The organism is Rhizobium freirei PRF 81, from assembly GCF_000359745.1.
GTDB lineage: Bacteria > Pseudomonadota > Alphaproteobacteria > Rhizobiales > Rhizobiaceae > Rhizobium > Rhizobium freirei.
Genome location: NZ_AQHN01000055.1, coordinates 1 through 57,671 on the forward strand (window position 1 = coordinate 1; position 57,671 = coordinate 57,671).

The 57,671-nt window shown below is 59.3% G+C and carries 50 protein-coding genes, 1 tRNA gene, 1 pseudogene and 1 riboswitch; of the genes and pseudogenes, 20 read left to right on the forward strand and 32 right to left on the reverse strand.

The features are described from left to right. The 3 genes and pseudogenes from RHSP_RS09655 to cobU form a co-directional block, all read right to left on the reverse strand. Positions 1-675 (reverse strand): annotated as a pseudogene (locus tag RHSP_RS09655) (cobaltochelatase subunit CobN); the annotation flags it as partial. Positions 676-911: 236 nt separating this feature from the next. Next, positions 912-1,961, reverse strand: coding sequence for a cobalamin biosynthesis protein CobW (gene cobW, locus RHSP_RS09660; RefSeq protein ID WP_004115717.1), 1,050 nt, complete (start codon positions 1,959-1,961; stop codon positions 912-914). A 5-nt stretch (positions 1,962-1,966) separates the two neighbouring features. Then, complete coding sequence (gene cobU, locus RHSP_RS09665; protein ID WP_004115720.1) at positions 1,967-2,491, reverse strand: bifunctional adenosylcobinamide kinase/adenosylcobinamide-phosphate guanylyltransferase; 525 nt, start codon at positions 2,489-2,491, stop codon at positions 1,967-1,969. A 142-nt stretch (positions 2,492-2,633) separates the two neighbouring features. Beyond that, a riboswitch (cobalamin riboswitch) is annotated at positions 2,634-3,031 on the reverse strand. Positions 3,032-3,210: 179 nt separating this feature from the next. Here cobU and RHSP_RS09670 point away from each other — a divergent pair. Then, positions 3,211-5,007 (forward strand): chloride channel protein, encoded by a 1,797-nt coding sequence (locus tag RHSP_RS09670; RefSeq protein WP_004115723.1) that lies wholly within the window; start codon positions 3,211-3,213, stop codon positions 5,005-5,007. Positions 5,008-5,109: 102 nt separating this feature from the next. On the opposite strand, the gene RHSP_RS09675 is transcribed toward RHSP_RS09670, so the two are convergent. Beyond that, positions 5,110-6,564, reverse strand: a complete 1,455-nt coding sequence (locus RHSP_RS09675; RefSeq protein WP_004115726.1) for a cobyric acid synthase — start codon at positions 6,562-6,564, stop codon at positions 5,110-5,112. Positions 6,565-6,799: 235 nt separating this feature from the next. On the opposite strand from RHSP_RS09675, the gene RHSP_RS35100 reads away from it, so the two are divergent. The 5 genes from RHSP_RS35100 to bmt all read left to right on the forward strand — a co-directional run bounded on the left by RHSP_RS35100 (position 6,800) and on the right by bmt (position 12,072). Continuing rightward, a complete protein-coding gene (locus RHSP_RS35100) occupies positions 6,800-6,943 on the forward strand; it encodes a hypothetical protein (RefSeq protein ID WP_086005354.1) in 144 nt (47 codons plus the stop codon). An 803-nt stretch (positions 6,944-7,746) separates the two neighbouring features. Then, the gene (locus RHSP_RS09680) at positions 7,747-8,745 is read left to right on the forward strand and encodes an ABC transporter substrate-binding protein (protein WP_004115729.1); all 999 of its coding nucleotides are present in this window, start codon (positions 7,747-7,749) and stop codon (positions 8,743-8,745) included. 234 nt (positions 8,746-8,979) lie between these two features. Continuing rightward, positions 8,980-9,891 carry an ABC transporter permease gene (locus tag RHSP_RS09690; protein ID WP_037150979.1) on the forward strand — a complete coding sequence of 304 codons (912 nt, stop codon included), beginning with the start codon at positions 8,980-8,982 and terminating at the stop codon, positions 9,889-9,891. Then, positions 9,884-10,936 (forward strand): quaternary amine ABC transporter ATP-binding protein, encoded by a 1,053-nt coding sequence (locus tag RHSP_RS09695; RefSeq protein WP_037150980.1) that lies wholly within the window; start codon positions 9,884-9,886, stop codon positions 10,934-10,936. The genes RHSP_RS09690 and RHSP_RS09695 overlap by 8 nt, the downstream gene beginning before the upstream one ends. A 158-nt stretch (positions 10,937-11,094) precedes the next feature. Continuing rightward, positions 11,095-12,072: a betaine--homocysteine S-methyltransferase gene (bmt, locus tag RHSP_RS09700; protein ID WP_004115733.1), complete on the forward strand. Its 978-nt coding sequence runs from the start codon at positions 11,095-11,097 to the stop codon at positions 12,070-12,072. 108 nt (positions 12,073-12,180) lie between these two features. Here bmt and RHSP_RS09710 read toward each other — a convergent pair whose 3' ends face one another. The 3 genes from RHSP_RS09710 to RHSP_RS09720 form a co-directional block, all read right to left on the reverse strand. Beyond that, positions 12,181-14,703, reverse strand: coding sequence for a class I SAM-dependent methyltransferase (locus RHSP_RS09710; RefSeq protein WP_081615306.1), 2,523 nt, complete (start codon positions 14,701-14,703; stop codon positions 12,181-12,183). Positions 14,704-14,778: 75 nt separating this feature from the next. Beyond that, entirely contained in the window at positions 14,779-16,254 is a 1,476-nt protein-coding gene (locus RHSP_RS09715) for a glycosyltransferase family 2 protein (RefSeq protein ID WP_004115737.1), read from the reverse strand. Positions 16,255-16,360: 106 nt separating this feature from the next. After that, the gene (locus RHSP_RS09720; protein WP_004115738.1) at positions 16,361-17,089 is read right to left on the reverse strand and encodes a phosphodiester glycosidase family protein; all 729 of its coding nucleotides are present in this window, start codon (positions 17,087-17,089) and stop codon (positions 16,361-16,363) included. A gap of 563 nt (positions 17,090-17,652) precedes the next feature. On the opposite strand from RHSP_RS09720, the gene RHSP_RS09725 reads away from it, so the two are divergent. Further along, positions 17,653-18,231, forward strand: a complete 579-nt coding sequence (locus tag RHSP_RS09725; protein ID WP_004115740.1) for a methylenetetrahydrofolate reductase C-terminal domain-containing protein — start codon at positions 17,653-17,655, stop codon at positions 18,229-18,231. A 3-nt stretch (positions 18,232-18,234) separates the two neighbouring features. Next, positions 18,235-19,341 (forward strand): methylenetetrahydrofolate reductase, encoded by a 1,107-nt coding sequence (locus RHSP_RS09730; protein ID WP_037151355.1) that lies wholly within the window; start codon positions 18,235-18,237, stop codon positions 19,339-19,341. A 186-nt stretch (positions 19,342-19,527) separates the two neighbouring features. Here the strand turns inward: RHSP_RS09730 and RHSP_RS09735 are convergent, their stop codons facing one another. Then, a complete protein-coding gene (locus RHSP_RS09735; RefSeq protein ID WP_200863250.1) occupies positions 19,528-20,469 on the reverse strand; it encodes a LysR family transcriptional regulator in 942 nt (313 codons plus the stop codon). Between the two features lie 78 nt (positions 20,470-20,547). Between RHSP_RS09735 and RHSP_RS09740 the strand changes: the two genes are divergently transcribed. Beyond that, positions 20,548-20,793 carry a hypothetical protein gene (locus tag RHSP_RS09740; RefSeq protein ID WP_004115744.1) on the forward strand — a complete coding sequence of 82 codons (246 nt, stop codon included), beginning with the start codon at positions 20,548-20,550 and terminating at the stop codon, positions 20,791-20,793. 583 nt (positions 20,794-21,376) lie between these two features. Next, complete coding sequence (locus RHSP_RS09745; protein WP_348641761.1) at positions 21,377-22,396, forward strand: GlxA family transcriptional regulator; 1,020 nt, start codon at positions 21,377-21,379, stop codon at positions 22,394-22,396. A 37-nt stretch (positions 22,397-22,433) separates the two neighbouring features. On the opposite strand, the gene RHSP_RS09750 is transcribed toward RHSP_RS09745, so the two are convergent. From RHSP_RS09750 to RHSP_RS09765, 4 genes are all read right to left on the reverse strand, one after another. Further along, complete coding sequence (locus tag RHSP_RS09750; protein ID WP_004115748.1) at positions 22,434-23,765, reverse strand: diguanylate cyclase; 1,332 nt, start codon at positions 23,763-23,765, stop codon at positions 22,434-22,436. 186 nt (positions 23,766-23,951) lie between these two features. Continuing rightward, positions 23,952-24,782: a response regulator gene (locus RHSP_RS09755; RefSeq protein WP_004115749.1), complete on the reverse strand. Its 831-nt coding sequence runs from the start codon at positions 24,780-24,782 to the stop codon at positions 23,952-23,954. Between the two features lie 342 nt (positions 24,783-25,124). Continuing rightward, entirely contained in the window at positions 25,125-27,722 is a 2,598-nt protein-coding gene (locus tag RHSP_RS09760; RefSeq protein ID WP_004115751.1) for a mechanosensitive ion channel family protein, read from the reverse strand. A 447-nt stretch (positions 27,723-28,169) separates the two neighbouring features. Then, positions 28,170-29,585: an FAD/NAD(P)-binding protein gene (locus tag RHSP_RS09765; RefSeq protein WP_004115753.1), complete on the reverse strand. Its 1,416-nt coding sequence runs from the start codon at positions 29,583-29,585 to the stop codon at positions 28,170-28,172. Positions 29,586-30,319: 734 nt separating this feature from the next. On the opposite strand from RHSP_RS09765, the gene RHSP_RS09775 reads away from it, so the two are divergent. Next, positions 30,320-31,528, forward strand: coding sequence for an SfnB family sulfur acquisition oxidoreductase (locus RHSP_RS09775; protein ID WP_004115765.1), 1,209 nt, complete (start codon positions 30,320-30,322; stop codon positions 31,526-31,528). Between the two features lie 35 nt (positions 31,529-31,563). Here the strand turns inward: RHSP_RS09775 and RHSP_RS09780 are convergent, their stop codons facing one another. The 3 genes from RHSP_RS09780 to RHSP_RS34605 form a co-directional block, all read right to left on the reverse strand. Further along, positions 31,564-32,031 (reverse strand): RrF2 family transcriptional regulator, encoded by a 468-nt coding sequence (locus RHSP_RS09780; RefSeq protein WP_037151356.1) that lies wholly within the window; start codon positions 32,029-32,031, stop codon positions 31,564-31,566. A 207-nt stretch (positions 32,032-32,238) separates the two neighbouring features. Beyond that, on the reverse strand, positions 32,239-33,699 hold the full coding sequence (locus RHSP_RS09785) for an FAD/NAD(P)-binding protein (RefSeq protein WP_037150985.1): 1,461 nt from the start codon (positions 33,697-33,699) through the stop codon (positions 32,239-32,241). A gap of 257 nt (positions 33,700-33,956) precedes the next feature. After that, the gene (locus RHSP_RS34605) at positions 33,957-34,259 is read right to left on the reverse strand and encodes a hypothetical protein (RefSeq protein WP_157385332.1); all 303 of its coding nucleotides are present in this window, start codon (positions 34,257-34,259) and stop codon (positions 33,957-33,959) included. A gap of 863 nt (positions 34,260-35,122) precedes the next feature. Here RHSP_RS34605 and RHSP_RS09790 point away from each other — a divergent pair. After that, positions 35,123-35,407 carry a hypothetical protein gene (locus tag RHSP_RS09790; protein ID WP_004115771.1) on the forward strand — a complete coding sequence of 95 codons (285 nt, stop codon included), beginning with the start codon at positions 35,123-35,125 and terminating at the stop codon, positions 35,405-35,407. A 120-nt stretch (positions 35,408-35,527) separates the two neighbouring features. On the opposite strand, the gene RHSP_RS34610 is transcribed toward RHSP_RS09790, so the two are convergent. The 3 genes from RHSP_RS34610 to RHSP_RS09800 all read right to left on the reverse strand — a co-directional run bounded on the left by RHSP_RS34610 (position 35,528) and on the right by RHSP_RS09800 (position 37,088). Then, positions 35,528-35,704: a hypothetical protein gene (locus RHSP_RS34610; RefSeq protein WP_157385333.1), complete on the reverse strand. Its 177-nt coding sequence runs from the start codon at positions 35,702-35,704 to the stop codon at positions 35,528-35,530. Continuing rightward, positions 35,689-36,708, reverse strand: a complete 1,020-nt coding sequence (locus RHSP_RS09795) for a metallophosphoesterase (protein WP_157385334.1) — start codon at positions 36,706-36,708, stop codon at positions 35,689-35,691. Before RHSP_RS09795 ends, RHSP_RS34610 begins: the two co-directional genes overlap by 16 nt. Positions 36,709-36,770: 62 nt before the next feature. Next, entirely contained in the window at positions 36,771-37,088 is a 318-nt protein-coding gene (locus tag RHSP_RS09800) for a DUF1515 family protein (protein ID WP_037150991.1), read from the reverse strand. Positions 37,089-37,358: 270 nt separating this feature from the next. Here RHSP_RS09800 and RHSP_RS09805 point away from each other — a divergent pair, with 270 nt between their 5' ends. Beyond that, the gene (locus tag RHSP_RS09805) at positions 37,359-38,396 is read left to right on the forward strand and encodes a tyrosine-type recombinase/integrase (RefSeq protein ID WP_004115777.1); all 1,038 of its coding nucleotides are present in this window, start codon (positions 37,359-37,361) and stop codon (positions 38,394-38,396) included. 96 nt (positions 38,397-38,492) lie between these two features. Here RHSP_RS09805 and RHSP_RS09810 read toward each other — a convergent pair. From RHSP_RS09810 to RHSP_RS09845, 8 genes are all read right to left on the reverse strand, one after another. After that, positions 38,493-38,568, reverse strand: a tRNA-Lys gene (locus tag RHSP_RS09810). A 124-nt stretch (positions 38,569-38,692) separates the two neighbouring features. After that, positions 38,693-39,610, reverse strand: a complete 918-nt coding sequence (locus tag RHSP_RS09815) for a PhzF family phenazine biosynthesis protein (RefSeq protein ID WP_037151357.1) — start codon at positions 39,608-39,610, stop codon at positions 38,693-38,695. Positions 39,611-39,678: 68 nt separating this feature from the next. Beyond that, the gene (locus tag RHSP_RS09820) at positions 39,679-40,416 is read right to left on the reverse strand and encodes an NUDIX hydrolase (RefSeq protein ID WP_004115781.1); all 738 of its coding nucleotides are present in this window, start codon (positions 40,414-40,416) and stop codon (positions 39,679-39,681) included. Then, on the reverse strand, positions 40,413-41,528 hold the full coding sequence (locus tag RHSP_RS09825; protein ID WP_004115784.1) for an endonuclease/exonuclease/phosphatase family protein: 1,116 nt from the start codon (positions 41,526-41,528) through the stop codon (positions 40,413-40,415). The genes RHSP_RS09820 and RHSP_RS09825 overlap by 4 nt, the downstream gene beginning before the upstream one ends. 43 nt (positions 41,529-41,571) lie before the next feature. Continuing rightward, the gene (locus tag RHSP_RS09830; RefSeq protein WP_004115786.1) at positions 41,572-42,567 is read right to left on the reverse strand and encodes an isopenicillin N synthase family dioxygenase; all 996 of its coding nucleotides are present in this window, start codon (positions 42,565-42,567) and stop codon (positions 41,572-41,574) included. A gap of 76 nt (positions 42,568-42,643) precedes the next feature. Next, positions 42,644-43,675, reverse strand: a complete 1,032-nt coding sequence (locus tag RHSP_RS09835; RefSeq protein WP_004115789.1) for an ABC transporter ATP-binding protein — start codon at positions 43,673-43,675, stop codon at positions 42,644-42,646. Then, the gene (locus tag RHSP_RS09840) at positions 43,663-45,357 is read right to left on the reverse strand and encodes an ABC transporter permease (protein WP_004115792.1); all 1,695 of its coding nucleotides are present in this window, start codon (positions 45,355-45,357) and stop codon (positions 43,663-43,665) included. The genes RHSP_RS09835 and RHSP_RS09840 overlap by 13 nt, the downstream gene beginning before the upstream one ends. Positions 45,358-45,374: 17 nt before the next feature. Then, the gene (locus tag RHSP_RS09845; RefSeq protein ID WP_004115794.1) at positions 45,375-46,355 is read right to left on the reverse strand and encodes an ABC transporter substrate-binding protein; all 981 of its coding nucleotides are present in this window, start codon (positions 46,353-46,355) and stop codon (positions 45,375-45,377) included. Between the two features lie 172 nt (positions 46,356-46,527). Between RHSP_RS09845 and RHSP_RS09850 the strand changes: the two genes are divergently transcribed. Further along, the gene (locus RHSP_RS09850) at positions 46,528-47,586 is read left to right on the forward strand and encodes an aldo/keto reductase (protein ID WP_004115797.1); all 1,059 of its coding nucleotides are present in this window, start codon (positions 46,528-46,530) and stop codon (positions 47,584-47,586) included. 19 nt (positions 47,587-47,605) lie between these two features. Here the strand turns inward: RHSP_RS09850 and RHSP_RS09855 are convergent, their stop codons facing one another. Beyond that, on the reverse strand, positions 47,606-48,835 hold the full coding sequence (locus RHSP_RS09855; RefSeq protein WP_004115800.1) for an aminotransferase-like domain-containing protein: 1,230 nt from the start codon (positions 48,833-48,835) through the stop codon (positions 47,606-47,608). 232 nt (positions 48,836-49,067) lie between these two features. On the opposite strand from RHSP_RS09855, the gene RHSP_RS09860 reads away from it, so the two are divergent. From RHSP_RS09860 to RHSP_RS09870, 3 genes are read left to right on the forward strand one after another with little or no spacing between them, the layout of a single operon-like run. Further along, positions 49,068-49,277 carry an AbrB/MazE/SpoVT family DNA-binding domain-containing protein gene (locus RHSP_RS09860; RefSeq protein WP_004115803.1) on the forward strand — a complete coding sequence of 70 codons (210 nt, stop codon included), beginning with the start codon at positions 49,068-49,070 and terminating at the stop codon, positions 49,275-49,277. Beyond that, positions 49,277-49,657: a type II toxin-antitoxin system VapC family toxin gene (locus RHSP_RS09865; RefSeq protein ID WP_004115806.1), complete on the forward strand. Its 381-nt coding sequence runs from the start codon at positions 49,277-49,279 to the stop codon at positions 49,655-49,657. The genes RHSP_RS09860 and RHSP_RS09865 overlap by 1 nt, the downstream gene beginning before the upstream one ends. A 1-nt stretch (position 49,658) precedes the next feature. Further along, the gene (locus RHSP_RS09870) at positions 49,659-50,249 is read left to right on the forward strand and encodes a class I SAM-dependent methyltransferase (protein WP_004115808.1); all 591 of its coding nucleotides are present in this window, start codon (positions 49,659-49,661) and stop codon (positions 50,247-50,249) included. 49 nt (positions 50,250-50,298) lie between these two features. On the opposite strand, the gene ilvC is transcribed toward RHSP_RS09870, so the two are convergent. Next, entirely contained in the window at positions 50,299-51,318 is a 1,020-nt protein-coding gene (gene ilvC, locus RHSP_RS09875) for a ketol-acid reductoisomerase (RefSeq protein WP_004115810.1), read from the reverse strand. Positions 51,319-51,362: 44 nt separating this feature from the next. Beyond that, positions 51,363-52,013, reverse strand: coding sequence for a TetR/AcrR family transcriptional regulator C-terminal domain-containing protein (locus tag RHSP_RS09880; protein WP_004115813.1), 651 nt, complete (start codon positions 52,011-52,013; stop codon positions 51,363-51,365). Between the two features lie 178 nt (positions 52,014-52,191). Between RHSP_RS09880 and RHSP_RS09885 the strand changes: the two genes are divergently transcribed. Next, the gene (locus RHSP_RS09885; RefSeq protein ID WP_004115815.1) at positions 52,192-52,683 is read left to right on the forward strand and encodes a hypothetical protein; all 492 of its coding nucleotides are present in this window, start codon (positions 52,192-52,194) and stop codon (positions 52,681-52,683) included. A gap of 19 nt (positions 52,684-52,702) precedes the next feature. Here RHSP_RS09885 and RHSP_RS09890 read toward each other — a convergent pair whose 3' ends face one another. Continuing rightward, positions 52,703-53,611: an AraC family transcriptional regulator gene (locus RHSP_RS09890; RefSeq protein WP_004115818.1), complete on the reverse strand. Its 909-nt coding sequence runs from the start codon at positions 53,609-53,611 to the stop codon at positions 52,703-52,705. A 200-nt stretch (positions 53,612-53,811) separates the two neighbouring features. On the opposite strand from RHSP_RS09890, the gene RHSP_RS09895 reads away from it, so the two are divergent. Then, positions 53,812-54,855, forward strand: a complete 1,044-nt coding sequence (locus tag RHSP_RS09895) for an NAD(P)-dependent alcohol dehydrogenase (RefSeq protein WP_004115821.1) — start codon at positions 53,812-53,814, stop codon at positions 54,853-54,855. A 41-nt stretch (positions 54,856-54,896) separates the two neighbouring features. Here RHSP_RS09895 and RHSP_RS09900 read toward each other — a convergent pair whose 3' ends face one another. Continuing rightward, positions 54,897-56,159, reverse strand: coding sequence for an NAD(P)/FAD-dependent oxidoreductase (locus RHSP_RS09900; RefSeq protein ID WP_037150997.1), 1,263 nt, complete (start codon positions 56,157-56,159; stop codon positions 54,897-54,899). A gap of 107 nt (positions 56,160-56,266) precedes the next feature. Further along, entirely contained in the window at positions 56,267-56,731 is a 465-nt protein-coding gene (locus RHSP_RS09905) for an Lrp/AsnC family transcriptional regulator (protein WP_004115826.1), read from the reverse strand. A 162-nt stretch (positions 56,732-56,893) separates the two neighbouring features. Here RHSP_RS09905 and RHSP_RS09910 point away from each other — a divergent pair, with 162 nt between their 5' ends. Continuing rightward, positions 56,894-57,610, forward strand: coding sequence for an aspartate/glutamate racemase family protein (locus RHSP_RS09910; RefSeq protein WP_004115827.1), 717 nt, complete (start codon positions 56,894-56,896; stop codon positions 57,608-57,610). Positions 57,611-57,671 lie beyond the last annotated feature (61 nt).

Below are 57,671 nucleotides of genomic sequence, written 5' to 3' on the forward strand. Positions count from 1 at the left end.
CCGCAGGCGGGGCGAAGGGGAAGCCGCGGACTCGATATGCCCCCTCTCCCCGTCACTACGGGGAGAGGGTTGGGGTGAGGGGCGAACCCTCCATTCGATTTCAAGTCTCCTCCACTCCTCGGCGCCGATCACGCCCCGACCCGGCCACCAGATGCCGGCTTTCATCAAGGGCACGGCAGGCATCGGCCTCTCGGCACCCAAGAGCATCGCCTCGGCATAGGAAAGAAACGCCCGCGAATTCGCCTCACCGCCCTCGATAAGATAGGACCAGAGCGCGTTGAGATCATCGAGCGCGACGTTGGAAAAAGGCGTCAGCCCCGGATCGGGTTTCGAATCCCCCGGCAGCACCGCAATGAGCGCCCCCTGGCGCGCCGCACAGGCATGCAGCGCTTCCAGCGCATAGTGGAAATAGCTCGCTCCTCCGAGCGCCCGCACGATGATGAGCTTCGCATGGCGAGCGGTCCGGTCGATATAGGTATCGACGGACATCGGATGCTTGAGGCTCATCAGGCTTGCAACCCGAAGGGAACGGCCGCCTTCGCCGTGTGCTGCGGCAACCGCCGCGAGCTCGGTGTCGGCGGCCGACAGAAAGAGGATATCGCCGGGCGACTGCCCAAGGTCGATCGCCTCTTCACCGTCGCTGATCGTTCCTTTCTGGGCTAAAAGGAGATGCATTAGGCTTTAGAGTATGCAGCGGCATACCCCCCTCTGTCACGTTGTGGCATCTCCCCCACAAGGGGGGAGATCATTCGGAGCCATGCTTCGCCGCACTTACCTCCCAAGCATCCTGCGACTCCCGCCATCGGTTGTTTTGCGACGCGGCAGCCACAAGCTTCCAATCTCCCCCCTTGTGGGGGAGATGTCGCGAAGGCGACAGAGGGGGGTATCTCGGAGCAAAGACGCAACATCGATCAGACCAGCGCCTCGATCGCCTTGCGCACGATCGTCTCGTCCATCTCGTGCAAGCCGATGACGACAAGCCGGGTCGCGCGCACCTCGCCAGGCGCCCAGGCGCGATCGAAATAAGTGTCGATGCGGCTGCCGACGGCCTGCAGCTGCAGGCGCATAGGCTTGCCGGGAACGTCAACAAAGCCCTTGAGGCGCAGCACGTCGTGCTCCGCGATCACGCCCTTCAGCGCATCGACAAAGGCCGCCGGCTCGGCAATCGGGCCAAGCTCGACCACAAAACTGTCGAACTCGTCGTGATCGTGCGGCGTGCCGTCCTCATGCTCCAGCTCGTGATGGGATTTGCGGTTGACGATATCGCCTTCCGTGCCGATGCCGAGGCCAAGCAGGACGGCGGCCGGCACATCGCCGTTCTTGGCTTCGATGATCGTCGGCTTGCGCTCCGTGCGCGAGGCAACTTCGGCGCGGACGCGGCCGAGGCCATCGACATCGATCAGGTCGGTCTTGTTGAGTACGATCAGATCGGCGCAGGTCAGCTGGTCCTCGAACAGTTCTTCAATCGGGCTTTCGTGGTCGAGCGAGTCATCCTCGACGCGACGGGCTTCCACCGCGTCATGATCGTCGGCGAAGCGGCCGGCGGCAACGGCGGCGCTATCGACCACGGTGATGACGCCGTCGACGGTGACATGGGTGCGAATGTCAGGCCAGTTGAAGGCGGCGACCAGCGGCTGCGGCAGCGCAAGACCGGATGTCTCGATGACGATGTGATCCGGGCGTGCATCACGCTCCAGAAGCTTCGTCATGGTGGGGATGAAATCGTCGGCGACGGTGCAGCAGATGCAGCCGTTGGTCAGCTCGATAATATCGTCTTCCGTGCAGTTCTCCGCGCCGCATCCCTTCAGCACGTCGCCATCGACACCGAGATCCCCGAATTCGTTGATGATCAGCGCGATCTTCTTGCCGCCGGCATTCTGCAGGAGGTTGCGGATCATCGTCGTCTTGCCGGCTCCGAGAAAGCCGGTGATGACGGTGGCGGGAATCTTTTCCTGGTTCATATGGGTCAACCCTTCATTTTCAGCGGCAAGCCCGCTGCGATAAAATAAACTTCGGCGCTCGCCGCCGCGACCATCTGGTGCAGGCGGCCGGCGTGATCGCGAAATTCGCGCGCCATGCGATTTTCCGGCACGATTCCGAGACCCACTTCATTGGAGACGAGAACGAGCCTCGATCGCGCCTTGGGCAGGAATTCGGTGATTGCGGCAAACTCGGCCGCCATGTCGCGCTCCGCCATCATCAGATTGGTGACCCAGAGCGTCAGGCAATCGACGAGTACAGCACGGCCTTCGGCGTCGATGGCGGCAAGCTGCCCGACGAGATCGATCGGCTCCTCATACGTCTGCCAGAGGTCGCCGCGATCGGCGCGATGCTGGGCAATGCGCTCGCGCATCTCATCGTCCCACGCCTGGCCTGTCGCCACATAGTGACGTTCAAGGCTCATATCTGAAATGAGGGCTTCGGCGAATCTGGATTTGCCGGAACGCGCGCCACCGAGGACGAAAATGGCTCGGGAAGTCGAAGGGGACATGCGCTATTCCCGCCCCCGCACAATAATGCGGGCCAGCAGCATGAAGCTGAAACCGGAAAACAGGCGTCGACACGCCGAAAACTCGTCTTGCGCCATGACAACCTCCGTGCTGGCAGCGGAACTCACGTTCCCGAAACGGGCTCTGCGCCCGGCACGTATGGCAGGTCTCCTGGCTCGCGGATAAGGCGCCGCGACGGGGGCAGACCGAAATCGGTCGCCCCCGATCGTGCGCCAGCGGGTCTTTCTCGCCTTCCCGGCAATGCATCATGAAGAGGCGGACGATTCGTAGAATAAGAGGCGTCCAGCCCCGGCTGATCATGATGCCACGCCAGTGGCTTTTCCGGCCTGCGGTTACCCCGCCCGGTCGCCCCATGCGAACCATCGACGGAATACCTTTCAAACCGAACGAAAGACCCTGACCGCTCTACAGTCGCGGGGTCGGCTGTGATGAGAACGCCCGGATTGGGTCCGTCCCTTCACATTCCCTTTTCATCCCATGCGGCAGATCGCCGCTCAGGAACCATTCGTTATGCCGATAATGATTAGGCTTTCGCCCGGTTCAAGTCAATCAAGGGCACCACAGCGACATTCCTCGTTCCATCCGCGAAATCGGTGCAAATTCATCCGGGAGCGCCGGTTTTTTTGCCGCATTTCTTTGATGTTAGGAGCTTATAGAGGTTAAGCCTCCACATTCGAGTAGAATATATCGCCCGCTCCCGATGCTACAGAAATTCCAACCTCGCCGTCTCGGCGTCTTCTCGGCTCTATTCGATCTCGGTCGATTCAGGGCATTGCTGCGCCGTGGCGAATTGGGACTTGTTTTTGCCGGCGCGCTGGCGGGAATAGCCTCCGGTTGCGCCGTGATTGCGATGAGCTTCATCTCGCGCAAGCTTCACAGCCTCATCTACGGCATAACCGACTACGAGCGCCTGAGCTCGGCGGCGATGGCAATCCCGGAAAAATCGATACTTCTGATCGCGCCGATCGCCGGCGGCATCCTCATGGGGATATTGCTTTATATACTGTCGCGCACGCGCAAGAAGCCGATGGTCGACCCGATCGAGGCCAATGCCCTGCATGGCGGCCGCATGTCGCTCACCGACAGTATCCTTGTTGCGGTACAGAATCTGATCTCGAACGGCTTCGGCGCCTCGGTCGGGCTCGAGGCAGGCTATACGCAGCTTGCAGCCGGCATCGCCTCGAAATTCGGCTACAAGATGCAGATGCGCCGTTCAGACCTGCGCATGCTCGTCGGCTGCGGCGCGGCCGGCGCCATCGCTGCGGCATTCAATGCACCGCTGACCGGCGCATTCTACGCATTCGAGCTCATCATCGGCAGCTATTCCATTCTGACCCTGACGCCCGTCGTCGTCTCGGCGCTGATCTCGACGATGATCGCAAGGCTGCTTGCCGGCGACGATTTCGCCATCGACATCGATCATTTCGGCGCGATCGTCCCGGCAGATTACCTTCCAGCCGTCCTGCTAGGCGCCTTCTGCGCCGGCATCGGCATCCTGATCATGCAGGGCGTCGCCTGGGTCGAGGAACTGGCGCGCAAGAGTTCCATCGCTCCGCCCTTCCGTCCTGCGCTCGGAGGTCTCGTCGTCGGCTTGCTGGCGCTGATCTCACCGCAGGTCCTGTCGGCCGGCCACGGCGCGCTGCATCTCAATCTGTCCAGCGAGGTGGCCCTAGGGGCTCTCGTGGGACTGTTCATCCTGAAATCGCTTGCCTCTGCCGTCTCGATCGGCTCCGGCTTCAGAGGCGGCTTGTTCTTCGCCTCCCTCTTCATGGGCGCATTGCTCGGCAAGATCTTTGCCTATTGCGCGCCCTATCTCGATCACGCCACGTTGACGCCGGCCGTCTATGCGGTGGTCGGCATGAGCTCGCTGGCCGTTGCGATCATCGGCGGTCCGCTGACCATGACGTTCCTGGCGCTCGAGATCACCGGTGACTTCCCGATTACCGCCCTTGTATTGGCAGCCGTCATCACCTCCTCGCTCGTGGTGCGCACGACCTTCGGCTACTCCTTCGCCACCTGGCGCTTCCATCTGCGCGGCGAAAGCATCCGCAGCGCTCACGATGTCGGCTGGATCCGCAATCTTACGGTTGCCCGGATGATGCGCCCCGACGTGCACACAGGAAGCATCGACATGAGCATCGAGGAGTTCCGTAAGAATTTTCCGATCGGCTCGGCGCAGCGCGTCATCCTGGTCGACAAGCACGAGAAATATTCCGGATTGGTTCTCGTGCCAGACGTCTATGCGAGCCCGATCGAGAAGGACGACGAGGAACACGGGCTTTCCGATTTCATCCTTCTTCGCAACGAGTTCCTGCAGCCGCAGATGAACGCCAAGCAGGCCGCCGCCATGTTCGACCAGACCAAGAGCGACGCGCTAGTCGTTGTCAACGACCTGATCGAGCGCAAGGTGATCGGTCTGCTGACGGAGAGCTACACGCTGCGCCGCTACAGCGAAGAACTCGATCGCCGCCGCCGCGAAGTATCGGGCGAACTCTAACGAGTGTCGCGACATTTCCGAGTGGCTTCGTCCGCTTCAGCTCTTTGATCCCAAGCATGTCGTAGTCGCGCAAGACGGCTGCACAGCTTTGCGCAACATGCACTATCGGACAAGGCTGTCGAGCCAGGCGGGATCGAGCACGCTTTCCAGCTCTCCGGCAATGTCGTCCAGCGCCGCATCGACGCTGGCACGATAGTCCATGCGCTCGCCTGCGAGGCCAAAGCTTGCGAGCAGCTTTGCCCGATAGGCGTCGCTGCCGAAGAGACCGTGCAAATAGGTGCCCATGACACGACCGTCCGCCGATATCGCCCCGTCCGGCCGGCCGTCGATTATCGCCGAGGGGCGCTCGCAGTCGGCGCCGCTCGTCAGGCCGAGATGGATTTGATAGCCGGACAGCGGCACGTCATATTCCTTCGAGACGGCAAGGCTGTTGCGCACCGTCTTCTCCGGCGCCATTACCGTCTCGATATCCAGAAGGCCGAGCCCGGGCGTCTCGGTCACCGATCCTTCTATACCGAGTGGATCGTAGACTGTATGACCAAGCATCTGATAGCCGCCGCAAATTCCGATGACGCGGCCGCCGCGGCGCACATGTGCGGCAATATCGCGATCCCACCCCCGGTCGCGCAGATCAAGAAGATCGCCGATCGTAGACTTGGACCCCGGCAGCACGACAAGTCCGGCGTCGGCGGGCAAACGCTCGCCTGCGCGGACGAAGACGAGATCGACGTCTGGCTCGGCCCGAAGCGGATCGAAATCATCGAAATTGGCGATGCGCGACAATACGGGCACGGCAACTTTCAGCGCACCGGAAGATCCGCGTGCCAACCGCTCCAATACGACCGAATCCTCGGCCGGCAGTCGAGCCGCCGCCTTGAGCCAAGGCACGATCCCATGACATTGCCAACCGGTGAAGCCATTAATCGCCTCTATGCCCTCTCTGAACAGGGAGACATCGCCGCGGAATTTATTGATGATGTAGCCGCGGATCATGCGGCGGTCTTCTTCCGGCAGGATGTGATATGTGCCGACCAGCGACGCGATGACGCCGCCGCGGTCGATATCGCCGACCAGCACGACGGGCACATTCGCGCGCGTCGCAAAACCCATATTGGCGATGTCGCCTCGCCTGAGATTGATCTCAGCGGGAGAGCCTGCCCCTTCCACGACGACCAAATCGGTTCCCGCGCGCATCGCGGCAAAGCTCTCAAGCACCGCGCCGAGCAATTGCGGCTTGAGTGCCTGGTAGTCCTTGCCCCTGGCATGCCCCCAAACCTTGCCCTGAACGATAATCTGGCTGCCAGTTTCCGATTGCGGTTTCAACAGTACCGGATTCATATGCACGGATGACGGCACGCGCGCAGCAAGCGATTGCAGCCATTGAGCACGTCCGATCTCACCACCGTCCTCGGCAACCGCGGCGTTGTTGGACATGTTCTGCGGCTTGAACGGACGGACCCTCACGCCCCTATTGGCGAACAGGCGGCACAGCCCGGCGACCAATACCGTTTTTCCGACATCGGAGCCGGTTCCCTGCAGCATGATCGCTTTTGTCATTCCCCACCACCTCGACATGCCGCAGCCATTGAAAACGCGGAGTTTTGCCTTGATTTTGCCGCGATCCGCAACGGCTGAAAACAGCGATTGCGATACAAAAATGCATCACCTCTAAATATACTCTGTTTGCGACATTGGATGGCGATTCCATCCATTGTTAGTTATGCTGAAGAGGATTATCTCCGTCGCGAAAACACACAACGAAATGAGCCGATCCGGCTCGGAGGACACCCTAATGCTCTTCATCTTCAACAGACAGAATTCCATCCAGATTGCCTGGAATGGCAAGCTGCCGGCACGGCGCCCCGAGAGCCGCCTGCAGCAGCTCGACACGCACTTCGGCACGATCGGCTTCATTCGCACCTATAACGTCGGCTGACACCCGGTCAAGCCGCAGCTCTGCTGATGACGCGCCGCCATGCGACTGCATTGGCGGCTTTTCTTTTGCCGCCTTGCAAGTGCTTGGAATGGGGCCGACGCCGCGCCCCGCAAAAGCCTGGGCCAGAAACGCGAAAACCGCGCGATCCGGAGATCTGCGCGGTTTGCCAAAAACGCCGGCTCCCTTGCGCATACGCCGCAAGGCTCGCTTCCCCCGGTACGCATAACCTGATCCGGAGAAGCAGCGGTGTCCCCCGCCACGCATCGATTGATAAACCGACATCGTTACCGGACGGTTATTAAGTGCTTAACCAAGAATGAATCCGAAAAATTTTTAAAAATTCTCTTCATCGCGTCGAGAAGGCACAAACGACGCAAATGGAATGAAAAAAGTCTTTCAGGGACGCGATATTTTAGGCATACTTAACTCCACCCATGCTGGAGGGCTTCATCGGAGCCCAACATTGCCCATTTTGCAGCCGTGAATAGCAGAAAATAGGCTAATTCAGGCGCTTATATCCGCTTCTCCAACAGGTGCGATAACTTCACTTGCCGGTCAGGCTGTTGATTTCTTCACTCAAATCCTTACGCTGCCTATCGTCGATGCAAAGAATGCCCGGCCGCGACAGAGTTCCGCGGTCGCAAAAAGACCAAATGCACGACAGCAGCAAAGGGGACCGTGCGGGCGTCGTCAGCGGCGTATGAACGGTTGTGGTTGGACCACCGCTGACAGGGATCGACAGGCAGCCTGGGTGCTTCCGGTCGATTTCCGCAACCTAACGAAAAATTGGGAGACATCATAAAATGAAGAAGCTTCTCGCTTCCGCGATCTTTGCACTCGGCGCCTATGCTTTGGCTGGCTCGGCGCATGCAGCATCATGCGGCGACGTATCGATTGCCGAGATGAACTGGGCTTCGGCCGGCGTTGCAGCCCAGGTCGACAAACTCATCCTTCAGAACGGCTATGGCTGCAACGTCACTCTGGTGACGGGCGACACGCAGCCGACCTTTGCCTCCATGAACGAAAAGGGCCAGCCTGACGTCGCGCCCGAGCTTTGGGTCAACGCCGTGCGCACGGCGCTCGACAAGGCCGTATCCGAAGGCAGCCTGATCGAGGCGGCGCCGCTTCTGAGCGACGGCGGCGTCGAAGGATGGTGGATTCCGAAGTTCGTCGCCGACGCACATCCGGATATCAAGACCGTTCAGGACGCGCTGAAGCATCCGGAACTCTTCCCTGCCCCTGAAGATCCCTCCAAGGGCGCGGTCTATAACTGCCCTGCGGGCTGGAACTGCCAGATCTCCACCGCCAACCTGTATAAGGCACTCGGCGCCGAAAAGCTTGGCTTTACGCTGGTAGACACCGGTTCCGCTGCAGGCCTCGACGGTTCGATCGCCAACGCCTTCGAAAAGAAGAGCGGCTGGCTCGGCTACTACTGGGCACCGACGGCCATCCTCGGCAAGTACGAGATGGTACGTCTGAGCTTCAACGTGCCGCATGACAAGAAGGAATGGGATGCCTGCACGGCAATCCAGGATTGCGCCAATCCGAAGGTAAACTCCTACCCTGTTTCCGACGTCTATACGGTCGTGACCAAGGCTTTCGCATCGAAGGCCGGCATCGCCATGGATTACATGAAGACCCGCAAGTGGGATAACGCCACCGTCGGCAAGGTTCTGGCCTGGATGACCGACAACCAGGGTACCAATGAGGACGGCGCCAAGTACTTCCTCAAGACCTACCCCGATATGTGGACCAAGTGGGTTGCTCCCGAGGTCGCCACCAAGGTCAAGGCTTCGCTCTGATCAGCACGAAAGCATCGGCGACAGGCCTGCGCCTGTCGCCGATTTCATATTCGCTGGAGGCGACGACCGACGGACAGACACGGTCGCAGGTCGCAACGAGCACAGATTGGCGCCGGCAAATGTAGTAAGAATTGAAAAGCAGCCTGCAGAACCGGTCGCAGCGCTGCAATACCGTTCGAACATGAAAGGCCACATGCGCGGACTGGACAGAACCGGACTAAGAAGGGGAAATACATGGCTATTCAGTGTACGATCCTGCCGGAGGTGCTCTGCAATTTTCCGGCAATAAACGAGTCGCTCATACGCGCCGCACGCAAGAATATCGACGATGGCTTTCGGGCGTCCGTACGCACCTATGCCAACCTCATCGACGCCATCGTGCAGCCGCTGCAATGGTTTTTGAACTATCTGGAATGGCTCTTCACCACCACACCCTGGTTCATCGTGCTTGTTGTCATGATGGCGATCGTCTACGCGGCCAGCCGCAACCTGAAGATCGTCCTCGGAACGGCGATTTCCATGCTTCTCATCGGCGCGTGCGGCCTCTGGGGCGACACCATGGTGACGCTTGCGATGGTAACCGTCTGCACGCTCATCGCCATCGTCATCGGCCTGCCGATCGGCATATTGATGGCGCGTTCCGACAGGCTGCAGGCGATCGTCAACCCGATCCTGGACGTGATGCAGACCATGCCGAGCTTTGTCTATCTCATCCCCGTCGTCGTCATCTTCGGTATCGGTAAGGTGCCAGGCCTCATCGCTGTCGTCATCTATGCCGTCCCTCCGATGATCCGCCTCACCAATCTCGGCATTCGACTGGTAGACAAGGAAGTCCTGGAAGCTGCCGACGCCTTCGGTTCGTCGCATCGGCAGAAGCTTTTCAACGTGCAAATTCCGCTCGCGCTACCAACCATCATGGCCGGTATCAACCAGACCATCATGATGTCGCTTGCCATGGTCGTGGTCGCATCGATGGTCGGCGTCGGCGGTCTTGGCAAGAACACGCTCCAGGCGATCAACAACCAGTTCTTCACCGTCGGCTTCCTCAATGGTTTTGCGCTGGTCGCAATTGCCATCATTTTCGACCGCACGAGCCAAGCCTATGGCAGACGGCTCCAGAAGCACTCGGAGGTCATCCATGGCTAGTCACGCGATTCAGATCAAAAGCCTCTACAAAATCTTCGGTCCTCGCGGACGTGACTTTGTGGACATGGTGAAGAACGGCACCAGCAAGACGGAACTCAACGAGGCACACGGCCATGTGCTCGGCCTGCAGGACATCAACATCGATATGCCGGCCGGCGCCATCACCGTCGTCATGGGCCTCTCCGGCTCCGGCAAGTCGACGCTGATCCGCCACATCAACAGACTGATCGAGCCGACGTCCGGCGAAGTGCTCTATGACGGCGTCGACGTCTGCAAGATGAACGAAAGTGCCCTGCGCGAATTCCGCCGCCATAAGACGGCGATGGTATTCCAGAAATTCGCCCTGCTGCCGCACCGCACGGTGATCGAAAATACCATCTACGGCCTGGACATTCAGGGCGTGCCGCGTGCCGAAAGCGAAAGGAAGGGGCAATACTGGATCGAACGCGTCGGCCTCAAGGGCTTCGAACGGCACTTTCCGAACCAGCTCTCGGGCGGCATGCAGCAGCGCGTGGGCCTCGCCCGCGCCCTGACCAATGACGCCGACATCCTGCTGATGGACGAGGCCTATTCGGCACTCGACCCGTTGATCCGCGTCGACATGCAGAGCGTGCTGCTCGATCTGCAAAAGGAGTTGAAGAAGACCGTGGTCTTCATCACCCACGATCTCGACGAGGCGCTGCGCCTGGGCGACAAGATCGCCATCCTGCGAGACGGCAAGGTCGTGCAGCAGGGAAGCGGACAGCAGATCGTGCTGCAGCCCGCCGACGACTACATCACCGCCTTCGTCAAGGAAGTGAACCGCGGCCGCGTCATCCAGGCTCAAACCATCATGAAGCCATCTGCGGGCGAACTCAGCGGCCTGCGCGTCACCGGCGACATGACGCTGGAAATCGTCGCCAAGCAGATAACCGAAGCGGGGCAGACGGGTGCCGTCGTCACCGACGCCGGTGGCAAGCCTGTCGGCACAATCGACCTGCAGAGCATCATCGCCGCCATGGTCACGCCGACGACCCATGAAGCGGCACAGATGGCAGCTGCGTAAAACCATCTTCCTCCGACATCAGCGAGCGCCCGCAAGGGCGCTCTCTTTTTATGGGCAGGCTGGATCTCGCTCCATGGCTGTTCGCTCATTGCACCTATATGCAGAAGCGCCCATAGTCGCATCCTGCATCCGAGCGCCCGCCTATCCGAGAAGACGCAATGACCGTCGCTGCCAATCCCCTCGCCGCTCTCCTTGCCGAAAGGGGCGTTCTGCTGGCCGATGGCGCCATGGCCACAAATCTCTTCGCCATGGGCCTCGAGATCGGTGAAGCGCCGGAACTCTGGAACGAGCTGCATCCCGAGCTGGTCGCAAAGCTGCATCAGGATTTCATCGATGCCGGAGCCGACATCATCCTGACCAACAGCTTTGGTGGAACGCGCTATCGCTTGAAGCTGTGCCATGCACAGGATCGCGTGCACGGCTTGAACAAGAGGGCGGCGGAAATCGCCCGCTCCGTCGCCGACTTGGCTGATCGGACGATCCTTGTCGCCGGTTCGGTCGGGCCGACAGGCGAGCTGTTGATGCCGCTCGGTGCGCTGGCCTATGAAGACGCCGTTTCCGCCTTTGTCGAACAGGTCGAAGGCCTGCAGGCCGGCGGAGCCGATCTCATCTGGATCGAGACCATGTCATCGCCCGAAGAAATCCGCGCCGCCGCGGAAGCAGCCGTCAAGGTCGGCCTGACATATATCTATACGGCATCATTCCACGCGGCCGGCAAAACCATGGCCGGCCTGCATCCGAAGGACATTCACGGCGTCGCGACGGATATAGGCCAGGGACCGCTCGCCGTCGGTGCCAATTGCGGCGCCGGCGTTCCCGATACTTTGTCGAGCCTGCTCTTCATGACCGAGGTGGACCCAGCAGCGACAGTCGTCGTCAAGAGCAATTGCGGCATCCCCGAATATCGTGGCGGCGAACTTCACTACCCCGGCAGCCCAGGGCTGATGGCCGACTACGCGCGCCTCGCACGCGACGCCGGCGCCAGGATCATCGGCGGCTGCTGCGGTACGTCCTGCATCCATCTGGCCGCCATGCGACAGGCGCTGGACAGCTACGTGCCCGGCCCTCGCCCCACATTGGAGACGATCGTCGAACGGATCGGGCCGCTCCATATCGAGACCACCAAAAAGGATTGAACCGCGCCGCACGGCAGCGCGGCCGGCATCACAAACGTCAAAGCCGGCCGCAAGACAAATGCGGCCGGCTTTGCTTTAAACCGATACTCGCAGGCGAAATCGCACCCGTTACTGTCCGAGCGGTGTGTGGTTCACGTCATCCAGGAAGGACATATCCTCGGCTTCGTCCTTGCCGAAGACAAAGAAATCCGCCTCCGAAATCAACGGATGCTTGTAGGGATTGTCGACGTGCTTCAGCAACTTCCATTCCGGCAGCCAGCGGGCAACATCGTCGGTGAAGCGCCGGTTCCTGACATGAATGGCGCCGTGGCGATCGGGACCGTCGTGGTTCGAAGCGTAGACGATCACGTAGCGCTTCGACATGCTAAACAGCCGCTCCATATAGGCGCGATACACATCTTCCTCGATCAAATGGAAGATCACATCGAGCGACAAGGTGAGCTCGAATGCTTCATTGTATCGGCTCATGTCCAGCTGCGGTTCACCGAGCCAGACGAAGTTGCAGCCGGGGCGGCTTCCGTGAATAGTCCGGCAAAGATCGATCGCCGTGTGCGAGACGTCGAAACCGGTGTAATCTTCGAAGTTCAGATAGCGAAGCTGATTGCCGTCGCCACTGCCAAGCTCCCCGACCAGCCTTACCTGTTTTTCGGCAACGAAGGCATTGAGAATGAGAGCCTTGTATTCGGCCGATCTGTTGTAGGAACCAGCCCCGGAATTGCCGCCGGTCAGATAGCGGTGTTCCCAGTATTTTGCCGAATCGAAGCCCGGTCGATTGTCTGCCGCAGACTGCAGGAAGGAAGGCACGACAGAGGTAAGATTGACGAGCGGCTCGATCGGCTCGAACCATGTTCCCCACTCATCGGCGTCCACCAGTTTCAGTTCGCTTGCGTTGCGGAGCGTCCAGGCGCGGACGCGCTCGGAATATTTCGACAGAAGTTCCTTGTAAGCGGAGGTATGACCGCCGCTGCGTGCGACAAGATGCACCTCGCAGAGGAAGTCGGGATGAAGCGCCGTGTTGCGCATATCCTCGGTCTCGTGATCGCAGGTGACGAAGATAACCGGATCACGTTCGCGCCCGGCAACCGCCATGATGAATTCCACCAGCCCGTCGGCCCGGTCTGCATCGACAAGGTAGATGATCGAGGAAGCGTCCGCAGCGTCCGATCGCAGCAGCGAGATCGGGTACATCGACGACAGGACTTCATCCTGCTTCCGCGAGCTGTCATAAGCCGAACCCGTGCCGGCGCTCGATTGATCGTAGATCGTCGGGCGCTGCACTTCGATCGGCAGCAGCCACCTTTCCTTGCGCGGCGCGATGTAGGCGGGAATACCTTCGCGATGCAGATACTGCGCAAGCCAGGTATCGGCCATGTTGCGATGGCGAAAATCGGTGAGCTTCATCTTCACCGTGCTGGAGTGGAAAGCACAGGCATTGGTCGCCGCGACATGAACCCGGCGGCGGCGCATGAAAGCATGCTCGAAATGAAGGACTGCACGGCCGCGATCCTTGTAGTAGCCCCGGCTCGGCTGCAGGATGATTGCCCCGTGGACGCCGAAGACCGCCTGACCGCGCAATTGCGCGAGTTCGCCGACCATGCGAGCGACGAAATCGTCGGGGTAGATGATGTCGTCATCGCAGGTGATGTAAACGGCGTCCTCGACCTGCTCCAGCCCCCAGAACTTGCCGGCATCGCCGTAGCGGCTGCCGTCGGTGTCGATGAAATGCCGGATCTTCGGATGGTCGGCAATAAAGCGCGGCGCCTGCGTGAAACCGTTGAGATAGACGTAGAGGCAATCGACTTGCGGCAGGAGCGACATGACGGTCGCGCGCAAGGCAATTTCATTTCCCGCGACCGTCGCCATGCCGGCCACGACCTGCCGGGTCGGCGGCAGCATCTCGAGGTGACGCGGGTCGAGCAGGTCTACCACCCGCACAGGCGAGGCAGCCTCCGCATGGATCGGTTCGAACAGATAGGTCGGCGTGTCGTTGTAGAATTGAATCTTGCGGTAGCCCAGCGGCCGCAGGACGGTCTCGACCTCGGCGAGGATCGCACGCGTGCCGGCGCTGACAAGCAGTTTCGGCCGAGAGCGGGCAATGGTTTCCTGGGCGCCTCGAAGCACATCGGCCTCAGCCCCGCCGACATCGACCTTGATCAGATGCACCCGATGATCGCCGACAAGATCGTCCAGCTTCGCCATCTGGATGGAGCCGTGGTCGGCCGGCTGGAAAAGTGCGCCGCCAAGATTGGCCGGATCCGCGTTGACGATCTCACCGACACCCGGAGCAGCGCCAAGGGCAAATGGGCAAAGCTCCACCAATCCGTTGATGCTGTTGAGCTCGACATTGGCCTGCAACGCGGCAAAGGCGGCCGGATTCGGCTCGAACGCAACCGTTCTGACACCGAGAACCGAGGAGAAGAAGAGCGTGTGATTGCCGATATAAGCGCCGACATCGATCACCAGGGCATCTTCCGGCAAGGAGGAGCCGACATCCTCCAGCATAGCCCGCTCGTAGAAGGCGCGGTCCTGCAGGATGATCCTTTGAATATGATCCTGTGGATTGGGGAGGTGGAACCGGACCGGATTCCGGTAGCTGTTCACTTCACAGGCGATCATGGCTTGCAGCGTCATCGCAGTTCTTTCCAACATGCAAAGGTTTGGGGGCAAAGGCGTATCGGCAACGCATCGGCGCGGCGGAGACCATCGTCAGCGGCCGCCGACGACCATCAATCCGCTGCCGCCAATGGCGTCGAGGCTGAACTTCAAGCCCGCGCTGACGCTGGCCCAGCGCTGAGCCGCCAGTGCCTCGGTCGCTCGGTCCTGCGCGAAAAGGCAGAGACTGAAGCCGGTGGGCGCCAGGTTGCTGGCCAGCGCCGGCAGGGCAAGCAAGGCACTCTCGGCCGGATAGGACGTATTCTGCAGGTCCACGACGACGAGATCGAATTTGACCTCCTCGCCGATCTGGCGGGTATCGGGAAAGATCGCCGAAACGTCCTCGAAACTCACATTGGCAGCCTCGGTCTCAATGATGGAAATACCCTCCATCAGGCCGCTGGTGATGAAACGCGCTTCGAGATCGCCCACCTGCTCGGGCGTGATGCACAGGCAGTTCAGGCCGGCATCCTGACCGGATATCAACGATGCCAGTGCCAATGCGGAACGCGGTGCGCCGATGTGCAGGATGTTCGGCCTATCGGTTCGTCCAAACGCCGCGCGGCGAAGCGCCCATATCTGGATCGGCGTCAGCGGATCGCGGCCGGCAGCGCACTGGGCGTCGAGCAGGGTCGGATAGCCGGCGACGAGGATTTCGCTTGCCGTCGCCTGCCAGGCATCCGCGCTGCCGACGGCAACGGCGGCAGAAACGACGTCGGACGGCCGATTGCTCGTGAAAGCCGGCGCTGCGACCCGCGGTGCCGTCGATTGCGCCGGCCGCGTCAGCGGCAGCGGCGGCTTGCTGAAGGCGTCCTGCGCCGAACGCTGCTGCGATGTGGAATTCAGGCCGCGCGATTGCGGGTCGAGATTGTGATGCGAGTAGGGATTGGATGCCGTGTAGCAATGGGCATTGACGGGTATGAATTCATAGCGCCGCGTCTGATCGAGGATAGGCAGCGCGAGCGCGATGTCGCAGGCGGCCATGAACCAATGCCCGTCATTGTCCTGGAAATAGCCCTCGGGAACATTATCCAGCAAGGACGCGCGGAAGCTGAAGAAATGGCTGGTCTTCCACCCTTGCCGACGCGGCGAAAGGTTGGGGTCCAGAGCGCCATTGCCGCCGAGCCCGCCGCCATCGGTGATGAAGTTCGTCCAAACAACGTCCTGACCGCTCGCATAGCTCCGCGACATCCGCTCGAGAATGGTGGGCATGATCAGCTGGTCGTCGCCATCGAGGACGGCGATGAACTCGGCCATGTCGGTGCGCGGCCTCAGATGCTCCCAGACGTTGCGTGATTTTCCGAATTGCGCGTCGTTGCGGATGAAGGTGTGCCTGCCCGGAAAGAGATCGCCCAGAAGTGCCGCGGCGATAATGCCCGTATCATCCTTGGAGCAATCGTCGATAAAAAGAACATGCAAGTCGTCAAGCGTCTGCCGCGAAAGACTTGCGAGGGACTGCCGGACGTACATTTCGCAATCGCGCGCCGTCATGAAGATCAGCGCCTTTGCCTCGTTTGCAATTTTCGTCATCAATGTTTCGAAGCCTCAATCCGACAATGTGCATCCGGAGGATATGAGATCCCCCGCTAGCTCGATTAGCGAATGTGGCTGGCTCCAACCTTGCGCGCTGCCGCGCTCAACCCGGTAGCATCTGCGTCACGGCGATGATCGGGCCGAGCGGAAACAAGCCGTCGCGCCTTTGCCATTCCGGAATGTCGAGGCTGGAAATGCTTCCGTCCAGAAACAGCGCGTTTGTGCAGTTGAGGTCGTCGCGGAAAAGCGTCGCGAAGTCGTGGAAGCGGACCGGCCCATCGGAAATCGCAAAGACAACTTTGCCATTGGCAGCGACGCCGACGCCGTTTCGTATCTTCAAGCTGGTGCTGTCGGCAAGGAATGACGGATGGAGCTTGCCATCGACGACGAGCATAGGGCCGGACTGGGTCGCATAGAACGGCTTGATGCCGGAGGCCACAAAAGCCTTGCTTTCCATCACGCCGGCCCGCCCCGGCAAGAGGTAGAAGATCCCGTTCGGCAGCAGATGGAAATTGCCCCAGCCCTTGTTCGTGTTGATCGGTTTCTGCTCGCGACCGTTTTCGACGAAGAGACCGACGGGCGATTGATCGTCGAGATACATGCCGCCATTCATGGCAAAGCGCACATAGACGCGATCCCGGCGCAAATCACTCTCCAGCGCCCGGAAGGAACCGTAAGGCTTGCCGCTGCGATCGTTCTGGAAAAGCTGGATATCGTCGACGGTCGGATCGAAGGTACACACGATGTAACCATCGCCGAGGTGCTGGATCCTACGGCACGCTTCGCCGGCTGACGCAGCGCCGGCGCAGGCAAGAACGGCAAGGATGAGCATCAATCGAATCAAACGCGCAACTCCGTACGCATGACATAGGCGACAGAGCGCTACGCGATTGCGGCGAAAGAAGGAAGACGATCGGGTGATACCGCGGCGACAGGCCAAGCAATCGGGGCTCGATGAAACATATGCGCTGCGGCCTGGCGCGCACACCCGATTGCCTGAGATTCAGGGCCAGCGACGGACGGTGGGGCCACCTTCGGAAGATTAGGTCGACCTTGGGAAATAGTTGCTGTGAACGCGCGCCTGCGGCTATGTTGAATGCAAATAAGCATGGAAACATAGGTCGAACCCGGCGGCACAGGGGGCCGGTCCGCGTTCCGCCGATCGCTGACGCGCTTTTCCGGTCCGTCGCTTTTCAGCCCATGCGGCGTCGTGCCAAGCACAGTCCGGCAATCGGGCGCCGTGCATTGTCGGATGAAAGGGAGATTTATGCATGGCGGACCGCATTGCCGTTGACCAGCGGGGCATTCCGGCCCGGACCATCGCCGAAGGAGGCAGTCAGACGGCGAGACGCGCACGTTGTCCCAGACGGCCGGTGACGCGCGGAGACCTCGACAATGGCTGACGTCATGCAAAAGCCCGACACCGCGGCACCCGTGAAGAAAGCCGCCGACGACAACCGCACTCCTAGCAGCTCCTCGCCAGATCGCAGCACCCGACGCAAATATGCGGTCCGTCTCTGGGTGGTGCGTCATTCACGCTTCTTCGAATGGTTCTACGGTCGCTTCGCCAGCTTCTTTCTCCGCCTCCATCCACTTTGGGCGTTGATCGGCTATCGACGCGCCGAGCGGCCGGTCGCCTTCGTCGAGCGTCACGTGAAAGGGTTCCTGTTCGACTGCCGCATGTGCGGCCAATGCGTGCTGTCGTCGACCGGCATGTCCTGCCCGATGAACTGTCCGAAACAGTTGCGCAACGGCCCCTGCGGTGGCGTGCGCGCCAACGGCAATTGCGAGGTCGAACCGGATATGCCCTGCGTCTGGGTGCAGGCATGGAAGGGCGCGAGCAACATGGTTCATGGCGACGCGATAATGAGGGTGCAGGACCCGGTGAACCAGTCGCTTCGCGGGACCTCGTCCTGGCTGCGCGTCACCGCACAAGCTGCGGCAGCGCGTCAAGCGGCAAAAAGGAAAGCATGATTGATGGCGCAGATCGACGAAAATCCGTTGGGCGCCGGTCTGCCGCTCGATCCCCTGCCCGGCCATTCCTCGCTCGGACGGCTGGAACGCGTGCTGCGTCGCGGCGAATTTGCCGTGACCGCCGAGCTCAATCCCCCCGACAGCGCCAACCCGGAAGATGTCTATGAGCGCGCCGCGATCTTCTCCGGCTGGGTCGACGGCATCAACGCGGTCGATGCGTCCGGCGCCAACTGCCATATGTCCTCCGTCGGCATCTGCGCGCTGCTGACCCGCATGGGATATGCGCCGATCATGCAGATCTCCTGCCGCGACAGGAACCGCATCGCCATTCAGGGCGACGTGCTCGGCGCGGCTGCCATGGGTGTTTGCAATATCCTGTGCCTTACCGGCGATGGCGTTCAGGTTGGCGATCAGCCGGGGGCCAAGCCGGTTTTCGATCTCGACAGCATGTCGCTGCTCGAGACTGTGCGCACCATGCGCGACGAGGCGAAATTCCTGTCCGGCCGCAAGCTCACCTCGCCGCCAAAGGTCTTTCTCGGCGCGGCCATCAATCCCTTTGCGCCACCCCACGACTTCCGGCCCTATCGGCTGGCGAAGAAGATCGAAGCCGGCGCGCAGTTCGTCCAAAGCCAATATTGCTACGACGTGCCGATGTTCCGGGAATACATGAAGAAGGTACGCGACCTCGGCCTGGCGGAGAAGTGCTTCATTCTTGTCGGCGTCGGCCCTCTGGCATCGGCGAGAACCGCGCGCTGGATGCGCTCGAACGTACCCGGAGTGCATATACCCGACGAGATTATCAGGCGGATCGAAGGCGCTGCCGACCAGAAGAAGGAAGGCAAGCAGCTCTGCATCGACATCATCAACGAGGTCAAGGAGATCGAAGGTGTTTCCGGCATTCACGTCATGGCCTACCGCCAGGAAGAATATGTCGCAGAAATAGTGCATGAATCGGGCGTGCTTCGCGGCCGCCGGCCATGGAAGCACGAAACCAGCCGCAGCGATGTGCTTGTCGCCGAGCGTCTGGGCCATATCCGCGAGGGTCAGGAGGAACGCCAGCAAGAAATGGCCGAGGCAGCCGCCCATCACCCGCAGCACAAGGCGAATTGAAAATCGAAAGACTTAGGCCGCACTGCAGCAAGCATGTGCGTTCGAACAGGCCTCGCCTCAGTAAAGGCAAGGGCTGATCAACTGTTGGCCCAATACACGCATCGCCGCTTTGCGCGGGCTACCGCCGACACAAGGAACGGCATCAGACATCACGGTCGATGCAAATAGCGGGCGATCGTCCGCGGCTCAGGCCGCCATTTTGCGACCGATCTCGACAAACGCCTGACGGATGCTGTCGGCCACCGCCTTCATCGGCCCCGTCATCTGCGATGCCGTCAGAAGGCGAATGTCGAAGGAGGTCAGTTCCGGCAATCCCTCGTTCGGTCCGAGGATCTCCATATCCTCGGTAATATAGGAGCGCGGGAACGGCGCGACGGCAAGATCAGAGACGATCGCGGCGCGCTGCGCCATCGTATGGGCACTGAGATAGGAAACGCGATAGGCCCGCTTCTGCCGTTCCAATTGCGCCATGGCCTCGGAGCGCCAGATGCAGCCCTCCTCCCAAATGGAGATCGGCAGCGGGTCCCGACGATAGGCGGTGCCGCACTTGGCGCCGGCCCAAACGAGACGCTCGGTATAGATGACTTCGCCTTCCGTCGGGAACGGTCGCGTCGCGCAATTGATCAGCGCCAGGTCAAGCCGCTGCTCCTCGATGCGCTTCTTCAGCTGGATGCTCATGTCCACGACGACATCGACCATGATGCCGGGATAGCTTTCCGAGAAACCCTTCAGGACGGTCGGCAGCAGGCGCTCGCCGATATCGTCAGGCGCACCGAGCCGCACCACACCGCTGAGTTCGGGCATGATGAATCGCGATACCGCCTCGTTGGAGAGTGCCAGTATGTTGCGGGCATAGGAAAGCAGCATCTCGCCATGTTGCGTCAGGCTCACCGAGCGGGCGTCGCGCAGGAACAATATGACACCGAGCTGCTCTTCCAGCTTCTTGATCTGCATCGAAACGGCAGATGGTGTCCTGAAGACCGCATCGGCGGCGGTGGAGAAATTGCCGGTCTCGGCGATGGCAACAAAGGTGCGCAGAACTTCATTGTCAAGCAACGGTATGGGCCGACGGAGCGAAGCGGTCATATCGAAACCTTTCAATTTTTCTGATTTTAAACACCATATCATTTCATTTGTCTGAATGTCAATGAACCACCATATTAGACGCAGTGAAATTGATACAGGCAGCCGCAAAGGAGCAAAACCATGGCTGACACAGCATTCGGCGAAACCTCCCGCCTTCTGAATCTACTCCATGTCAGGAGAGTTCAGCGGACGGCGCAGCACACGCTCGATGAGATCGCGACACGCTTTCCCGCCCATCTGATTGACGACGTAAACGCGCGCGGTCTCCCGCCGGATCGCACTCTCTCCGCTCTCGAGCGAAAATCCGGCAAAGTGCGATCGTTCAAGAATCCTAATGACAGCTATAAGATCTATTCGTTTGATTGATGGGCAGGCCGGGTTCATATTGCCCTTAATGGTCGCGACCCTTTGAGTATCCAACACTGAAAGGAACCAGAAAATGACAGCAATCACTTACAGACACACTGGCAGGACGCGGGGATCGTTTCCGTCCGGTGCTAGCTTGATGCCCTTTTTATCTCGCGTTGCTCATCGCTGGCAGCAATGGCGTTCGCTGCGTGAGCTTGAGTCCCTGTCCGACGATGTACGCAAGGACCTGGGCTGGCCGGCCGCGGATGAACCCAAGAATCCGAAGGCCATTCGATGATCGAACAAGACAGTAAATATCTGAGGCGACGCTCAACCCCAACGAGTGTCGCCTTTTGAACATTTGTGCATCCGTGAGCGTCCTCCGGATTAATCCTGAGAATTAGCCACATATATATTTAGCTTCTCAGGCAAATTGCCCGCCTTTCTCCAGCTTCCCTTCTCCAGCGCCGCATTTTCCTTAGTAAACGCAAATATTCCTTTGCGGCCGCGATTATCTATGCCAATGTCGCTAACAGACCATCCAGCCGCCGTATTTGACGCAAGGAATACACAATGGTCCTAGAGGATGGATTTTCACGATATGAGCAAGACTCCGATTAAGACGCGTTCCCTGGTTTTCTTCCTCGTTCCACACTTCACCATGCTGCCGTTTTCCGCCGCAGTGGAGACGCTGCGAATAGCCAACCGCATGCTGGGCTACCCCGCCTATACATGGCGGCTTGCCTCGACGGACGGCCAGAAGGTCTATTCTTCCAGCGGCATCGGGCTGGAGGTCAACTCGGCGCTCGCCGACGAGCGGCGCTATCTTGGTGGGGAAAACCGGCCGAACATGGTGCTCGTCTGTTCCGGCATCTATGTCGAGGAGTTTAACAACAAATCGGTCAATGCGTGGCTGCGCGAAACCTATAATCGCGGCGTCGCCGTCGGCAGCCTCTGTACGGGCGCGCATGTGCTTGCCCAGGCGGGTCTGCTGAACGGCAAGCGCTGCGCGATCCATTGGGAAAACCTGCCGGGCTTCTCCGAGACCTTCCCGCAGGCCGAGGTCTACGCCGATCTCTACGAGGTCGACAGCAATCTCTATACATGCGCCGGCGGCACGGCCTCGCTCGACATGATGCTGAACCTCATCGGCCAGGATTTCGGCGAGAACCTCGTCAATCGCGTCTGCGAGCAGCAGCTGACCGATCGCGTCCGCAGCCCGCACGACCGCCAGCGCCTGCCGCTGCGCGCCCGCCTGGGCGTCCAGAACGCCAAGGTGCTGTCGATCATCGAATTGATGGAAAGCAACCTCGCCGAACCGCTGTCGCTGCTGGAGATCGCCGATGACGCCGGCCTCTCGCGCCGGCAGATCGAACGGCTCTTCCGTCAGGAGATGGGACGCTCGCCGGCGCGCTACTATCTCGAAATCCGGCTGGATCGCGCCCGGCACCTGCTCGTGCAGTCCTCCATGCCGGTCGTGGAAGTGGCGGTTGCCTGCGGCTTCGTATCCGCCTCGCACTTTTCCAAGTGTTATCGCGAACTCTACAACCGCTCGCCGCAGCAGGAGCGCGCCGAGCGCAAGCTGACCATGTCGACCAACCGCACCGGTATCGTCGTGTGAACGACCTTAATCCGGATCAGCCAACTACATCGGCGGTCTATTCGGCCGCCTGTTCCGTCATCTTGTAGTCGGAATAGACCTGGTTGCGGCCGTTATGCTTGGCCATATAGAGAAACTGATCGGCGGCATTAAGATAATTGTCGAAGGATTCGTAACCGCCGATCTCGGCGACGCCAATGGAAACGGTAACCGACAGTTCTTCGTCGTCGGCGTGCACTTTTAGACTGGCCAGACTGAGACGAACTTCATCGCACAATGCCGTCGCCGCGCGCGAATTCATCTCGGTGAAGAGAATGGCAAACTCCTCACCGCCCAGGCGGGACAGCAGGTTGCCGGTACCTTCGAAAAGAGATTGAAGCCGGCCGGCAACGGCCTTCAGCACCTGGTCTCCGATCTCGTGACCATAGGTGTCGTTCAAATTCTTGAAATGATCGATGTCGAGGATGGCGACCGAACCAGGTCGCTGTTGGCGCAGGCACTCGTTCACGAGCTTAGGCCCGTGGTCATAGAAATAGCGCCGGTTATAGAGACCCGTCAGATAGTCGCTCGCTGCCGCCGCGCGCAATTGCTTCAACTGCGTCAGCGTCTCGACATTCAAGGCGATGCGGCACTGCAATTCTTCCGGAACATAGGGCCGATAGATGAAATCGCTGGCACCGGCCTTCAGGAACGTCGCAGACAGCAAGCGGTCGTTCGAGGAGGAAACACCGATGATGCGCATCCGGTCGGACCCATGACAATGACGGATGCGGCGGGTCAGCTCGTGGCCATTCATATCGGGCATGTTGTAGTCGGTCACGACGACTTCGATGTCATCGAATTGATCGATCATCGCCAGCGCTTCGACACCCGTGCTGGCTTCGGCAACCTTGTACTGTTGCGCAAGCAGCAAATCCGTCAGCATTTTGCGCGCGGACGGCAGGTCGTCCACAACCAGCACGCGCGTCGCGCGGTTGGCAATGGCACGCTGGACGGCGGAGACGAGATTGTCGAGCGCAAACTCGCTGTCCTTAAGCACATAGTCGACGACGCGGCGCACCATGATGCGATTGCGCGTCGCGATGTCGAAGGATGCGGTGAAAACAATGGTCGGGATATTGTGGGCGACGGCAACATCCAACGCCTCACCGTGGGCGGCATCCGGCAGGTTTAGATCGATCACCGCCATGGTGAAACCGCGATCCCCATTCTCCAGCACCTCGTTAAGCGCCTTCAACGAGGAGCAGTGGGTCACGGCAAGGCCGAGCTCGGTTTCGAACCGGTGGGACAACACGGCCGAAAACATGCGCGAATCCTCCACCAGAAGTATCTTCTGGCCGCCATTGCGATAGCCTGCGCCGTCGCCGAGGGATCCCGCATGCAGTACCATTTCCCTTAAATTCCTCCCATGCCTTCCGGCATATGAATTTTCAGTCAATCGCAGGTCTGCCAAACCATCTTCCATCTATCCTGAACAGGATTCGTGAAAAAATTGGAACCACTGATTGCAGACATTCACAAAAAAATGAATCTTCCTCACATTTTATCGGATTTTTGTCGCCCGCTACACCTTGTTTCAGGCGGTTTCGGTGACACGACGTGCCAGTCGGATCTGCAGCAGCGTATCCAGGTTTTGATTCACGCGGCAGTAGAATTCTTCGTCGATGAACGGCCGCAGGATGAAATCGTTGCCGCCGGCCTTGAGAAAACGTGCCGACAGAAGCCGGTTGTTGGATGAAGAAACGCCGATGATGCGCAACTCATGCGAGCCGGTCGTCGCGCGGATGCGCCGGGTCAGATCGAAGCCGTCCATATCGGGCATATTGTAGTCGGTGATCATGAGGCCAATATCCGGATTGGCTCTCAAGAGCTCCAGGGCCTTGGAGCCGCTCTCCGCAACGCTGACGCGGAAGTTGTAGCGCTTCAGCCGGCTGGACAGCAGCGCACGCGCCGTCGCACTGTCGTCGACGATGAGGACGTGGTGGCGATGGTTGGTCAGAAAGCGGCAGATCGATTCCGCCAGCATGTCGACGGCGAATACGTTGTCCTTGAGGATATAATCCACCACATCCTTGGCGATCAGCTCGTCGCGCGTGCCTTCCAGAAAGGTTCCCGTGAAGGCGATCGTCGGAATGCTGAGATCGAGCAGATAGGTCAGAGCCTCGCCCTTTTCGGCGCCCGGCAGATTCATGTTCGAAATCGCCAGCTTGATCGGCTCCGATGACTTGTCATAGGCAAGCTGCAATTCATCGAAGTTGCGGCAGATTTCGACGTCGATGTCCAGAAGCTCCTTCATCCTGGCTCGGATCATCGAAGTAAAGAGATTGGAATCCTCCACAAGAAGAATGCGCGACCCGGCAAGCGACGCACCAGAATACTGCATTCCCGAAACACCTAGAAATGACATAGTAAAAAACCTGTTTTGAAAATTATCCCTCTATAGTTTTTCTAGAACGAAAGCCTTTGAATATTTGTTAAATCGACTGGTTTCCCGAAAATGAAGGAAAAGGGGCACCCAAGGCGTGCCTGTTGCCAAGCGCGCGCCGTCTAGAGCACTTCCAGGAAAAGTGCGCAGCGGTTTTCCGTCCGGAATGCGTAAGAAAACAAGAAGATAGAGCGTTTCCGCGATTCAAAGAAAAGCGGAAACGCTAGCCTCGGGAAACCGAGCCGCATGCAACCTCATGAATTCCTCAGGCTGGATGCCTGATGACGCCCTGCTGGGCTCGCAGCGTCTCGCTCGCCGGTCGCGTCACTCAGCCGCCGTTCTGCCGCGCCGCCGGCCTGCATTCTTCGCATCGGGCGCATTTTCTTCTGCCGGAGAAACGAGGCTTTCAATCAGGTCGTCCTCGGTCTCGGGACCGTCAGCCGAATCCGTCAGCCGTTTGCCGGCGGCATCCGCCCGCTGACCGCGCCCGCCGCGAACGATGTGCAATTCCTGGTGCGGATAGGGGATAGAGATTCCTTCTTCGCGGAACCGTTTCAGGATCTCGATGCGGAGATTGTTGCGGATTTCCATACCGTCGGAAAGGTCGGAAAGGTAGAAGCGCATTTCGAAATCGAGCGACGAAGGGCCGAAGCGCAGAAACTCGACATGCGGCTCCGGATTTCTCAATATCTTCGGAACGCCGCGCACGAGTTCCAGCAGGATCTCCATCACCTTCCGCGGATCGGAATCGAAGCTGACCGAGACCGGAATTTCCGAACGCGCAAGCCTGTTGCGGTGGGTCCAGTTGCCGACCGAAGCATTGATGAGCTCCGAGTTCGGCACGATGATCGACTGCTTGCGGAAGGTCTCGATCTCGGTGGCGCGAACCGAGATACGCTTGACAATGCCTTCCGACGTGCCTGAGACGATCCAGTCGCCGACCTTGAAGGGCCGCTCGACCAGAAGGATAAGGCCGGATACGAAGTTCGACACGATGTTCTGCAGGCCGAAACCGATACCGACCGAAAGGGCGCTGGCGACAAGCGCCAGGCTGGACAGGTTGATCCCAGCGGCGGAAATGGAGATGATCGCGGCAACGGCAATGCCAAGATAGCCGATACCCGTCTTCACCGAATTGCGGACGCCCAGATCCACCTGCCCCCGCGCCATGACATTACTGTCAAGCCAGCGCTGGAACCAGCGCGTCAGCAGATAGCCGCCGGCAAACAGCAGAATGCCGACGAAGATGCCGAGCAGCGAGATCGATATGTTGCCGATCCTGATCTCGGTAAACAGCCGGTAGGCGATGAGTTCAAGATCCTGAACGTGGAAGCCCCAGGACAGCAGGATCAGCGGGATGCCGGTCAGCAGCGCGACGGCGTAGGTCGCAAGTCCGGCGACGAGGCCGCATTGATCGAGCGCCACCTCGCCGAGCCTGAGACGGCTTTCCAGAAAGCGGCCGATGATCGTTTCGGCAAAGACACCCTGTTTGGAGACCACCTTGCCGAGCTGGAAGCCGAGATACATCGTCGCGATGACGGCGCTCGTCATGATCATCTGCGTTGCCATGAAGCGGGCAAGGCCGACATAGCCGATGAACGACGTGAAAATCACCAATATGCCGAGAACGCGAAGGATGATCGCCATGCCATGCGGCCAGCGGCGCCCCGGCGCATTGGGATCGCCGCTCCTGGCGAGCATCGGCGAGCCGAACGAAGCTGCGATCAGGATCACGCCGATCAGCAGGGCGGCAAAGAAGCTCTTCACCACGGTGACCACGACGGGAGATCCCATCGACTCGCTGATGCGGTCGAAGACATAGTCCAGCCCGTTGACGACGGCCATCGCCTGCAGGCACCAGGTCAGCGAATATGCGCCCTTGTTCGACAATTTGACGAGGCGCCAGTGCGGGCGGGAAGGCGCGAAGACGGCATTACTCAAGCGCCCGACGAAGTAGACAAGGCCGATGAAACCAAAGACTGCCGCCAATATCGGCGCGACATCCGGCCGCAACACATTGAAATTCGAAAGGAAGAAAAACGACGTGATGAGAAACGCCGCTAGCGAGAGGGTGCGTATCAGGGTGGACCAGAAGGCTACGGAGAGCCGGCTGATATAGGCCGGGTTCTCAACGGCTTCGTCCTGGACGTAGTAGCGGCGGAACAGACGATAGCCGCCGGAAAGGAAAAGCAGGGCCGCACCGGCCGACAGGAGGACGGCGGCCAGGAGCGAGCCAAGCTTGGCCTTCAGAACGAATCCGATCCAGCTGGTTATCGCATCGCTGAAGCTGAGGCTCTCGGCAACAAGCGCCGACCCGGCGTCTTGAAACGTGTTGCCGGAAATTTCGGTGTGCTTCAGCAACGTCTCGGTGAACAGCTTTCGACGTTTATCCACCAACTGCATCGAGACTCGATTGGCCTCAGTGGTCAGATTATCGGCATCAAGCATCAGGGCGCTGATCTGCGCGCGCTCGGCATTGAGGCGGTCGCGTTCCTGTGTGACGATCGCCGCCTCCGGCGGCTGGCCTTCCTTGGGCGCAGGCCCGAGCTGGGTCAGACGTGCATCGATCTCGGCGTTACGGGGCTTCAACCGTGCCGAAATAGCCGTGACGGAACGATTGAGCTCGTCCGCGCGTCCGGAAAGCGCCACCAGCGTCTCATCATCGCCGCCCGGCTGCTTTGCGCTATCGTGTAAGGAGGCATATTCCTTCTTTGCCTTGTTCAGATCGGCCATGGCTGCATCGATCAGCCCGTTGGCGACTGGCTGAGACTGCTGGTCCGCCTGTTCCGCCGGCTGTACCTGTGCCGGCTGCTGATCCTGCGCGAACGCATCCCTGCCCGCCAGCGGGCCGGCGGCCGTGGCGACGCTCAGCCCCAACAGCAAGATGGGCAGAAGAGGGAAACGGAATTTCAACAGGCGCAAGCAAAGCTCCTCGTCGCAGATTTATGTCTTGGGCAACGGATGACCGGAATCGCCACAGAAAATGAGAACCGAGTCGTCCTATATTGTGATAGCGAATTTCATAGTCCTTACGCGTACGGCTTGTAAGACAAAGAAAGGCGACACGAAGGCATTTTCGCCTTTATAGGTCCCAGAAACCCGCGCGAAACCGCATATCGTCCGTTTCTATCCGCCAGACCGTGCATCAAGTGCATCCTTACCTGCCGGAAATAGGCCGAGAAAGGTTCCCGACAATGGCCGATCTCGCTACCTACCCTTCAACTATATCAGGATAAAGGCGACCTCGCCGATCGATCCGGTGACAACACCGAACTGCACATCGGCGCCTATTGCGCAGATGCCAGCGGGCGCTCTATTGGGGAAAGGTGGACTACACCCGATCCGTTCGCCTTGATATTCGGGAAGTGGCTACACCGCCTTGCACTGCGGATGGAAACGCTCCGCCATGCTTTCGGCAGCCGCATAGGCCTGCGTCACGATTTCCGGCACCAGATCGATATCGGGAAGACTGCCAAGCCCCAGCGGGCCAATGGCGAAAAGCGCACCCGCTGCATGGCCGCTCACCTCAAGCGCCCCCGTCGCTTCGACGGCAAGGCCAAGGCCCAGTTCGTCCGGCACCGCGAGGCCGGCATCGATCAGGCTGCGCAACAGCGGTGCACTGAGATTGGGCGCCTGGCATCGGCAATCGATCACATCATCAGCGTAAAGCTGTTCGGTATCCTGCTTCCCCGCCGGTCTGAGCAGCAGCCCGGTGGGCGTCCGGCGGATCAAATGGCCGCGCCGAAGCACGGTGTTGCCTTCCGCCAATTCCTGCTTCAATCGAACATGCAGCGCTTCGGGCAGGCGATTGCGATGGCTGTCATAGAGAGCCCTCAGATGGCGATTGAACTGCTGCTTCTGAATGGCAGGCAAGGATCGCCAGAGAGAGCGCGCATGCTTGCGAAATCCGTTCATGATCGATTGCCAGCTCTGGCCATCGGCCTCGGCGGCTTGGCAGGCGCTTCGAATGAAGCGGACGATCCCACTGAGCTGAGCGGGCATCTTATCGGCCGGGAAGACGGGATCGGCATTGTTGCGCGTATGGCTTTGCGGCAGGAAACCGCGCCTCGAGACGATGGTGATCTGGCCGGTATAGCCATTGTCGCGCATCTGCAGCAGCCGGTCGACGACGCGCAGGCCGCTGCCGAGCAGGATCGTGTGTGGACGCGACACCAGCCGGCGTGCGCGCACCGTCGTCGGAATATTTGCCAGGTCGCCGCCCTGCGATTCCTGGTCGGCCAGGCCGTAGCCGGTCGCGAGCACGACCATATCGAACGGCGCACTGGCCGCACCGTCGCTCTCCACCACGAAGCGTTCGCCGCGAATACGCCGGAGCCCGAAGACCATCTCGCTGCTGACCTGCACCGTCACATCCCGTCGGGAAGCGAAGGCCTCCGAAAAGCGCTGATAGACATAATCGCTGAAAATGCTCTTCGGGACGAAAATCTGCAGAAAGCCGGGTATCGCCGCCGGAACGGCGCTGCGGAACGGGGCATTGCCGGAAAGCCATTGATTGAAATCATCGGGATCCCCGGCGGAGACGGAAAGATCGCGAACGCGGCTGTTCAGAATCTCGCTGCTACGGCCAGACGCCAGCGCCTGCCCTCCGCTCACGGTGGAATTCGGATCGAAAAGCTGCAGATGGAACGGAAAGCGCACCGTCTTCATCAAGGCGATCGCCATCATCATGCCGGAAAAGCCGCGACCGATCACCGCGATACGAGGCATCGCATAGGCTCGGCTCGCCGCGTTTGCTTTGGCGGAAAAAAATCCCTGAACCGTCATATCAACTCCTGGAGCGAGAGCTGGTCGATCGTGCTTTCCTTGAGTTTGCCTAGTCTACGGCCTGCGAAACACAGAATTCAGACGCATCCGGCCGCTGACAGGCAAAGAGCTGCGGCACACAGAACGCACAAAACCGCATCGATTCTCAAATTCGGCACATCCGCTTCGGTCCGGGTTTCTATCCAGCCCCGAGAGCGATGCGACATGCAGGTCCAACTCCGATCCGAAACCGGATGCCTGCAATTGGCTGCACGGATGACGATCAATCAGAGCGCCAGGAGGCAGCGGAGTTATTGCTATTGTCTACTTATTTAGTCGTATATGAAAGCGCGAAAATGCGCCGCTAGCAAGTGCTTTCTTGTCAGCCTGGTAATCTGCGCCGATCGAACGGATGCCGTTATCGCACAAGAGACGCCCCGCGACTGCGCGTCCCCTTGCGGTCGATGCGATTGTCGCGGAGGCACCACCGCGCGCCCAATGCCCCTGCCAGCGGCCCTCTGCAGAGCCGTTCAAACCGGGAAGGATCAAGGTCGCGGCCATGGCGCTCTCCCGGACGCAAGCGATCGCCATGCCCGACGGCGCGCTTACAATTTCTCCATCGGACGCCTATTATGCCAACGACACGGCAGGAATACGCAAAGAAAGTCTATTGTAGACTACATCTATAGAAATTATCATCATAATGATTTGCCCTGCCTGAAGAATTGACCTGGCATCGGCCGATGGAGTGATGAATGGGGACTGTTTCGCAGTTGCACGAACGCGTCAGGCCACCAGCGCATCGCATTCAAAGCGAAGAGGAAGCGCTCGATATTGCAAGATCGCTCGCCGCGGGCTTCTCACAACAGGCAAGCGATCGCGATATCAATCGCGTGCTGCCCTATGACGAAATCGAAACCCTCTCCCAATCCGGCCTGCTCGGAATTTCCGTGCCCTCGGACCATGGCGGCATCGACATTTCCAATTCCGTGCTGACCGAGGTCGTCGCCATCCTCGCGGAAGCCGACCCTTCCATCGCACAGATTCCACAGACGCATTTTCATGTGCTGGAAGCCGTGCGGATCGGTGGCAGCGAGGAGCAGAAGGCATCCCTTTTCGAGAGGGCCATTATCGGCGACCGCTTCGGTGGCGTCTTTGCGCAGATCAGCGCCGGCACAGCCGGTCAAGATGCTCTGCAGGTGACCTCGGATGGGCTAGGCTATCGCCTCAACGGCAGAGGTCTCGATTCTCCCAGCGTGCTGTTTTCCGACTGGATCGCCATATTCACCGCTGGCGAGGGTGACGGAGCTTTCGTCGCCGTCATTCCAAGAAACACGGAGGGCGTTCAGATCATCGATGATTGGGATGGCTTTGGCCAGCGCACCTCTGGAAACGGTACGACCATCCTGCATAATGTCTATCTCAATACCGATGAGGTGCTCTTTAAAGACGAAAAGCTGGGACACCCCTCCATCGTCGACTGCGTGGGGCAGCTCACCCATGCCGGCATCAATCTCGGCATCGCCCGATCGGCCCTTGCAGCGGCGATCGACTTTATCCGTGCGCATCCCCATCCATCGCCTGAAGGTGATGACAAATACGCCGCCGACGATCCGTTGATCATCGCCAGAATTGGCGAAATCGCCGTCCTCATCGAAGCGGCCACGGCAATGGTGGAGCGCGCCGGCAGCAAGATCGATGCGGCCCAGATCAATCTTACGGAGGATCACGTCATCGACGCCGCGCTATCAGTCGCGGCGGCGCAGGCCATGACGGCCGAGGTCGCCATGGAAACGGCCAATGCGCTGTTTGATCTCGCCGGCACCTCGGCGGCATGCATCGGCCTCAATCTGGACCGCCACTGGCGTAACGCCCGCATTCGTACGCTGCACGGCCCGGCTAGACGGAAATACAATATCGTCGGCAATTATCATCTCAACGGCATCAAGCCGTCGAGGCGTTGATCACTTCGATTTAGCGAAGCGCGGGGATCGCCACGTCAGCCGATATGGGACGCGCGATAATCTTCCCGTTCCTGGATCTCGAGTTCCGGGCCGCCGGCAACGAATTGCTCCAGCGTCATGTTGTCGAGAATCTCGGCAATGGCGTCGCGGACCTCCGTCATGGAGCGTCGCACCTGACAGCGCTCCGGATCGGAACAGTCGTCGCAGGCTTCATAGGCCGTGCGGCTGGCGCAGCGGATCGGCGCAAGCGGACCGTCCAGTGTGCGGATGACATGACCGATGCGGATATCCGCCGCCGGTCGAGACAGAGAATAGCCGCCGCCCGGCCCCTTCTTGGAGCGAAGCACACCGGCATTGCGCAGTTCGAGCAGGATGGTATCGAGGAACTTTTTCGGAATGTTGTTGCGCTGGGCAATATCATTGATGAACGCTGTTTCGCCCGGCGCCAGACGCGCCAGATCCACCAGCGCCTTCAATCCGTATTTTCCTTTTTTCGTAAGCATCGCTGTCCGCTTTACTGCAAAGTCGATTGTCGGAAACCCGGTTTGCTTCGAGAGAGACTCGAACCGGCCTATCATGTCGTCATGGTTGGCGGCAGTAACCCCGCCACCTCGAACGAACAAGATAGTAACTCACAAATTGTATAGTTTATATGAGTAAATTTAGGCAGATGTATCGCCTAAGCAACGATTTTGCGGTTTTTCTTGGATTTAAGTGACGCTATTGGCCAATTGTGCCTTGCGACGCTCATTCAAACACTCGGTAATTGCCCCAGCTGCCTGTTCGGCGACGAGAACTGCGTGCTCGACCACTTCGGGCAGACCCATGAGTTCGCCGAAGGTCCCGCGCGCCAGTGGCCCGGAAATGAATAGCGATGGCACGACCGCTCCGCTCGCATCGAGCGCCCGCGATTGGATATTGCAGGCAAGCCCGAGCCCCGTGGTATCCATGGCAAGCAACCCTGCCTTTGCCAATGCCTCGATCCAGTCCTGCGATTGCAGGATGCCACGATGGCCTGGACCTGTGGTAACGACAACGGCGTCGAATTGCCTGTCAACGCTCCAGTCGGAGCGGCTGAGCTTCAGTCTGCAATCGATAACGCCATCCGTCACCCGGACGGAGGCAACCGAAGCCGCGAGTACTTCGAGACGGCCAGCGTCGATTGCCCGTTCGCTGACGGCCTCAACCTGCGGCGCGACGCGAAACCGATGCACATCCCAGAAAGGCCGCAAGTGGCGAACGACGCGGCGGCGCTCCTCAAGCGGCAGCGCCTGCCACAAATGCCGCCCTTGCGCCCGCACCTGATCGATGACGGCATGCCAGCTGCGCCCCTCGGCTTCCGCCTCGCGAATGACTGCGCGTACGCACCGCAACAGCGAGACTGCCGTCTTCGACGGGCTAGCAGCGAAATCGCCGAACAGCTCCTGCTTGACGCGCGCATGGCCACGCGAGCGCAAGCCACGCCGGGATATGGCGGTAATGCGCCCCTTGTGTCCACGCAACTCAAGCGAAGCAATGACATCGGCCGAAGTCAGGCCATTGCCGACCACCAGCACGCGATCATCGGCACGGATGGCCGCAAGCGCATCCGGCTTGGTCGGATCCGCAACGAAGCGCGGATGGCCGGCAAGGGCATCCTGCAGCAATTGCGGCGGCAGCGGCGACGGATGGCTGGTGGCGATGATGAGAATATCCGCGTCCACGCTCCGCCCCGCCTCACCCGTAACCGTCCAATGGCAATCCGTCCGCGAGATGCGCTCGACGCTCTCCCGGAGATGAGTCACGCGTCCGTCCTCGACGAAAGGATGTATCATGCTGTTGACGTAGTTGCCGAAAGCGGCACGGCGCGGAAACAGGCTGCCATTGGCGACAACCGCCGTCTCATCCTCGTCAAGCGCGTGCCGCTCCTGCAGCCAGCGTTGAAAATGCTCGATGTCATCGGGCAGCAAGCTCATTTTGGCAGCCGGCACATTGATCCGGTGGGCCGGGTCCGGCGTATCATAGGCAAGCCCTGCGCCCAGGCGCTCGCGCGGCTCGAATATGAAAAGCTGGCCAGGCCGCAATGACTGGCGCTGCAGCAGATGGAAGGCAACTGCCGTTCCGGATACCCCTCCGCCAATAATGGCGATAACGGGCAGATCGTGCGCCCGTTGGTCAGAGCCAATGGTCAACAGCCAACTCCTTCCGGACTGATCGGCGTGAAAAGCTTAGCGCTCGCCGAGCAATCGCAATTGCCGTACTCGACAAGAATATACTCTATAAATTTTATTGACAATAACACCCAGAGACGAAACTCGAACGCCCCACAATCCGCGCCCCAAACGGGACGATAAGGCTTTGCAAACAAGTATTTAATTGTGCCGCGCACAACATTGTTTTTGCACCGCAGGATGTAAAAAACTTGGCGCATAACGAACAAAAGAACATACTAATGATCGTTCTGATCCGTTTTCTCTTCGGGAGGAGAAACATCATGGAACTGCTTCGTCTGCTCACCCCCTTCGACTACACGTTGGTGCTGCTTTTGGCGGCCATCTTTGTATTTAGCGTGTTGGAAGGCGGACATAAAAAGCACTAGGCGCACCCCCGCCTGAGCCAGCGGAAGGACGATTTCGGGGTCGAAAAGAGGTTCGGGAATAGCGCCGGCTTCGAAGCTTGCAGCCATTCGCCATAGATGAATTCGCTTTGCTGCAAACGCCTGCGCGGAAAGATCGGATTCCCGCAACACCATAAGCTCGATGCGGCGCAGTTGACCGGGACTGAACAGGATGACGCCCGGAAATCCTCAGCAGGCGAGCACGCAGCCTCTATCATGGAGCGTGCCTATCCAAGAGCCATTGCGAGGCATCGCCGTCGCAAGTAGATTATCCGGCCTCGAATGAATTGGCTCTTACTGCCATGTATGATGGCATGAAATAACGCCCTTCTCTTCACGAATCCCACGTACTTCCTCCGCAAGCCTCGCGCAAACGATCCTTGAGAGAATTTTCCTTGTCGGAAAAACACCGGACACATGGAGATATATTTATGGGATACGACTGGGACGGCAGCAAAACACGACGAATACGAAAATTGAAATACGGGATCTCTCTCCTCCTCTTCACAATATCTCTGGCCGCGCCGGCAATGTTCCTGCTGCATCTTCATTGATGCGGACGCGCGCCCGCCTGCGGACCAGATTTGTCTAGGCCGGAGTGAAGGAAGGAATATTTCAAGCGCAATCCGACCGGAGAGACGGATCGAGACGCCAAGCCTCGGCTGTAACGCAAATGGCACCAGCGCGCTGCTCGCTCATCGCCGGCGGCTGAAGAAGATGATCCCTGCCAGGATTAAAATAGCCGGAATGCCGATAATGTTGAAAAAGAGCGCGCATGACTTGGAAACCGTGCCCAGGTCGTCGGCGTCAATCAGCGTCAAACTTCAGCTAAGTGCTTGAAAAATGGTGGGTGATGTAGGGCTCGAACCTACGACCCGCTGATTAAGAGTCTCTTGCTTAATCTATGAAATCAATACCACTTAGCTCCAAACTGCATACGATTTGCGATGGTATAAATCAATCACTTAGCAGCCGATTCCAAACCAAGGAGACCACCAATGCAGATGATTGATAAGGTAGCTCTGGCTATCGAAGGACAAGACGTTCTCGACGACGAAGACAAGTACCGCTCAATGGCGGTTGCGGCGATCGCTGCGATGCGCGAGCCATCCGCAGCGATGATTTCTGCCGGTCTCGTCCAAAGCAATAGGGATGATATCGACCTGACGGAAAATGAAGTGGCAGGAATTTTCCAAGCGATGCTCGACGCAGCACTTCAGGAAGGCAAGGAGACGGGAGGATTAGGGGGGATTTTGCTGAAGCCTAAAGGCGGGGCGATTTGATCGCGGGCTTCGTGGCGTCTTCCTTGGGCGGAAGCGCGCAGACGGTGATCCTATAGCGGTCACCGTTCGGTATGCGGATTAGGCCGCTACCGTGACAGGCGGGGCAAGAGCGGTTGCCCTTCATTTTTCCCACCTAAGCGAACCAGCAAACTCGCGAATGGCTTCGAGGATCCACTTAGCTGGAACCCGTCCGAATGATAGATTGCCTATCAGGAACTCATAGACGGGTTTGTCGCCGTCCATGGTGACCTTAATGCGGATTTCGGGGGGATCTTCGTTTTCTACCGTCTTTTCCATCGGAGGAACTCGCTCCCTTCCTCAGGATCAGCAAAACAGTGAACACGACCAGTAATAGGATCAATGATTGAAAAGATGGACGCTCCGTTCTGGTATTCCGCGAAACCATTGACGAGCCCATAGTGATCGAACCATTTGTATCCGCGCGTCTGCGCCAGCCATGTGGTCTTGTTCCGTTCAGGAATTTCGTAATGGTCGAGCTTGAATGAGTGGATATGACCCGTGACGAAGAGATCGGCCTCTTGGCCGAATTTGGCGTCCCGAAGAGTGCCGTGGGACGGATTGTAGATAGAGTTGCCCTTTCGCCCGTGCGCGAGATCAACGCGCGTCTCAGAGTCGTTTTTGTGGACTAGGCGGAATCGCGCTCGCCAATCAAGAACGGGAACGTAGGTCGCTCCCAAGCGCTTGTAGAATTCATCCCCACCGTTCCAGGCATCATGGTTTCCCAAAATCCAGACTAGCCATTTGATGCCAGCCGAGAACATAAACCATTCAGCCATCCGTTTGGCGGTCTTGTTCGAGACTTCCGATTCAGACCAAAGCTTTGCTAGGCGCCCGGTCCAAGGCCAGTTATCTGTCGTATCGCCAATGTTGCCGGCATAGACACCGTCCTGCCGACATATCGCGATATGACGTTCAAGCAACGGCCAATTGCAGCCGCCATTGTCAAGGTGAGGATCTCCAAACCAATTGATGGCATAGGGCTTATCCTCATTGATCTTGATTGGAAACCAATTGCGGGCCTCGGCTGCCTTCGCCTTGCGCTCGAAAGCCTTACGCTGACGAGCTAGAACATCCTCAATCGGTTCCTCTTCGTCCCCCTCCTCCACAAAGGCAGGCATCTCGACCAATTCCCGCATTTCACCGGCCAGATTTCGACGCTCTGCCTCTTTTATGCGTCGCTCAAGCCAGTGCCATTCTTTGCCAGTGGCGCGGGCCGCTTCTTGGATAGACTTGTATTGCTTTCGAAGAGTAAGCGCTTCGAGGCATTCTGCATCGGTCAACGGGCGCGGAGGCATAACATCCCTTTAGATTTGATTGCGGGAAGGCTTGCTATGGGCAGCGCTCAAGGGCCGGTCTTAGTCAGCCACGAGAGAATATTAGAAAAGTACGTTGTAATGAGAAAAGTCAGCGCTGAGGCACCAATGCCGACGATGAAAAGGGCGCCAATGCCCCTTTGTTTCCAGGCATGAACCTCATCGACTGTTGGCTTCATCTTCTCGACGACTTTGGTTGTTTCGACTGAGGTGTTTTCAACCTTGGCAATCCTGTCACCGAAGTCATCCATGCGCTTGTGCATGGCGGCGCGGCTGGCGTCTGATTTTTCGTCAGACTTCTGGATCATCTCCTCAAGCCGATGATTCGTTTCCTGAATGGCCCGCATACTCCTTTGCAAGAACAAAGTGCCAACATTGGCAAGGAGGAAGGATGACGATCAACCATCGCCTTCTGACAAAATCTGAAGCTGCGGCCTACCTCAATCTGAAACCAACACAGTTCAGCAATTGGATCAAAGAGGGACGAATATCCCCTGCTCTGCCAGGAACGCATCGTTGGGACCGAGTAGCCCTTGATCGCGATATTGACCGGATATCGGGCATTGCGTCAGAATCGCCCGCGGTTTCGGAATTAGATGAATGGAGGCAGCGTAGGAATGCGCGTCGAGCTCAAAGGGCTGCACAAAACCAGTAAGACCTTGGCCGACGGCTCCAAGCGCGACTACTACTATGCTTGGAAAAACGGTCCGCGCATCAAGTCGGCTTACGGGACCACTGAATTCTACGATGAGTATCGCCGGCTGACCAAGGAGCGAAAATCTCCTGATGCCAATTCGTTCCAATCGATCATCACGCTCTACAAGCGATCCGAGCTGCCGAAACGGAAGCCGAGCACGCGTCGATCGTATCTCCAATATATCAAACTGATTGAAGAAGAATTTGGCGACATGACCATCGCCGCCGTCGAGGAAACAGGATCGAGGGCTGACTTCCTTGAGTGGCGCGCCGAGATGGCTGATCGCCCGCGGACTGCGGATCTGGCTTGGTCCGTCCTTCAAAAGATTATGGCGTTCGGCGTCCACACCGAAAAGCTAAAGCGCAATCCATGCCTTAAGGCCGGTAGACTTGCTGAGACCGGTACCAGACGCGAAATCATCTGGGGGCCAGCAGATATCGCAAAGCTTAGGGAAAAGTCCTCACAGCCCGTCGCAGACGTCCTGACGCTCGCCTTGTGGACAGGTCAGCGCCAGGGCGACCTCTTGCGACTGCAATGGTCAGCCTACGATGGCACAAGGATACGCCTTAGGCAGGCGAAGACAGGGCGCTACGTTACCGTTCTCGTCTCGGGAGAGCTTCGCACAACGCTGGATCGACTGAAGCAGGCGAACGATGAGCGCAAGGTGAAAACCCTGACCATCCTGACCAACTCGTTCGGCAAGCAATGGACAAGCGATGGTTTTCGAACGTCATGGGGAAAGGCTATTGACGCAGCCAAAATAACCGGCCTGACATTCCATGATCTGCGCGGAACATTCATTACCAGAGCTAGGCGTGCCGGCGCTTCGATTGAGGATATTGCTGAAGCATCCGGTCATTCGATCATGGATGTGCGGAGCGTTTTGGAAACGCATTATTTGGCTGGCGATGAGACCGCCGGGGATGCCGTAATTCTAAAACTGGAAGGGAAAATTTAGAGAACAAATCTCCAAACCAAATCCAAACTTCTCCAAACCGAGTTTGTACAGCGGAAAGAAAATTTGGAGAAAACATAACCAACTCAGAGAGTTAGTTGGTGGGTGATGTAGGGCTCGAACCTACGACCCGCTGATTAAGAGTCAGCTGCTCTACCAACTGAGCTAATCACCCGTACCGCTTGCTGGCGGCGTGACCGGGCATATAAATAGGATCGGTTTGATTGTCCAGCGGCCAAACGAATTTTCTTTGATTATTTCTCAAAAAAATTTCGGAGGCCGCCGAAAAGCCTTTAAAATCAAAGCTCAAGAATTCCGGAGGCAACACGCACCGCCTGGCCGCCAATGCGGGCATTGGCGATCTGGCCACCATCGACATCGAGATGAAGATGAATCAGCGAGGGACGTCCCATCTCGATTCCTTGCTCGATGATCACCGGATGATGCCCGTCCGGCAGTCCGTCGAATTGATTGATCGCGCCGGAGAGCGCAGCCACCGCCGCACCCGTCGCCGGATCCTCGACAATGCCCATCCCCACCGGGAACATGCGTGCATGGAACTTGGCGACATGGTTTATGCCGCCGCGGCAATAGATGAAGGCCGAGGCAAGCGCGCCGTCGACGAAGGGAACCGTCTTTTCCCAGAGCTGCAGATCGAATTCCAGCCGCTCGGCAGCGCCGACATCGTGCACAGGCACGAGAAGGAACGGCACGCCTGCACTCCAGATGGAGGGGACGTGATTCTCGAAACCGATCTCGGTGATCTTCAGGCTGAGCGCGTTGGCAATATCAGCCTTGTCGAGCGGCAAAGTGATCTGTTGCGATTTTCTCGGCAGATCGAATTCGGCAAAGCTCGCCTTGTTCTGCCGGAGCTTGATCGCGCAGCGAACCGGCCCGACCCGTTCGTCCAGCACGGAAACGAGATCGAGATCGCCGCCATGGCTGGCATGGGTCTTCTCCGCAAGCGCGATCGCCGTCCCGACGGTCGGATGCCCGGCAAAAGGCAGCTCGCGGCCAGGCGTGAATATGCGCAGGCTCGCAGTATGCGCCTGATTTTGCGGCGGCAGCACGAACACCGTCTCGGAGAGATTCATCTCCCTGGCGATCGCCTGCATCGCCTCGTCGCTCAGGTCCTCGGCATCGAAGATGATCGCCAGTGGATTGCCCGCCAGTTTGCTGTCGGTGAATACATCATAGACACTGTAGCTGCGCGCCAATCCCGCCTCCATCCACGCTTCCAAATCTGATTATTCATAGCGGCAAGCGACTTCAGCGCAAGCCTAAGCTATTTCCCTCTTCCAAAGAACCAAGCGAGGATAGGCAGCATCGCCGCGCTGTAGTGATGCGCGGCCGGATCGGCCGATCGAATGGCGACCGCGCCTTCGACCTCGTCTTCTTCGGAAACCAGCATATGCGCTTCGATCCTGCGCAGCATATCCTCAGCCGTCCAGGGAAAGTGAAAAACGCGAAAAAGAGTGACCGAACGGTTCACATGCGTACCGTAATATCCGGGCTCGACGATCGCATCGTTGAGATCGAGGCCGGTCTCCTCCAGAACCTCGCGGCGCATATTGCCTTCGACATCGCATTGCCCGCCGACGACGTCGCTTTCATCCATCGATCCGGCGGCACAATAGACCTGGCCGGGATTGGCGGTATGGGGCGCCATGCGGATCGCGATCAGCGCGCCATCGGAGGAAATCGCCACAGCGAAGGCAAAGAGGTGAAAGCCGCCCGCCGCTCTTTGCTTGCGCCACCAGAGAAAGGTGGAAAACGGCGCCAGATAGGCTTCTGCCTTCACCACGCCATCGCGGATCGACACTCGATGCTGGAACACCATGCGCCCATCGTAAAGCGATGGATTGGCGGCACTTTCCTTTGCCCAATTCTCCCGCACCGCTTCCCGTTCGCGCAGATGGAAGGGATGCTCGCCGGGCAACACGGCAAGATCCATCCGCGAGACGGGAAAAACGCTGCCTTCCGGCGGCCAGCCGGCCAAGTCGTGCTGTTTTGAAACGGTCATATCAGGTCCAATGTCATGACGACGGGGCAATGGTCGGAGGCCTTCGGCCTGTCCCAGCCGACACGCGGATAGCGCTCGACCTCCTGCCCCGGCGGAAATATGGTGCGAAAAGGCTGACCCGAACGGATAATGTCGGGAGCGCGCGTCGCATTGGCGCGCGCCAGAGCCGGTGATAGCCAAATGTAATCGAGCTGGCAGAGCCGCTGCTCCTGCGGTCCGCGTGCATGATAGAGCGTCCAACGGTCCAGTTCTTCGCGGCGGCGCACGATATTTTCAGCAAAGCCGTCGTGGCTGAAAACATCGAGCGCGCTCCCTTTTTCTTCCTTGCGCGGCTCGAAGCGATAGCCGCTGCGGCGCGTACCGATGACATCGATCCAATCCTGATAGTCGTTCATGTCGCCGCAAATCGCAAAATTCCTCGTCGCCGTATGGCCGGCACCGAACCGGCTTTCGATGATGCGGCGAACGGCCAAGGTCTCGGCCCGGCGGAGCGGCATGGTCGCGTGGCGCCCATCCACGCCTTCGCGCGCCGACCCCATCGATTTCAGATGAACCACATAGAGCGAGAACGGCACACCGCCAATGTGAAGATGCAGCTCGAGACAATCGCGCTTGAAGATTTTGTCTTCCGCATGAAGGCCGAGTTCGGCGAGTTCATCATTGAAAAGGCCGAAATCGCCATAGGTCACCATGGCGTGACTCTTGATATCGTTGAGCACGATCGGCTGGCCATCGCGCGTTTCCTCGCGCATCATGACGGCAACATCGATGCCACGGCTGTCATTGCCCTCGATCAGGAATTTCTGCCTGTAGCCATTGCCGACCATGCGGTAGAGGTAGCCATATTCGAAGGCCTGCAGCGCCGCCATGTTGTCGACCTCCTGGAGGCAGATGATGTCGGCATCGGCATCTGCGATCGCAAGCGCTGTCATCTGCCTAGTGTCGTCGGTCGCGGCCACCACGCGCGCCGCTTCCAGCTGCTGATAGACCTCTTCGCTGCGGACATCGAAGAGCTGCAGCACGCGATCCTGCCGCAACTGGTTGCGAAAACCGGTGTAATCGAAACGGGTCAGAAGGTTTTCGACATTGAATGTCGCAAGGCGCAGGGACATGAAGCATTCCAGTTTGCATAAGAGAAAGTGAGCCGGCTTATGTTCAGCCGGCCTTTGCAGTAACGGTCGATTTGAACTTGCCCATCAGATACGGGCCGGAAAGAACGGGCGCATATTTCGGCTCTTCGCCTTGCCTCAGACACGAAGGCAGGCAGGCGATTTCGGCAAACCAGTTCGGCTGATGGAAGAAGGCAAGGGATTGCCGCCGCTGCATGCCGCCCTCTTCCGGCGGCGGATTGACGACACGATGGACCGTGGAGACCCAGCGATCGTTGGTCCACAGCGCCATCAGGTCGCCGATATTGATGACGAAGGCACCGTCCACCGGCGGCACCGGCGTCCAGTTGCCATCCGGCGCGATGATCTCAAGCCCTTTCGAGCCGGGCTGCGGTAGCAGGATCGTCAGGCTGCCGTAATCGGTATGCGCGCCGGCACGAAGCTGGCCGGGCTGCGGCGGTACATGCTGTTCCGGATAGTTCAATGCCCGCAGGGCGCTGATCGGTGCATCGACATAGGAATCGAAGAAGTGCTCGTCGAGCCCCAGCGCTGTCGCGAAGACGCGCATGATACGCGCCGCAAGACCTTCCATCGCTCCGTAGTATGCCTTCCACGCCTCTGCGAATCCATCAGGCCCTTCCGGCCAGATGGTAGCGGCATAACAGAAGCCGAGCGCTTCCGGATCGCTCATGCCTGCGGGAACGGAAAGCGGGCCACCATTGAAGCTTTCCTTCAGGTCAGGCGGCGTGTCGACATTGCGCGATTTTGCCAGCGCTTCCGTACCCGGCCCGAGATAGCCATAGGGATAGCCCGGATAGAGCGTCTTGGCGCGTTGCTTCACTTCCGGCGACAGGTCGAAGAATGCCTGCGTCTTCTTCCAGACCTCGGCGATAGCAGCTTCGGCGACACCATGATTGGCGATCGCGAGGAAGCCGGTCGAGCGGCATATCTGATCCACTTCCGCGCCGAGCCGCTTTTTCTCGTTATTGTCAGCCGCCTCGAAGGCACCGAGATCGAAAATCGGAAAGCTATGATCGGACATACGCGACTCCCATTCGTGACGTCGAGCAAATCAAGCATAGGAGGCGGCAGGGAACAACCATCTTGTCCCCTGCCGATCAAAGCCGCCAGGCCGAGCGGATAGCGACCGGATAGTCATCGCCGGTTGCAACAGCCTCCCGGCTATAGGCACGCAGCAACTGCCCATCCGGCATGGACAGCCTCATCGCGTAGCGCTCGCCCTCATAGAGAACGGAATCGACCCTGCAGGAAATGCCCTCCGCATCGGCAACCACATCCTCCGGCCGCACGAGAATATCTGCATTCCCCGAGCCACCCACGCGGTTCTCCCAAAGGCCTCGGAAGGACGGCCAGTCGACGCGGCGCGGAACGCCATCAGGAAACGCAAACGACAGGATGGCGCCCTGCCCGACAAGCCCGCCGACCATTTTTCCTTCGGGGCGCGCATAGATCTCCGCCGGCGGCGCCATCTGCAGGAGCCGTCCTTCGGACATGACGGCAACGTCGGTCGCGAGCGCCATCGCTTCGCTCTGGTCGTGCGTGACATAGACCATGGTGGCACCGGAACGCTGGTGAAACTCGCGAAAAGTCTCCTCCATCTCCTTCTTCAGGTGACGGTCGAGATTGGCGAGCGGCTCATCCAGCAGTACAACGTCGGGCGATGTCACCAGGCAGCGAGCAAGCGCGACACGCTGGCGCTGACCACCGGAAAGGTCGGCAGGCCTGCGTTCGGCATAGTCGCCAAGACGCACGGTCGCGAGCGCCTCGCGCACCTTCTCGCGGTAGCGCTCGCCGGAGATGCCGCGCACCTTCAGTGGATAACCAACATTGTCGGCGACGTTCATATGCGGCCAGAGGGCATAAGACTGGAACACCATCGCCATGTTGCGCCGCTCCGGCGGTAACATGTTTGCGGCATCGGCCAGCAGCCGCTCGCCGAGGTGAATGGAGCCATCCGTCGGCTGCTCGAAGCCCGCTATCATTCTGAGCACGGTCGTCTTGCCGCAGCCGGAAGGACCAAGCAGCGCCAGGAATCCACCCTCGCGCACGTCGAGCGACAAAGCGTTGACCGCAGCCCGCCCACCCGTGCCAAAATCCTTGCTGATGTGATTGAGGATCAGCTTCGCCAAGGCACAACTCCCTTCGGCAGGCGCTTGGCCATGACTTCCAGAAGCACCATCATGATGACGACCATGGCGATGACGATGACCGACATGGCCGAAGCAAGATCGGCGCTGCCGCCATCGTCGAGATTGTAGATGACGACGCCGAGCGTCTGCGTGCCGGCCGACCAGAGCAGCGCCGAAACGGTTAGCTCGTTGCAGGCAATGAGGAAGACGAGGATTACAGAGGCACCGGCCGCCGGCGCGATCAGCGGCACGATGATATCGGTCAAGCGGCGGAAGAACCCTGCACCAGACAGGCGCGCCGCCTCTTCCAGCGCTGGATCGAGCTGCAGGAAGGCGCTCATGACCGGCTTCAGGCTGACGGCGAAATAGGCGGAGAAATAGGCAAGCAGGATGATCCAGATCGTGCCGTAAAGCGTGACGTTGAGAATCGGCAGCGGCGCTGCGAACACCAGAATGAAGCAGACGGCGATGATGATGCCCGGGAGCGCATAGGGGATCTCGATCATGCCGCCGACGATGCGGCTCAGCATGTCTTTGCGACGCGTCAGCGCGTAGGCCGCAAGCACTGTCACCAGCAGGAGACCGAGCGCCGTCATGCCTGCGAGGAACAGCGAATTGGAAAAGGCGGTTCGCGTGACCGTTTGCCGAAACAGGATTTCCGTGAAGGCGTTCAGCGAGGCTGTCTTGAAGGTGAGCGGCACGCCATAGGCCGGCACCAGCGCCCCGGCAACCAGCGCCAGAAAGGGAGCGACGAGCATAACGAACAGGATGGCGCAGAGCACCGGCATCGCCAGATAGCGCCAGCGGCCGAGCGAAAAGGCGGCAGTCGCGCCGGAAATGCCGATGACGCGATAATCGCGACCTTTCAACGCCCTGGCCTGCACGGCAAGCCCTGCTACGGCAATGACGGCAATCATCGTCGACAGCACGGCGATATCGCCAAAGGTGCGCGGCCCGAAACTGGAGAACTTCGTGAAGATGAGGGTCGACAGGGTATAGATCGAAGCCGGTATGCCGAGGATCGCGGGAATGCCGAAATTACCGATGGAGGAGACGAAGGCAATGGCCGCTCCAGCAATGACGCCGGGCAGAGACAAGGGCAGAATAATATCGCGGAAGACGCGCAAGCCTGACGCACCGGAAAGCCTTGCGGCCTCCACACCATCGCGCGGCAGCGCCATCAACCCGGCCCTAAGCGCGAGATAGACGAGCGGTGCATGCTGAACGCCGTAAAGCAGCGCGATGCCGCCAATCGAGTAGAGCGGCTGCGGCGAGCCGAGCGGCGGAGCGATGTGCAATGCTTTCAGCAAGGGGCTCGATGGTCCGGACATCTGCACCCAAGCCAGCGCCGTCACCTGCGGCGGGATCATCATCGGCAGCACGAAGAGAAAGCCGAGCAGCCCCCTGCCAGAAAGATCGGTCAAGGTCAGCAGGAATGCGAAGAGGCAGCCGAGAGCCACGGAAACGATGGTGCCGAGCACGGCCGTTTCGATCGTATACCAGGCCGAGCGCCAGAGAGCCGGATCGGTGATGAGTTCATATGTGCCGCCCTTGAGCAGCGCCTCGATGCCGACCATCGCCAGCCGCGCCAGCGGCAGGACGCTGAGCAGCAGTACCACGGCAACAACAAAAGGAAACAGCCAGGCCGGCTGGCTGTTTCCCCTACGCGCATATCCGTACATTCCAAATCCGGGCCGGATTACTTCGACTTGAAGTAGGTGGAGAAGGTCTCCAGATCCTGATCCGTGTTCTTGAGAGCATCGGCTGCATTCAACGGCAAAAGCTTGATGCTGTCACGCGCCGGAAAGCCCTCCGGCAGCGGGGTGCCGTTGCGGGCCGGAATGTAGCCGAGCTTCAGGAAGCCTTCCTGGCCCTTTTCGGAGAGGACATAGTCAACGAACTTCTTGGCGGCATCGGCGTGCTTCGTGGCAGCGAGGATGCCGACCGGCTCGGTGACTGCCGAAACGCCTTCCTTCGGGAATACGAATTCCAGCGGAGCACCCTTGGCCTTTTCGCGGATCGGCATGTAGTCGACGATCATGCCATAGGCCTTCTCGCCGGAAGCGACGGCCTTGAGGACGGCACCATTGCCGCCGGAAGCGATCGCGCCGTTCTCGGCAAGGTTCTTGTAGTAGTCCCAGCCGAGGCCTCCGACGCCAGCGAGCGTTTGGGCGTGAATGAGAGCAGCGCCCGAAGCAAGCGGGCTCGGCATGGCGACGAGGCCCTTGGCTTCCGGCTTCGCCAGATCCTGCCAGCTTGCCGGCTTCATGGCGGCGGCGGTGTTGTAGACGATACCGGTCGTGATCAGCTTGGTGGAGTAGTAATAGCCGTCGACGTCATAGAGCGACGGATCGTAATTTGCGGCTTCAGGCGACTTGTAGGCGAGCAGCTTGCCGGCTTCCTTCAGGCGCTCAAGGGTCACCGTATCGGCGATCAGCAGAACGTCGGCAACCGGGGCGCCTGCCTGCATTTCAGCCTGCAGCTTGGCAATGATCTGTGGCGTACCGTCACGGACCCAATCGACCTTGATACCGGGATTAGCGGCCATGAAGCCATCGACGGTGGCCTGCGCATCGGCATTCGGCTGGCTGGTGTAGAGGACGAGATCGGCGGCGCTGGCGCTGCCGGAGAAAAGAGCGATGGCCAAAAGGCCGGCAAAGGCGGAAACAAAGGTCTTCATGAGACGTCCTCGGCTGAGTTGCAGAAGGGTTGTCTAGACGCGCGGCTTAACATGATTGTGACAGTTGAATTTGTATGGATTGCCGTTCGTATGATGATTGAATCTTGACCATTGCCATCCCGCACTATTTCCTGACGCACGTATTTCAGACGGGATCGAGGAGGAAAGATCTATGGAATATCGCCTGCTTGGCCGCTCCGGCCTTAAAGTTTCCACCATCACCATGGGCACCATGACCTTCGGCGGAGTCGGCTGGGCAAAAACCGTCGGCGATCTCGGCGTCAAGGAAGCGAAAAAGCTTGTCGATATGTGTATCGACGCCGGCGTCAACCTGCTCGATACGGCCGATATCTACTCGCAAGGCGCGTCGGAAGAAATCCTCGGCGAGATCATCGGCGGTCCGCGCAAGAACGGCGTGCTCATCGCCACCAAGGCGCGCTTCTCGATGGGACCTGGCGCCAACGATACCGGCTCGTCGCGCCAGCATCTCATCCAGGCCTGCGAGGCAAGCCTGAAGCGCATGAAGACCGATGTGATCGACCTCTACCAGCTGCATGAATGGGATGGGCAGACGCCGCTGGAAGAGACGATGGAAGCGCTCGACACTTTGGTGCGCCAGGGCAAGGTCCGCTACATCGGCTGCTCGAATTTTTCCGGCTGGCACATCATGAAGGCGCTCGGCGTCAGCGAGCGCGGCAGGCGCGAACGCTTCGTCAGCCAGCAAATTCACTATACGCTGGAAGCCCGCGACGCGGAAAACGAGCTGGTGCCTGTTAGCATCGACCAGGGCCTCGGCATCCTCGTCTGGAGCCCGCTTGCCGCCGGCCTGCTATCTGGCAAGCATCGCCGCAACCAGGCGACGCCGGAAGGCACGCGTCAGTTCGCCGGCTGGACGGAACCGCCGATCCGCGATGAAAACCGCCTGTGGAACATCGTCGATACGCTGGTGGAAATCGCCGACGGCCGCGGCGTTTCGGCAGCTCAAGTTGCGCTCGCCTGGCTCATCGGCCGCAAGGGCGTGACCTCGGTCATCATCGGCGGCCGCACCAAAGCCCAGTTCAAGGACAATCTCGCCAGCGCCGAGCTGAAGCTCACAGATGACGAGCGCAAGCGGCTCGACGACGTCAGCCTGCAGCCGCTGATGTATCCCTATTGGCACCAGTGCAACACCGCCAGCGACCGGCTGAGCGAGGCCGATCTTTCGCTGATCGGCCCGCATCTGGAAAAGTGAAAGAATGCAGCGTGGCGGCTTAGGCCGCCATTGCCCCGATCTCGCCGGCAATCAGCTTGCCAAGCCGCGAAATGCCTTCCTCGATCATTTCGTCATTGGCGCAGGAGAAGCTGACGCGGAAGGTGTTCGCGCCGGTGCCGTCGGAGAAGAAGGCCTGACCAGGCACGAAGGCGACTTTCGCGGTCTCCAGCGACCGTGCGAGCAGTTTGGCACCATCCATGCCCTTCGGCAGAGTGATCCAGACGAACATGCCCCCCTGTGGTTTCGTCCAGCTCACGCCGTCCGGCATGTATTTGGCGAGCGCCGCCAACATGCAATCGCGGCGATGGCTGTAGGTCTTGCGAACCTTGGCAACCTGCGCATCGAAACCACGTTCGGCAACCTGATGGATGGCGATCTGGTTGATGGTCGAAGAATGCAGGTCTGCTGCCTGCTTCATCAGGACAAGCTTGCGGATGACAGGCGCATTGGCGACGACGAAGCCGACGCGAAGGCCAGGCGCCAGCGTCTTCGAAAAGCTGCCGCAATAGATCGTCCGGGTGTCGTTGATATTGCCCTTGCGCGCGATCTCCCGCGCCAGGATCGGCGCGACCGGCTCGCCGTCGTAACGCAGGGATTGATAGGCGGCATCTTCGATGACGGCGATATCGAGCTCTTCGGCAAGATCGAGCAGCTTCTCGCGGCCGGCCAGGTCGACGGTCTCGCCCGTCGGGTTGGCGAAATCTGCCGAGAGATAGGCGAACTTCACTCGCCCGCCAGCCTGCGCAGCCGCGGCGCGATAGGAGTCCGGCGTGCGGTTGCCGTTCGGCGTCAGCTGGTCGTAGGCCGGCTCATAGGCGTTGAAGGCCTGCAGCGCGCCGAGATAGGTCGGCGCCGTGACCAGCGCCGTGTCCTTCGGCGACAGGAAAAGCTTGCCGAGATAATCGAGACCCTGCTGCGAACCGGAAACGATGAAGACGTTTTCGAGCTCGCAGGGAATGCCGAGCGCCGCCATCTGGCCGACAAGCCATTCGCGCAGCGGCTTGTAGCCTTCGCTGACCGAATATTGCAGCGCTGCGTTCACCGTCGGGCCGGAAAAAATATCGGCATAAGCCTGCTTGAATTCGGCATCCGGAAACAATGCTGGATCGGGAATGCCGCCGGCGAAAGAGATGATATCCGGCCGCTCCAGCAGCTTCAGCAATTCGCGGATTTCGGAGGCGCGCATACGGCTTGAGCGCGTCGCAAAGATATTTTCCCAATTCAACATGGGGCTTCCTCGTAATTTTTGGTCTTTCCGACACAAGATCACGCAACAAAATATAAGTCAATAATGCTGACCTAATTTGTTTGTGAGGGTGACAAGGAAAAGGGATTGCTCAGTAGAAGGACGTCGTTCAAGCAACATGGGACGTCGATTTGAACCCCTCTCGAAAGACCTACACACCCAACTGCAGAAGTGCTATTCTTACATTCTGTCAATCGATAGGAAAAACGTAAGAATGGCGACTGCAACCCTCTCATCGAAATTTCAGATATCGATTCCAAAAGAAGTGCGCGATCAACAGCACTGGAGCGCGGGCCAGGAATTCGTCTTCATTCCAAAAGGCAAAGGCGTGCTCCTTATGCCTGTTCCGACGTTGGAAGACCTCAGGGGGATGGCGCGTGGCGCAAATCCAGAGAACTACCGCGATCGGGACGACCGCTTCTAATGCGCGTCGTCGATAGTTCCGCGTGGATCGAGTGGATTCTTGATAGCACTGTCGGACGACAGCTGTCCGATCAAATTCCCGAACCCGAAAGCTGCATCGTTCCGACGATAGTTCAGCTTGAACTTTCCAAATGGCTTCTTCGAGAACAAGGCGAAGACGCCCTGAACAACTTCATTGCCTATACGATGCTATGCAACGTCATATCGTTGGACACAACAATCGCTCGCCGCGCCGCTGAGATCTCCGTGCAACACAAACTGGCCACTGCCGATGCGATCATCTATGCGACCGCCCTTCAGCACGAGGCTGACGTTCTGACCTGCGATGCACATTTCAACGGGCTGGAAAGCGTAATCTATCACCCGAAGGCAATAGATTGACATGACAAACAACGATCCCACCTCTTCCTTCTACGACGAAAACGCTACCATCTATGCGGCACGCGAACGCAACCTACCGCAAAGCCGGCTTGATGAATTCCTGGCTACTTTTCCAGCAGGTGCCTCCATTCTCGAACTTGGCTGCGGCGCAGGACAGGACGCGGCATATATGATCTCGCGCGGCTTCGACGTGACCCCGACCGATGGCTCTACCGAGCTTGCCAAACAGGCGGAGGCCCTGATCGGTAGACCCGTCCGGATCATGCGGTTCGAGACGCTGGACGCCGGCGCTGCTTTTGACGGAATATGGGCGGAGGCTAGCCTCCTTCATGTACCTCGCTCCAACCTCCCAAATGTCTTCGATCGGATTCTACGGGCGTTGAAGGACGGCGGCATCTTCCATGGCAGTTTCAAGGCCGGAGATGCAGAAGGGCACGATACCCTCGGCCGCTACTACAATTATCCCTCGGCCGAATGGCTGACGGCTCTCCTCGGCGAAGGCGGCTGGAAAGACATAGCGATGACCGAAGCAGACGGCAGCGGCTTCGACGGCAAACCGACAAAATGGCTCTATGTCTCGGCGAAAAAATAGAAAGGCCGGAGCTTTCGCCCCGGCCCTCCATTCCGACAATGCAGAAAGCTTAGTTGACTGACTTGTCGACCAGCTTGTTCTTGCCGATCCAGGGCATCATGCCGCGCAGCTTGGCACCGACTTCTTCGATCTGGTGGCTATCGTTGTTGCGGCGGATACCCTTGAAGCGGGCAGCACCCGAACGATATTCCTGCATCCACTCGGAGGTGAACTTGCCGGTCTGGATGTCCTTGAGGACGCGCTTCATCTCAGCCTTGGTTTCTTCGGTGATGATGCGCGGACCGGTGACGTATTCGCCCCACTCTGCCGTGTTCGAGATCGAGTAGTTCATGTTGGCGATGCCGCCTTCATAGATCAGGTCGACGATGAGCTTCACTTCGTGCAGGCACTCGAAATAGGCCATTTCCGGAGCGTAGCCAGCTTCGACCAGCGTTTCGAAGCCGGCGCGGATGAGCTCGACGAGACCGCCGCACAGAACGACCTGTTCGCCGAAGAGGTCGGTTTCGCATTCTTCGCGGAAGTTGGTTTCGATGATGCCCGAACGGCCGCCGCCGACGCCGCAAGCGTAGGAGAGCGCGAGCTCAAGCGCATTGCCGGAAGCGTTCTGGTGAACGGCTACGAGGCAGGGAACGCCGCCGCCCTTCTGGTATTCGCCGCGAACCGTGTGGCCCGGGCCTTTCGGCGCGATCATGACGACGTCTACCGAAGCCTTCGGCTCGATGAGGCCGAAATGAACGTTGAGGCCGTGTGCGAAAGCGATTGCTGCGCCGTCGCGGATGTTCGGAGCGATATCGGCCTTGTAGATGTCGGCCTGCAGTTCGTCCGGGGTCGCCATCATCATCAGGTCGGCCCAGGCAGCGGCTTCGGCAACGGTCATGACCTTGAAGCCGTCGGCCTCAGCCTTCTTGACGGTCGGCGAGCCGGCCTTCAGCGCGATCACAACGTTCTGTGCACCGCTGTCCTTCAGGTTGAGCGCGTGCGCGCGGCCCTGGGAACCGTAGCCGATGATGGCGACCTTCTTCGACTTGATGAGGTTGAGATCGGCATCACGATCGTAATAGACGCGCATTGTTTGTCCTTCCCTTTGCTTGTCTGGTGTAAACTTGGACTTGCTCAGACGGTCGCCGCGGCTTCCGCCAATACTTTTTCCGTACCGTAAAGCTTGAGGAAGGCCGTAACAGCCTTCTCCGCCTGACGGCTGGAATCCTTCAAACCGGGTTCGCCGAGCAGCATGCGCACATGCAGATCGGAAACGATGAGCCCGTAAAACGTATGGTAAGCCTCGTCGGCATCCATGAAGCGAAGCAGCCCGGCCCGCTTACCGGCATCGATGAGGCCGATGGCGCGGCGGTCGATCTGCCGGCGGCCGCGCTCCAGCAGAAGCTTGCCGAGCTTGGAGCCGTCGCGGTTCGACTGGCCGATCGCCAGACGGTTCAGCGCAAGAGAAACGTCGCCGGCCAGAACTTCCAGCAGATCGCGCGCGAAAATCACAAGATGATCATGCAGACTTGCGGTATTCAGCCGCTCGCCATTGCGCTCGAAGGTGCGCACCTTGCTGGCCTGATAGGTTATCATCGCCGATAGCAGACCGTCGCGGTCGCCGAACCACTTGTAAAGGCTTTCCTTGGAGCAATTGGCAGCGCGCGCGACGCCAGAGGTCGTCAGCGCCTTTTCGCCGCCGTCGACGAGCAGACGCAACGCCTGTTCCAGAACGGCGTTCTGGCGCGGCGAAAACTCGCTCGACTGTCCTACTTCGCTCAGCACGATGCCACTCCCAAATGCGTACCGTACGGTACGGTTCGTGAGCGTTATGCAGCACGCCGCAACGAGCGTCAAGCGGAATTCGTTGCTGCACTGCGCTAAAAATATGGAGAGCGCTTGTCATGAGGAACGCGCAACGGATAGACCATGTCGGCCCCTCCATCGCTGTCGAGATTTCCTGATGAAACCCGTAGTCAATCCCTCAGATAAGGTGTCGCCGGCCCGGCTCGACGCACGCAGGGAGAACGGTAAAGGCCGGGCAATCGCTCGAATCGTCGGGATCTGCCTTGCGGCCGGACTATTTCATCTATCGGTGCCGGCGGACGTAGCGTCCAAATCCCTCGCCCGCCCGGCCGGGCACTATTGCGGCAAGCTTCTTTCCAGCGACCGGCTCGTCGATGTCGAAACGTCGCTGCAGGTCGATGCGAAAGGTCACTTATCGGGGACTTACCGTTTCAACGACGATGGCAATACGACGGTCGGCACTCTCTCGGAAATCGGAACCGCACCCGACAAGACACGAACGCTGCGCTGGTTCGACAAATATGGAATGGGCTCGCTGACGATCCGCTTCGATGCCGGCTATCATCGTTTCGAAGGTCTGTGGGGGCCACAAGACGCCGCTCCGAGCTACCCCTGGAATGGCGGCAGCTGCGGCGCATCCATCAGCTAATTCTCGTTAGCCACCGGAGCTACTCTGCCGCGACGCTATTGCGCATGGCCTCGACATCCTTCAGCGGCGACAAGCCATAAAGTCGGCTGTACTCGCGGCTGAATTGCGAGGGGCTTTGATATCCGACACGATGGCCCGCCGATCCCACGTCGAGCTGTTCCACGATCATCAGCCGCCGCGCTTCATGCAGGCGAAGCTGCTTTTGATACTGCATCGGCGATAGAGCGGTAACGGTCTTGAAATGGTGATGCAACGAGGAAACGCTCATCCCAACGCGCTCGGCCAGCTCTTCGATGCGCAGCGGCTGCGTGTAATTGCCGCGAAGCCAGGCGACGGCGCGCGCCACTCGGTTGCTCTGGCTCTCCGCCATCGCGATCTGCAACAGCCGAGGACCATTCGGACCCGTCAGCAGGCGATACAGAATCTCCTGCTCGATCAACGGCGCCATAGCGGGAATGTCTTCGGGCCGATCAAGCAATCTGAGCAACCGCAACGAGGCGTCGAGCAATTCTGGCGATGCCGTATTGACCGCGATTCCACGCACGGGCTCGGCAGTCACCGCCTGACGCGGAATGTTGACGCGCGACAACAGCTCCTTCAGCCGCTCGCTATCGAGCGCCATGCCGAAGCAAAGATAAGGCGTATCGCTACCGACATTGGTCACCTGCGTCGATACGGGCAGGTCGAGGGCGGTCAAAATATATTCGCCGACACCGTAATTGTAGGTTTCGGCACCGATCGTCAGGCTCTTGCGACCCTGAACCACGATTGCAAAGCAGGGCCGATAAGCCCCATGTTGCCACACCGTCGCGGCCGACTGCCGATAGAGATGAAGACTGTCTATCGGCGTGCGGTGTTCCCCGTCCCCCGTGGCGAAACGTGCAACGATGGATGCGAGTTCCTGATTGGGATTGAAAGGCAATGTCATTCGCAACCAACTGTTTTCGAGTAGATATCGAAACCTATCTAGGTAACGTCGTTCGATCGCAAAAGACCCGCCGCGCATTTAGATTCGCAGGATCGTACATAAAGCTTGCAGGATCGCTCTAACGCTTCGGCCCGCTCCCATTGCATAGTCGGCCATCCCAATTCCACTCCCACCTCCTCCGAAGAACAAGGAAATCTCCCATGCCTATCGCAAAGGGTTATGCCGCCACCGACGCGTCGAAGCCGCTCACCCCCTTCACCTTCGAACGCCGCGAGCCGAATGAGGACGACGTCGTCATCGAGATCAAATTCTCCGGCATCTGCCATTCCGACATTCACCAGGCCCGCAACGAATGGGGCAATGCGAAATATCCGATGGTACCGGGCCATGAGATCGCCGGCATCGTTAGCGCCGTCGGCTCGAATGTAACCAAATTCAAGGTCGGCGACCGCGTCGGCGTCGGCTGCTTCGTCAATTCGTGCACGACGTGTGCCACCCGCGACCTCGATCTGGAACACTACATGCCGGGCGTGGTCCAGACCTACAACGACTTCGAAGCCGATGGCACGACGCCGACTTATGGCGGCTATTCGGATTCGATCGTCGTCAAGGAAGGCTACGTCCTCTCCATCCCCGAAAATATTCCGCTCGACGCTGCGGCTCCGCTGCTCTGCGCCGGCATCACGCTTTACTCGCCACTGCACCACTGGAAAGCCGGTCCCGGCAAGAAGGTCGCGATCGTCGGCATGGGCGGCCTCGGCCATATGGGCGTCAAGATCGCCCATGCGATGGGCGCTGATGTCACCGTTCTCAGCCAGTCGCTTTCCAAAAAGGAAGACGGTCTGCGTCTCGGCGCTGACCATTATTACGCGACCAGCGACGCCGAGACCTTCACGACACTCGCCGGCACCTTCGACCTCCTCATCATGACGGTTGGTATCGCCCTCGACTGGAACGCCTATCTCGGCCTGTTGAAGGTCGACGGCAGCATGGTCGTGGTCGGCGCCCCCGAGCATCCGGTCCCGGTCCATGCCTTCTCGCTGATCCCCGGCCGCCGCAGTCTCTCCGGCTCGATGATCGGCTCGATCAAGGAAACCCAGGAAATGCTCGATTTCTGCGGCAAGCACAACATTGCCTCGGAGATCGAGGTGATCAATATCGATCAGGTCAACGAAGCCTATGAGCGCGTGCTGAAGAGCGACGTCCGCTACCGCTTCGTCATCGATATCGCCTCGCTGGCATAAATGAAAAAGGCGGCGTCCGATCCGGACGCCGCCCCTTTTTCCTATTCCTCGCGCATGGTTTCCTTTTGCGTGATCAGCCGGGCGCTGTGCTGCCGGCTGATATAGATCCACAGCCAGCTCCAGGCGACCGCGATGCGCCAACGCACGCCGATGAGGAAGTAGATGTGGGCAAGGCCCCACACCCACCAGGCAAGCCATCCCCTTAGCTTCAGCCAGCCGAAATCAATGATCGCGGCACTTTTGCCGATCGTCGCAAGGCTGCCCTGATGGCGATAATGGAATGGACCGGGCGCCGGCTTGCCGGCAAGCTTCGCCTTGATCACCCTGGCGACATAGGCTCCCTGCTGCTTGGCAGCCGGAGCGATCCCCGGCACGGGACTGCCGTCGTCGCGCATGACGGCTGCCGTATCTCCGATCACGAAGACATCCCTCTTGCCCGGCGCCCGCAAATCCCGATCAACCACAGCCCGGCCGGCGCGGTCCGCCGGAATATCCAGCCACTTTGCGGCCGGCGATGCCTCGACGCCGGCTGCCCAGACGATGGTGCGGCACGGTACGAAAACATCGCCGATCGTAACACCCTCGGCCGTGCACGACGTCACGGGCTTGCCGAAGCGCAGGTCGACACCATGCGATTCCAGCTCCCGGCGTGCATAGTCGGAAAGATCCTCCGCGAAAGCCGCCAGCACTCTCGGACCGGCTTCGACGAGAATGATCTTCGCCTTGCTCGTATCGATATTGCGGAACTCCTTCGGCAAGGTGGTCCTTGCCAATTCCGAGATGATCCCGGCCAGTTCCACACCCGTCGGCCCTGCCCCGACGATGACGAAAGTCAGGAGCGCCTCACGGATAGCAGGGTCCGATTCCATCTCCGCCTGCTCGAAGGCCAGCAACACGCGGCGGCGGATGGTCGTGGCATCCTCGAGGGTCTTCAATCCCGGCGCGACCGGCTCCCATTCGTCGTGACCGAAATAGGCATGGGTGGCGCCGGTCGCCAGCACCAACGTATCGTAAGGTATCCTCTGTCCATTCTTCAGAAGCACTTGATGCGCCTCGCTGTCGACACCGACGACCTCGGCGAGCAACGTCGTCACTTCGGGCCTATCCCGGAAGAAGTTGCGGATCGGCCACGCGATCTCCGACGTTGCGAGCAAGGTGGTCGCGACCTGATAGAGAAGCGGCTGAAACAGGTGGTGATTGCGCCGGTCGATCATCGTTATGCGGACGGGAGCGCCTTTCAGATCGTTGACGACCTGCACCCCGCCGAAACCGCCCCCGACAACGACAACACGATGATCCTGCATGGCAACACCTCATGGCTATGTTTCGCCGAAACGTAGGGTTGAGACGAGGAAGCGGCAACTCTCTTTTGTGCATGGCACCCCTGCATGGCCGCGATACTGCGCAACAGCTACTGAACATAACCGACAGGAACGGACGCGCCGCCTTTCAGCTCCTCCATCGAGATCGAGGCGGAAACGTCAAACAGCTCAACTTTGCGCACGAGCTGCTTGTAGATGACGTCATAATGCTCGACGCGCGGCAGCACGATCTTCAAAATGTAGTCGTAATTGCCGGTGAGCCGATGTGCCTCAACGATCTCCGGAATGTCGCCGATCGCCTTGCGGAAGGCCTCGATCCACTCATCGGCATGATGCGCCGTCTTGATCATCGCATAGACCGTGGTCGGCACGCCCATCTTCTCGCGGTCGAGCACGACGATGCGCCGCACGATATGGCCGCTTTCCTCCAGCCGCTGGATACGGCGCGAGCAAGCCGAAACCGATAGAGCCACGCGATCGGCAAGCTCTGTCACCGACGTGCCGGCATCGGCCTGCAAAATTTCGAGAATCTTTCGGTCGCGTTCGTCAAGCATGTGCGGTAGCCCCTCATTATCACGCCGTCATTTTGCACAAACTTGAATTTTTGCGCAAATTATTGCGGATCGAGCCAATGATTCCACAAAGTTTGCAAACATAAGGCGCGTGAATCGCAGCACTATTGCCCTACTTACGAACAGGAAGCGGAGAACAGCATTATGCGCACCATAGGTCTCATCGGCGGCATGAGTTTCGAAAGCTCGGCGGTTTATTATCGCCAGATCAACGAGATGGTCCGCGACCGCCTAGGTGGCCTCTCCTCCGCCGAAGTGCTGATGTACTCGGTCAATTTCGAAGAAATCGTCGCCCTGCAGAAGGCGGGGCGCTGGGACGACGCAGCCGCTCGCCTCGGCGGTGTAGCCCATCGCCTTCAGGCAGCAGGCGCCGAATGCGTGCTCATCTGCACCAACACCATGCATCTGATCGCCCCGGAAGTCGCCTCGCGCATTTCCGTGCCGCTCATCCATATCATCGACGAAACCGCCGCAGCCCTGAAGGCCGCCGGCCGGGTAAAGCCGCTTTTGCTCGCCACACGTTACACCATGGAGCACGGCTTCTATGCCGAGCGCATGGCCCAGAACGGCATTTCCGTCATGGTTCCCGGCCCGGAAGACCGGACCGTGACCCATGACATCATCTTCGACGAACTTTGCGCCGGCATCATCAAGGACGAGTCCCGCAGCAAGCTGCATGACATCATCGCACGCGCCAAGGCCGAAGGCGCCGACAGCGTCATCCTTGGCTGCACCGAGATCTGCCTCATCCTCGATCCGAATGCGCTGATCCTGCCCGGCTTCGACACGACGACGATCCATGCCGAAGCAGCCGTCGACTTTGCGCTGGCAGCCGAAGGCGCTTGCAGCCGCGCCGCCTAGGCAAATTAATTTATTTGACTCAGTCAATTAAATGATGGACATCGTCTCTTATGACGAGGAG

Coding starts and splice junctions, on each gene's coding strand:
- RHSP_RS09750 (WP_004115748.1), bottom strand. CDS start 23,765: ATGGTACTGCATGCGGGATCCCTCGGCGACGGCGCAGGCTATCGCAAT.
- RHSP_RS09790 (WP_004115771.1), top strand. CDS start 35,123: ATGCAGATGATTGATAAGGTAGCTCTGGCTATCGAAGGACAAGACGTT.
- RHSP_RS09905 (WP_004115826.1), bottom strand. CDS start 56,731: ATGCTTGACGAACGCGACCGAAAGATTCTCGAAATTTTGCAGGCCGAT.
- RHSP_RS09670 (WP_004115723.1), top strand. CDS start 3,211: ATGCTACAGAAATTCCAACCTCGCCGTCTCGGCGTCTTCTCGGCTCTA.
- RHSP_RS09740 (WP_004115744.1), top strand. CDS start 20,548: ATGGCTGACACAGCATTCGGCGAAACCTCCCGCCTTCTGAATCTACTC.
- RHSP_RS09870 (WP_004115808.1), top strand. CDS start 49,659: ATGACAAACAACGATCCCACCTCTTCCTTCTACGACGAAAACGCTACC.
- RHSP_RS09775 (WP_004115765.1), top strand. CDS start 30,320: ATGGGGACTGTTTCGCAGTTGCACGAACGCGTCAGGCCACCAGCGCAT.
- RHSP_RS09680 (WP_004115729.1), top strand. CDS start 7,747: ATGAAGAAGCTTCTCGCTTCCGCGATCTTTGCACTCGGCGCCTATGCT.
- RHSP_RS09755 (WP_004115749.1), bottom strand. CDS start 24,782: ATGTCATTTCTAGGTGTTTCGGGAATGCAGTATTCTGGTGCGTCGCTT.
- RHSP_RS09855 (WP_004115800.1), bottom strand. CDS start 48,835: ATGTTGAATTGGGAAAATATCTTTGCGACGCGCTCAAGCCGTATGCGC.
- RHSP_RS09725 (WP_004115740.1), top strand. CDS start 17,653: ATGGCTGACGTCATGCAAAAGCCCGACACCGCGGCACCCGTGAAGAAA.
- cobW (WP_004115717.1), bottom strand. CDS start 1,961: ATGAACCAGGAAAAGATTCCCGCCACCGTCATCACCGGCTTTCTCGGA.
- RHSP_RS09850 (WP_004115797.1), top strand. CDS start 46,528: ATGGAATATCGCCTGCTTGGCCGCTCCGGCCTTAAAGTTTCCACCATC.
- RHSP_RS09890 (WP_004115818.1), bottom strand. CDS start 53,611: ATGACATTGCCTTTCAATCCCAATCAGGAACTCGCATCCATCGTTGCA.
- RHSP_RS09910 (WP_004115827.1), top strand. CDS start 56,894: ATGCGCACCATAGGTCTCATCGGCGGCATGAGTTTCGAAAGCTCGGCG.
- RHSP_RS09825 (WP_004115784.1), bottom strand. CDS start 41,528: ATGTCCCTGCGCCTTGCGACATTCAATGTCGAAAACCTTCTGACCCGT.
- RHSP_RS09845 (WP_004115794.1), bottom strand. CDS start 46,355: ATGAAGACCTTTGTTTCCGCCTTTGCCGGCCTTTTGGCCATCGCTCTT.
- RHSP_RS09735 (WP_200863250.1), bottom strand. CDS start 20,469: ATGATATGGTGTTTAAAATCAGAAAAATTGAAAGGTTTCGATATGACC.
- RHSP_RS09885 (WP_004115815.1), top strand. CDS start 52,192: ATGAAACCCGTAGTCAATCCCTCAGATAAGGTGTCGCCGGCCCGGCTC.
- RHSP_RS34605 (WP_157385332.1), bottom strand. CDS start 34,259: ATGGTGTTGCGGGAATCCGATCTTTCCGCGCAGGCGTTTGCAGCAAAG.
- RHSP_RS09805 (WP_004115777.1), top strand. CDS start 37,359: ATGCGCGTCGAGCTCAAAGGGCTGCACAAAACCAGTAAGACCTTGGCC.
- RHSP_RS35100 (WP_086005354.1), top strand. CDS start 6,800: ATGCTCTTCATCTTCAACAGACAGAATTCCATCCAGATTGCCTGGAAT.
- RHSP_RS09675 (WP_004115726.1), bottom strand. CDS start 6,564: ATGACAAAAGCGATCATGCTGCAGGGAACCGGCTCCGATGTCGGAAAA.
- RHSP_RS34610 (WP_157385333.1), bottom strand. CDS start 35,704: ATGGAAAAGACGGTAGAAAACGAAGATCCCCCCGAAATCCGCATTAAG.
- RHSP_RS09865 (WP_004115806.1), top strand. CDS start 49,277: ATGCGCGTCGTCGATAGTTCCGCGTGGATCGAGTGGATTCTTGATAGC.
- RHSP_RS09895 (WP_004115821.1), top strand. CDS start 53,812: ATGCCTATCGCAAAGGGTTATGCCGCCACCGACGCGTCGAAGCCGCTC.
- RHSP_RS09840 (WP_004115792.1), bottom strand. CDS start 45,357: ATGTACGGATATGCGCGTAGGGGAAACAGCCAGCCGGCCTGGCTGTTT.
- RHSP_RS09730 (WP_037151355.1), top strand. CDS start 18,235: ATGGCGCAGATCGACGAAAATCCGTTGGGCGCCGGTCTGCCGCTCGAT.
- RHSP_RS09710 (WP_081615306.1), bottom strand. CDS start 14,703: ATGACGCTGCAAGCCATGATCGCCTGTGAAGTGAACAGCTACCGGAAT.
- RHSP_RS09690 (WP_037150979.1), top strand. CDS start 8,980: ATGGCTATTCAGTGTACGATCCTGCCGGAGGTGCTCTGCAATTTTCCG.
- RHSP_RS09860 (WP_004115803.1), top strand. CDS start 49,068: ATGGCGACTGCAACCCTCTCATCGAAATTTCAGATATCGATTCCAAAA.
- RHSP_RS09900 (WP_037150997.1), bottom strand. CDS start 56,159: ATGCAGGATCATCGTGTTGTCGTTGTCGGGGGCGGTTTCGGCGGGGTG.
- RHSP_RS09720 (WP_004115738.1), bottom strand. CDS start 17,089: ATGCTCATCCTTGCCGTTCTTGCCTGCGCCGGCGCTGCGTCAGCCGGC.
- RHSP_RS09800 (WP_037150991.1), bottom strand. CDS start 37,088: ATGCGGGCCATTCAGGAAACGAATCATCGGCTTGAGGAGATGATCCAG.
- cobU (WP_004115720.1), bottom strand. CDS start 2,491: ATGTCCCCTTCGACTTCCCGAGCCATTTTCGTCCTCGGTGGCGCGCGT.
- RHSP_RS09745 (WP_348641761.1), top strand. CDS start 21,377: ATGAGCAAGACTCCGATTAAGACGCGTTCCCTGGTTTTCTTCCTCGTT.
- bmt (WP_004115733.1), top strand. CDS start 11,095: ATGACCGTCGCTGCCAATCCCCTCGCCGCTCTCCTTGCCGAAAGGGGC.
- RHSP_RS09695 (WP_037150980.1), top strand. CDS start 9,884: ATGGCTAGTCACGCGATTCAGATCAAAAGCCTCTACAAAATCTTCGGT.
- RHSP_RS09765 (WP_004115753.1), bottom strand. CDS start 29,585: ATGACGGTTCAGGGATTTTTTTCCGCCAAAGCAAACGCGGCGAGCCGA.
- RHSP_RS09820 (WP_004115781.1), bottom strand. CDS start 40,416: ATGACCGTTTCAAAACAGCACGACTTGGCCGGCTGGCCGCCGGAAGGC.
- RHSP_RS09780 (WP_037151356.1), bottom strand. CDS start 32,031: ATGCTTACGAAAAAAGGAAAATACGGATTGAAGGCGCTGGTGGATCTG.
- RHSP_RS09830 (WP_004115786.1), bottom strand. CDS start 42,567: ATGTCCGATCATAGCTTTCCGATTTTCGATCTCGGTGCCTTCGAGGCG.
- ilvC (WP_004115810.1), bottom strand. CDS start 51,318: ATGCGCGTCTATTACGATCGTGATGCCGATCTCAACCTCATCAAGTCG.
- RHSP_RS09715 (WP_004115737.1), bottom strand. CDS start 16,254: ATGACGAAAATTGCAAACGAGGCAAAGGCGCTGATCTTCATGACGGCG.